Origin of the sequence: Gordonia sp. w5E2, assembly GCF_036540975.1 — a bacterium.
GTDB lineage: Bacteria > Actinomycetota > Actinomycetes > Mycobacteriales > Mycobacteriaceae > Gordonia > Gordonia jacobaea.
Window position 1 is genome coordinate 3,109,522 of record NZ_CP144213.1, and the last position, 57,671, is coordinate 3,167,192.

The window sequence follows — 57,671 nt, forward strand, 5'->3', positions numbered from 1 at the left end:
CGGAGGATCTCCTTGCGCACCGCGGAGATGTGCCAGCCGACGACGGCGTCGATCGCACCTGCTCGCCACAGAGTCGCCACCTCCTGCGCGACGACTGCCGGACGTCGGCCCCCATCGACGATCACGAGTTCGATTTCACGGCCCAGAACTCCTCCGCCACAGCTCAATTCGGCGACGGCGAGATCACCGCAGGCCTCACACGACGGCCCGAAGATGCCCGCGGATCCCTGGACGGGAACCACATAGGCGATGCGTATCGGCAACTCGCGATGGGTCATTGGACTCCCCTGACATCCGCGATCGCGGCCTGCATATGAGCGGCAAGACTACACGCGCATCGACGCAGCGGCGCGCGAACGAAGCCGAGCTCCCGCTACTTCTACGCCTGCTCAGCGCGGCGCGCAGCGTCGAATCCGGCATCTCGGAGGCGCTGGCGGCGGCGGGTGTGACGCCCGAGCAGTGGCGCGTCCTCAGCGTCCTCGAGGCGGGTGGGGGCCGCACCATGAGCGATCTCGCGCAGACCGCGGTGGTGCCGGCGGCCACCGCGACGCGCATCGTCGATCAGTTGGTCTCGAACGGCCTTGTCTATCGCCGCGCCGATCCCGCCGATCGACGTCGGGTCGTCGTGCATCTCAGTGCTCGGGGACGTCGCACGGTGGCGCCGATCCTCGACGCCGAGGCAACGCTCGAGCGTGCGGTTGTCGAGGAATTGGGACCTCGCGGGTACCTCGGCGTTGCGACGTCACTCGACCTGATCGCTCACATTCGACCCGACGACCACTCGGGCACCCCTGATGCGGTCGTCGCACCCCCGGGTTCGCTCAACCGTCCATGAGCAGGATGTCGCGAATCACGCCGTCGGCGAGGAGCCTGCCGCGGTCGGTCAGCACGAGTCGCTCTGCGTCGTCGTCGCGCAACAGCCCCGCCGCGCGTGCGCGCTCCGCCGCCACCAACTCGCCCTCGCTGAGGACCTCGGTGGGCAGTCCCTCACGGCAGCGCAGCGCGAGCATGACCTGCTCTTCGTGCCTATCGGTCGCCGTGAGCGTCTCGGAGTCGTCGACGGCAAGACCACCCATCTCCAGGGCCCGCGCATAGCGCGCGGGATGCTTGACGTTCCACCAGCGCACACCGTTGACGTGCGAGTGGGCGCCGGGACCGATTCCCCACCAGTCGTCGCTGCGCCAGTAGCCGAGGTTGTGCCGGCACTCGCCCGCCGGTGTGCGCGACCAGTTGGAGACCTCGTACCAGTCGAACCCGGCGTCGTGCAGTCGTTGATCGAGCAGCACGTAACGGTCGGCGAGCACGTCGTCGTCGGGCGCGGGCAGTTCGCCGCGGCGTATTCGACGTGCGAGCGCTGTGCCGTCCTCCACGATCAGCGCGTACGCCGAGACATGGTCGACAGGGGTGTCGAGGACGGCGTCGACGCTGCGGTGCAGATCGGCGTCCGTCTCGCCGGGCGTGCCGTAGATGAGGTCGAGGTTGAGGTGCTCGAATCCCGCTGCCGACGCCTCGCGCGCGGCTGCGACCGCCCGTCCCGGCGTGTGGGTGCGATCGAGTGTCGCGAGCACGTGCGGAGCGGCCGACTGCATGCCCAGCGAGATCCGGGTGAATCCCGCCTCGAGCAGACCGTCGAAGAACGCAGGCGACGTCGACTCCGGGTTGGACTCCGTCGTGATCTCGGCGTCGGCGGCGAGATCGAAGCGTCCGCGCACCGCGTCGAGCAGTCGCCGCAGGCCGTCGGCTCCGAGAAGCGACGGCGTCCCGCCGCCGACGAAGATCGTCGAGACGGGGCGTCGCGGACTCAGCAGAGCTGCCGCCGTGTCGAGTTCGCGGCCCACCGCCGCGAGCCACGACTCGGGCGACGACGACGAGCCGAGCTCCCCCGCCGTGTAGGTGTTGAAATCGCAATACCCGCAGCGCGTGGCACAGAACGGCACATGCAGGTACAGGCCGAACCCGGTATCTGGATCGACCCGAGAACACGCATCGACGATCGGTTCGGTCACGCGAGCGGGCACATCGCCCCGCAGCTCGACAATCGTCTCGACATCCACCCGTCCATGATGCGCGTCTCCTCACGTCGACTTCTGTGCGGGGCAGGCCGTCGGCCGACTTTGCCTCAGCATGACGCAAAATAAGTGCAAGTAGACGACGGGTGCCCTCCCGTGGCACTATGGATGGCGTGAATTTCCCCGGGGTGTGGCTCGCAGCACGACGCCACGTCGATTTCAAGCGCGTCTGTAGCGCTAGCTGTCGTCCTTAGACGACGACCGGCCCCGAGAGTTCCCCGCACGCTGCGGGAATGCCGGCAGATCCCGGTGGAACACCGACGGTGTCGCCCGACGGAACACCACCGTTGCGCCCACACGGAACCGCCCAGTCACAGCCCAGACCGCGCGAAAGCCGGTGCCCGTGCGCCCGGCATCAGGAGACTTCATGACGTCCACGACAGACATCACGCCCGACAGCGGTGCAGGCTCGAACGAGCAGCCCGGTGACGGCGCGTCGGGTCAGAACGGCGACCGCCGCACGACCCGCGAACGTCCTGCCCGCACCCCCCGTGCGCAGAACGGCGACCGCCCCGCTCGCAAGCCCCGCCCGACCAAGCGTCGCGCGGAGGGCCAGTGGAAGCTCGGGTATCGCGAGCCGCTGAACCCCAACGAGCAGGTCAAGAAGGACGACAACCCGCTCAACGTGCGTGCCCGCATCGAGAACATCTACTCCAAGCAGGGCTTCGACTCGATCGACAAACAGGATCTGCGCGGCCGGATGCGCTGGTGGGGCCTCTACACGCAGCGCGCGCAGGGCTACGACGGCACCTGGACCGGCGACGAGAACATCGACATCCTCGAAGACAGCCACTTCATGATGCGCATCCGGTGCGACGCCGGAGCGCTCAACGTCGAACAGCTCCGCACGCTGGGCCAGATCTCCACCGAGTTCGCCCGCGACACCGCCGATCTGTCCGACCGTGAGAACGTCCAGTACCACTGGATTCGCATCGAGGACGTCCCGACGATCTGGGAGCGCATCGAGGGCGTCGGCCTCAAGACCACCGAGGCGTGCGGCGACTGCCCGCGCATCATCCTCGGCTCCCCGCTGGCGGGCGAGGCCATCGACGAGGTCCTCGACCCGACCCCCGCGATCGACGAGATCGTGCGCCGCTACATCGGCGATCCGCAGTATTCCAACCTGCCCCGCAAGTTCAAGACGGCCATCTCGGGTCTGCAGGACGTCAGCCACGAGACCAACGACATCGCCTTCATCGGTGTCGAGCATCCCGAGCACGGCCCCGGCCTCGACCTCTGGGTCGGCGGCGGACTGTCGACGAACCCGATGCTCGCTCAGCGCGTCGGTGCGTGGATTCCACTCGACGAGGTCCCCGACGTCTGGGAAGGCGTCGTGTCGATCTTCCGCGATTACGGCTACCGCCGTCTGCGCGCCAAGGCCAGGCTGAAGTTCCTCATCAAGGACTGGGGCATCGAGAAGTTCCGCCAGGTGCTCGAGGACGAGTACCTGCACCGCAAGCTGATCGACGGCCCCGCCCCCACCCCGCTCACGCAGCCGCGTGACCACGTCGGCGTGCAGAAGCTCAAGAACGGCCTCAACGCAGTCGGGTTCGCCGCCATCGCGGGGCGCGTGACCGGCACCAAGCTCACCGCCGTCGCCGACGCCGCCGAGCGCGTCGGCTCCGACCGCATACGGTTCACGCCGTACCAGAAGCTCGTCGTGCTCGACGTCGCCGACGACAAGGTCGAGGAGCTCATCGCCGATCTGGCCAAGCTGGGCCTCGTCGCCCGTGCGTCGAACTGGCGTCGAAACCTGATGGCGTGCAGTGGAATCGAGTTCTGCAAGCTCTCGTTCACCGAGACGCGCAAGCGCTCGCAGGTCCTCGTGCCCGAACTCGAGGAACGCCTGGCAGACATCAACTCCGAGCTCGATGTCCCCATCACCGTGAACATCAACGGCTGCCCCAACTCGTGCGCGCGTTCACAGATCGCCGACATCGGGTTCAAGGGCCAGCTCGTCGAGGACGCCGACGGCGGACAGACCGAGGGCTTCCAGGTACACCTGGGCGGCAGCCTCGGTCAGGATGCGGGCTTCGGCCGAAAACTGCGCCAGCACAAGGTGACATCAACCGAGCTGGGCGACTACATCGAACGCGTGGTCCGCAACTTCGTCGACCAACGCGAAGAAGGAGAGCGGTTCGCACAGTGGGCAGTGCGGGCCGACGAGGAGGCATTGCGATGACGGCGAGCACCCAGAGCAGGACCGGACGGCGGTTCAGCGAGGACGAGTTGCGTGAGATCGCTGCGCGGGGCGCAGCCGAACTCGGCGACAGCGCGACTCCCGAGGAGTTGCTGCGCTGGACGGCAGAGACGTTCGGCGACAACTTCGTCGTCGCGTCGAACATGCAGGATGCCGCGCTGGTCGATCTCGCCGTCAAGCACGTCGACCGCGCCCTGCTCGACGGCGACCCGGTGAAGGTGCTGTTCCTCGACACCGGCTACCACTTCGCCGAGACCATCGGCACGCGCGACGCCGTCGAGCAGGTCTACGGCGTCGACATGATCAACCTGACACCACAGCACAGCGTCGCCGAACAGGATGAACTGCTGGGCCGCAACCTTTTCGCCCGCAATCCCGGCGAGTGCTGCAGGCTGCGCAAGGTGGTTCCGCTGAAGGCAGGCCTGGGCAACTACGACGCGTGGGTCACGGGCATCCGACGCGTCGAGGCTCCGACACGCGCCAACGCGCCGCTCATCTCGTTCGACGAGGGATTCGGTCTCGTCAAGATCAACCCGATCGCCGCGTGGTCGGACGAGCAGATGCAGGACTACATCGACGCCAACGGCGTCCTCGTCAATCCCCTTGTCGACGAGGGCTATCCGTCGATCGGCTGCGCTCCGTGCACCGCGAAACCCGAACCCGGATCCGATCCGCGCAGCGGCCGCTGGGCCGGTCGCGCCAAGACAGAATGTGGGCTCCACGCATGACCATCACCGAACCCTCAGCGAGCGTAGGACGTGCTGTGACCGAACCGGACGATTTCACCACTCTCGACGCACTCGAGTCCGAGGCCATCCACATCTTCCGCGAGGTGGCAGGCGAGTTCGAGCGCCCGGTGATCCTGTTCTCCGGCGGCAAGGACTCGACGGTGCTGCTGCATGTGGCACTCAAGGCCTTCTGGCCTGCGCCGCTTCCATTTTCGCTGCTCCACGTCGACACCGGCCACAACCTCCCCGAGGTTCTCGAGTTCCGCGACCAGGTCGTCGAACGGCACAATCTGCGACTGCACGTCGCCAAGGTCGAGGACTACCTCGCCGACGGCAGGCTCACCGAGCGCCCCGACGGCGTGCGTAACCCGCTGCAGACCATTCCCCTGCTCGACGCCATCACCGAGAACCGATTCGACGCGGTGTTCGGCGGAGGCCGACGCGACGAGGAGCGTTCGCGCGCCAAGGAGCGGATCTTCTCCCTGCGCAACGCATTCGGCCAGTGGGACCCCAAGCGTCAGCGCCCCGAACTGTGGAACCTCTACAACGGTCGCCACGCTCCGGGTGAGCACGTGCGCGTCTTCCCGCTCTCCAACTGGACCGAGCTCGACGTGTGGCGCTACATCACGCGTGAGCAGGTCCTGCTCCCACCGATCTACTACGCACACGAGCGCGAAGTCTTCAACCGTGACGGCATGTGGATGACATCTGGCTCCTGGGGCGGTCCGCGCGAAGGCGAAGAGGTGCAACGACTCTCGGTGCGTTACCGCACCGTCGGCGACGGCTCGACGACCGGCGCGGTGCTCTCGGATGCCGCAACCAACGACGCGGTCCTCGCAGAGGTCGCCGCCTCCCGACTGACCGAACGCGGCGCAACCCGTGGCGACGATCGCGTCTCCGAAGCCGCCATGGAAGACCGCAAGCGCGAAGGATATTTCTGATGGCATCGACCACCCAGCACGTCCCCGACCTGCTCCGCATCGCGACCGCGGGCAGCGTCGACGACGGCAAGTCCACGCTCGTCGGCCGACTCCTCTACGACACCAAATCGGTGCTGGCAGACCAGATCGACGCCGTGACCAAGGCATCGGTCGACCGCGGTCTCGAAGGACCCGACCTCTCGCTGCTCGTCGACGGTCTGCGAGCAGAGCGCGAGCAGGGCATCACCATCGACGTCGCGTATCGCTACTTCGCCACGCCCGCACGGTCTTTCGTGTTGGCCGACACCCCGGGCCACGTCCAGTACACCCGCAACACGGTGTCCGGCGCGTCCACAGCCCAGCTGGTCATGCTGCTCGTCGACGCCCGCAACGGGGTCGTCTCCCAGACCCGCCGCCACGCCGCCGTCATGGCGTTGCTCGGTGTGCCGCAGCTGGTGTTGGCGGTCAACAAGATCGACCTCGTCGACGACGCCGCGTCGGTGTTCGCCGAGATCTCCGCCGAGTTCGGTGAGCTGACCCGCACGCTCGGCTGGTCGCCCGAGCAGGTGACCTCGATTCCCGTGTCGGCACTGCACGGCGACAATGTAGCCATCCGTTCGGAGAACACGCCGTTCTACGACGGCCCCACGCTGATCGAGCATCTCGAGACCGTGCCGAACGCCGTCGAACGCCACGACGAGGTCGGACTCCGCTTCCCGGTGCAGTACGTCATCCGACCGCGCACCCCCGAGTACCCCGACTACCGCGGATACGCCGGACAGATCGCTGCCGGGCGTGTGTCCGTCGGCGACGAGGTCACCGTTCTGCCGTCCGGCGTGCGCACCACCGTCACCCAGATCGACACCGCCGACGGCCAATTGGCGACGGCACACACCGGCCGCAGCGTCACCCTGCTGCTCGCAGACGACGTCGACATCTCGCGCGGCGACCTCATCGCCGCCGTTGCCGACGCGCCGGAGCCGATCGCCCAGTTCACCGCGACGGTGTGCTGGCTGGCCGAGAAGCCACTGCGTCCCGGCGCACGGCTGCTCCTCAAGCACGGCACCAAGACCACGCAGGCCATTGTCGGTGGGCTCGACGCCCTGTTCGACGAGCAGAACCTCACACTCGTCGACGCCCCGGACACCGTGGAGCTCAACCAGATCGGCCGTATAACGGTGCAGACCGCGGAGCCGATCCCCGCGGACGACTACCAGGTGAGTCGCGAGTCGGGCAGCTTCCTGCTGATCGATCCGCAGGGCGGCAACACCCTCGCGGCAGGCCTGGTGGGCGACGCGCTGTCGACGCTGCACCTCAAAGAGTTGGTGTGACACCGACACTGCTCCTCGTCGCGCACGGTAGCCGCGATCCGCGTTTCGGCGACACCGCACGACGCGTGCGGTCAGTCGTGGCACGCAGACTACCGTGCGTTGACGTCCGGCTCGGCTTCCTCGATCTCGATACCCCTTCTGTCGCAGCACAACTCGCGGCACTGCGGGGCGAGTGCGTCGTCGTGCCGCTCCTTCTCGCGCCCGGCTACCACAGCGAAGTCGACCTGCCTGCCCTGGTGGCCGAGCACCGTCGAGCGAGTGTGACGACCACACAGGTCGTCGGATCGTACCGACTGACCGACGCACTCGCGGATCGACTCGACGAGGCGGGCGCACAACCCGGCGACGGCATCGTCGTGACGGCGGTCGGTTCGACGAATCCCACTGCCGCGCATGTGGTTCGACGTCGCGCCATCGAGTTGTCGACGCGCCTGCACCGTCCGGTCGACGTAGTGTTCGCGACGAAGCTGGGCACCGAGGACATCATGCTGCGCAACGCGATTCGACGACTCCGCACCGCCGGAGCGGAACGCATCGCGCTGAGTCCGTACTTCTTGTCGGCGGGACTGCTCACCGAACGCGTGGAGACCGCGCTCGATCGGCTGGTCTCCGACGCCGTCGTCGCAGGTCCGATCGGAACACATCCGGTGCTTGTCGACGCGGTCGTCGACAGCTATCGCCGCGCATGCGCCGACGCGGCGGTCGACATGGACTCTGCCGCAAGCTGAGTCGCCGACCGCCGCGTCCTCACACTCTTACACCTCGCTGAGTGCAGGCACTTTCGTCGCACGGGCGTAGATGGTCTCGCCCTGCTGCAGGTGCAGCGCGTTGGCGTCGCCGCGGGTGATCTGCGCCTGGAACTCGTCGCCGGTCGCAGCGGCGACCAGCTCCACCCGGGTCTCGAATCCGAGGTTCACCACGCGCTGGACCGTCGCCTTGATGACGCCGGTGTCGAGTGAGGCATCGGCCGCGGGAAGCGCGAGTTCAGGGTTCCGCCCGATACGAATGTCGTGCGGGCGCACCAATTCTCCGTTGAGTCGCACGGTAGAGCCGAGGAACGACGCAACGAACGGGTTGATCGGGCGGTCATAGAGATCATCGGGTGCGCCGATCTGCTCGATCTTGCCCTTGTTGAGCACCGCGATCCTGTCGCTCACGTCGAGCGCCTCCTGCTGGTCGTGCGTGACGAGGACCGTCGTCACCTGCATGTCCTCATGCAAGCGGCGCAACCACTTTCGCAGATCCTCGCGCACCTTGGCGTCGAGCGCGCCGAACGGCTCGTCGAGCAGCAGCACCTTGGGGTCGACGGCCAGCGCACGCGCGAGCGCCATGCGCTGACGCTGTCCGCCGGACAACTGCGCGGGAAAACGCTTCTGGAAGACCGTGAGTCCGACGATGTCGAGCAGTTCGTCGACCTTGGCGTCGATGTCCTTCTTGGCACGCTTACGGATCTTGAGTCCGAACGCGATGTTGTCGCGCACCGTCAGGTGCTTGAACGCCGCGTAGTGCTGGAACACGAAGCCGATGTCGCGCTTCTGCGGCGACGCACCGGAGACGTCGTCACCGTTGATGACGATGGTCCCCGAATCGAGGTCGTCGAGACCTGCGATCGCGCGCAGGAGCGTCGACTTACCGCTGCCGGACGGACCCAGCAGTGAGGTGAGAGAACCGGCCGGGATCTCGATCGAGACATCGTCGAGTGCGGCGAAATCGCCGTATCGCTTATTGGCACCAACCACCGAGATGGACATGTCAGACTCTTTCTTTCTCGTGAAGCACCTGTTGCGAATCGATGGACTCGGGAGCATACGGCGGGGTCAGGTGGATGTCGTCGGGTTCGACCTCGTCGTCGCCGGTGGTCGTACTCGCCTCCGCGTAGCGGTTCCGTGCGCGTCGATCGACGAACGACATCGCGACCAGCACGAGCACCGCGACCAGCATCAGGAGTGTCGCGGCGGCGTAGGCGCCGTACTCGTTGTAGTCGTCGGTGTAGCGGGAGTGCACGAGCAGCGTCAGCGTCTGCGAGATGCCGGGGTAGTTCGACGACACCATCGTCACGGCGCCGTACTCGCCGAGCGAGCGTGCGACCGTCAACACGATGCCGTAGGTCAGTCCCCAGCGGATCGCGGGAAGCGTGATCCGCCAGAAGGTCTGCCACCCACTCGCGCCCAAGGTCGCGGCCGCCTGTTCCTGTTCGGTACCGATCTCGCGGAGGACCGGCTCCACCTCACGCGCAACGAACGGCAGTGTGACGAACAGCGTCGCCAGAACAAGGCCGGGGAAGCCGAAGATGACGCGGAAGCCCAAGCTCTCGACACCGCCGAACCACCCCCCATATCCCCACAGCAGGATCAGCGCGACACCGGCGACCACGGGTGACACCGCGAACGGGAGGTCGACGACGGCCTGCAGAACGCCCTTGCCGGGGAATCGTCCTCGGGCGAGCGCCAACGCGATGATGATGCCGAAGATGACGTTCAACGGCACGACGATCACCACGATGAGCAGGCTCAGCTGCAACGCCGAGATCGCGGCCGGCGTGGTGATCCATTCCCAGAACTGGCCGAGGCCGTGTTCGAAGGACCGCCAGAAGATCAGCGCCACGGGAACGATCAGGAGAACGAACAGGTACACGAGCGCGATGGTGCGGAGCCCGTAGCGGGTCGTCGCCGATAGTTTCATCGGTCCAGTTCCTCACGCTTGGTCTGGCGCCGACCGACGATACGCAGCACCAGAAGTGCGACGAAGGCGATCAGCAGGAGTACGACCGAGATGGCTGCGGCGTTGACCGGCTCGTCGATCTCGATCTGCTGCTGGATGTACTGCGAGGCGACCTGGGTGTCGCCGGGGATGTTTCCGCCGATGAGGACGACAGAACCGAACTCACCGATCGCACGGGTGAATGCGAGGCCTGCACCCGTGAGGATCGCGGGAAGCAGCGAGGGCAGCACGATCTTGCGGAAGATGGTGCCGTTCCGTGCCCCGAGAACCGCCGCGGCCTCTTCGACGTCGGTGTCGAGTTCGATCAACACCGGCTGCACCTGGCGGACGACGAACGGCAACGTGACGAACGTCAGCGCGATGATCAACGCGGGCTTCGTCGCCGCGAGATGGATGTCGATAGGACTGTTCGGCCCGTACAGCGAGAGCAGCACGAGGCTGGCGACGATGGTCGGCAGTGCGAACGGTAGATCGATGATCGCGTTGACAAAGCCCTTGCCGCGGAAGTCATCTCGCACCAGAACCCAGGCGATGATGGTGCCGAACACGACGTTGATGAGGGCGGCAACGATCGAGACGAGGACGGTGATCCAGATCGCGTCGATCGCGTTCTCCGCAGTGACCGCATCCCAGAAGCCGCTCCAGCCGTCGTCGAAGGACTGAACGGTGATCGCGGCCAGTGGCAGCAGGACGATGATGCTCAGCCAGAGCCACGCCGTACCGATTGCCGCGGGACTCACACCCGCGAAGGTCCGTGATCGACCGAGAAATCCCTTCGGCGGCTGCGAATTCGACGACGCTGCGTTCTGCACCGACGCGTTGTCGGGAGCGCTCGCGACCTCTCCCGCGGCGGTCATTGCTTGCCGCCTTCGTTGTAGATCTTGGTGATCGAGCCCTTGGTACCGAAGAGTGCGTTGTCCACGGCTTTCCACCCCTTCAGGTCTTTGCCCTTGTTCTTGGCCGCGGTGCCTTTACCCAGGGTCTTACCGAGTTCGTCGATTGTCCATAGTTTCGTGATGTCGCCGGGAAAAAGGGATTTCGTCTCGGCGATCACCGAGGGCACGACTGGACGGAACCCCTGCTTGGCCCAGATCTGTTGTGCCTCATCGGTGAACAAGAAGTCAACGAAAGCCTTGGCCGCCGGCAGGTCCTTCGACGTGTTGACCACGGCGACAGGATTTTCGATCTTGAACGTCTGTGGCGGAATCAGGTACTCGACCTGTGAACTCTCCACCGCTCCGGCGTTCTTGCGCTGCAGCATGATCGCTTCGTTCTCGTAGCTGATCAGCACGTCGCCCTGACCCTGCTGGAACGTGGTGGTCGCCTCACGTCCCGACTTCGGGCGCACCTTGACGTGGTCGCGCACGAGGTCGCCGACGTAGTCGAGTCCGGCCTGCGGATTCTTGCCGCCCTCGCTCTTCGCCGCGTACGGCGCGAGCAGGTTCCATTTCGCCGAGCCGGAACTGCCCGGGTCGGGGGTGATCACCTGAACACCCGGCTTGAGCAGGTCGTCCCAGTCGTGGATGTTCTTGGGATTGCCCTTGCGAACCACGAGTGCGACGACCGAGCCGAACGGGATGCTGTTGTGCGGTTCAGCCTTCTTCCAGTCCTCGTCGACGAGTCCCGCCTTGACCAGGCGCGTCACGTCGGGTTCGACGGAGAAGTTGACGACGTCCGCCGGCACGTGGCGAGCAACCTTGCGCGACTGGTCACCCGATGCCCCGTACGACGCCGAGAAGCCGATGTCCTTGCCCTCGGGAGTTCCGCGGAAGGCTGGGATGATCTTGTCGAATCCAGGCTTCGGAGTCGCGTAGGCGACGAGATCGAGGTGACGGCTTCCGCTGGAGATGTCGACACCGTCAGGCGTGTCCGTCGAGCCGCCACCACATCCGGCGACCAGTGCAACAGTTAGCGTTAGTAAGCACGCCACAACTGGTAGGCGCCATCTGCGGGCCAGACTTGGACTCACGGATCCTCCACGATGATTCCCGGCTTCGCGGGACGTCGCGGCCGGAGCAGGATCACGCTAGCAACGCCGAGCGCCTCCCCCAAGACGAGATCCGACGCCTCGCAGTCGGTCCGGGCCGATCAGCGAGTCAGGAGCCAGGCGAGCACGACGAGAACGATGAGCGCCAGCAGCGCCCAGGTCACCCGTGACTTCATCATTGCGGTCACAGCCCCTTTCCGTCGTCGTCGGCGAACCGTCGACGATCGAACACGTTCATCACCGCTTCGACCAGCACATTCAGGATGAGTGCGATGCCGATTGCGACTGGGACCACCACTGCGAGAGTGACCAGGAGCTGCGGGACGAACGACAATCCGGTGAGCCACTCCTCCACCGAATCCCACCACGCGAGGAAGCTGTCCATGCCTGTCTCCTCGCGTCTGCCCGGCCTCCGCCGAGTTTGGATCAGTGTGATTCGAATTCCGCGCTCGAGGCTTCACCATCGCATCGCGAAACCAGCTCGAGTCGAGAGCCGCGTTCACGCGGCCACTCGATCGTATCGAAATGCGCCGGACCGGCTCGCTCCCCCTCTGCCCGAGTGGGTCAGCTCGCGGCCGCCGCGCCTGCGTCACCAGACGCAGGCGCGGTCTCCAGGCGCAAGCTCCGGTGCGTCACCTTCCGATACACGATCTCCACGACGAAGCTCGCAATCAGTACGACGATGAGGGTGATCCACGTACTCGCGGGTCCGGTGTGGATCGCGTATCCGAGCAGGAGGCAGAACAACGCGAGATTGAGGCTGACCGCCGCGATCAACAGCCATGCCTTTGCGCCCGTCTGGTGCCGGACCCGCATGTGACCGACGCTGACTGCCCCGTACACGATCAAGAAGGCGAGACTCGCCATCTGCCCGACCGACGACAGCGGAAAGAAGACGACGAATGCGCAGGTGAGCGCACCAGCCATCAGCAGTCCCCACGTACCGCTCCGCCACACCCCACGCGCGAAGTCGGCAGGCATCTCACCGGACTTGGCGACGGTGAAGGCAAGGTTGGCGTCTCCGAACAACGTGGCGTTGACGCCGGACGCGGTGGCGAGCAGCGCTGCGGCACCGATCACGATGAACCCGACCTGTCCGAGCACCGCGCGCCCGGCGTCGGAAAGCACATGGCCCTGGTTCGCCTCGATCTCGGGGAGCGTCATCACCATGACGATCAGCGAGCTGATCACGACATAGATGACGATCACAATGAACAGCGCCTGATACATGGCGCGCGGGAGCTCTTTGGCGGGGTTCTTCATGTCGCCTGCGGAATTCGTCACGACGCCGAATCCCTCGTAGGTGACATAGAGCAGACCGGCAGCGAAGAAGATGCCGATCACACCTTCTCCACCGCTCTGCTCGAAGTTCGACCCGTCTGCCTTGAACGACGCCGCGACCACAAATGCGACGAGGATGGCCACCTCGATCGCCACGACGAACATCTCAGATCTGCCAACGAGTTTTGACCCGATTGCGTTCACACCGATCAACACGATGACCAGCCCGACGCCGATGGCCTTGCCCGACCAGTCCGGCGTATCGAAGGGCAATAGGTGCCGTGCATAGCCCGCGAACCCGGAGGCGTACAGGGCCATCGCGATGATCCAGCCGAGGAACTGAAAGATGTTGAGCCCGCCCGCGATGACACCATCGCCGAAACAGCGGATCAGGAATTGCGCCGCGCCGCCGCGACTCGGAAACCGAGCGCCCAGTTTGGCATACGAGTACACGCTGAACAGTGAGACCAGACCACCGACGAGGAACGCCACCGGAATCCACACGCCCGCTGTGGTCGCGGCGAGTCCGACGAGTGTGTAGAGACCGGCACCCATCATCCCGCCAACGCCGATGGCCGTCGCCGACGCGACCGTGATGGACGCCTTCTGCGAGGAGTCGTTCTGTGACGAACCCTTTTGGGAGGAATCCTTGTGGGTCATCGACGTAGGTCCCGCCGCCGATCAGCAGTGACGCGGTCAACACTGCGAGTCATGCGATGCAGTATTGCACAGCTTATTCTCACTGGCAGGGCCTTGCGGGAACGGTTGCGTTAGTGCGGGTTTGAGTCCAATCTCCACGACTCGTATGCGCGCGGATCCTCGATCGGCTCGATATGAATGCTCACCCGCAGATGATCGAGAGCCGCGTGCAGTTCGTCTTCGACGCGCTCGGATACGTCGTGGGCACGGTCGACGCTCCACACCCCCGGCACCAGCATGTGCATCTGGACGTACCGCTCGTGTCCCGATTCGCGTGTGCGCACATCGTGAAATGCCACCTCGTCGGTACGGAACCGGTCGAGCACGTCGTTGACCGTCGTGAGGTCGACGGCGGGCAGCGCGGCGTCGAGAAGCCCGTCACCCGAGCGCCAGATGAGTCGCGCACCGACGACGATGATGTTCACCGCGACGAGGATGGCAACGATGGCGTCGAGCGGCAGCCAGCCGGTGACAGCAACAAGGAACACACCAACAATGACGCCGACGGTGGTCCAGACATCGGTGAGTAGATGCTTGCCGTCGGCTTCGAGCGTCATCGAGCGGTAGCGTCTACCCGCCCGGAGCAGGATCACCGCCACGGCACCGTTCAGCACGGTTGCGGCGACGGAGATGGCGAGTCCGAGTCCCACCGCCTCCAGTTCGGCGGGATGCAGTAGCCGATCCACCGCAGCCACGATGATCGCGATGGCCGCCACGACGATCAGGATGCCTTCGAACACCGCGGAGAAGTACTCGGCCTTCGCGTGCCCGAAATTATGTTCTGCGTCAGCAGGTTTCGCGACCACACGCAGTGCAAAGAACGCGGCAATCGCGGCAGCGAGATTGACCACCGATTCGAGTGCGTCGGAGAGCAGACCAACCGACCCGCTGACGCGCCAGGCGATCAGCTTCATCACGATCACGACCAAAGCCGTGACAATACTCAGGAGCGCGTACCGCGTCAGATCGGGACGCGAAGTTGCGGATGCATTCGCCACTGACCAATTGCACCACAGGACGGGCGACTCGCGCCGCCATTGAACCGGGCAGCGACGTCAGATATCTGCAGCAACCATCCCGTCGAGGGCGCCGTAGTACGCCGACGTCAGCAGACGCATCGTCTGGTCCAGAGACAGGCCGCTGGCCAAGAGATCGAGTACCTCGCGTGGATCGAACATCTGGTTGTAGAGAAACAACGCGTGATCGAAGTGGGAGTCGTCGATTCCCTTGCTGCGCAATACCGCCCGAATCGGACGCTCCCAGGCGTCACGTACCGTCTGGATCGTCGGGTCGCCCTCGCGAAGTCGGGTGAGGAAGCCCACCGGCCGACGCAACCGGACCATTGCGGGACCGTTGATCACAAGAAGCCGACCGAGTTGAGCGACGACGTCCTCGAACAGCGCCGTGCCGGTTTTCGTCGAATCCTGGCTGTAGTCACGCAGTTCGACGATCACACCCTGCAGATACTCACGGACGAGCGTCTCCAACGAGGGAAAGTAGCGGTAGACCGTCGCGGTGCCGACCCCGGCGCGCTCCGCGATCACCGGAATGCTGACGTTCTCATAGTCGTCGCGCAGCACTTCGCCCGTTGCGACAAGAATCCTCTTACGATTCCGTACGGCGTCTTTGCGCGTCGGCATGGGAGCAGCGGTCGCCATCGCGATACACCTCCCGCCGCATCAACACCCGTCGAACCCCAACCTACCCCAGCTCACGCACCGATCCTCCGGGTCAGATCAGTCGGCGCCGCCGCCCGGGGCAAGCGCCGTCACAGCCCGCGCCGCGCCAACAACGGCTCGATATAGGGCTTGCGTCCGATCAATTCCTCGTGCGCGACAAGCGGGTCGACGCTGTCTCCCCGAGACAGCGTCGACTGTGCGAATCGTCGGCCGTTCTCGCGCTGCAGGCCACCCTCGGACAGGAACCACTGCTCGGTGTCGGCGTCGAGGACCTCCGACCAGATGTACGAGTAGTAGCCGGCCGAGTAGCCGCCGCCGAAGATGTGGTTGAAGTAGGTGCTCCGGTAGCGCGGCGGGATCAAGTCGGTCCCGATGCCCGCCGCACGAAGCGCCTGCGCCTCGAAGCCTGCGACGTCGGTGATCGCCTCGGCCTGCGCGGTGTCGAGTTGGTGCCACGCGAGGTCGAGGACTGATGCCGCCAGGTATTCGATTGTGCCGTGGGCAGATTCGGTTCCCGCCGACTCGCGTGCCGCCGTGGCGAGCTCCGCGGGAATGGGTTCGCCGGTCTCATGGTGGCGCGCGTAGTTGGCCAGGACAGACGGGTGCAGCGCCCACATCTCGTTGACCTGCGACGGGAATTCGACGAAGTCGCGCGGTACCGACGTACCCGACTGCGACGGATAGTCGACGGCCGAGAGCAACCCGTGCAGGGCATGACCGAACTCATGGAACAGGGTGGTGAGCTGATCGACGGTCAGCAGGCACTTCTCACCGTCATCGGGCTTCGTCAGGTTCAATACGTTGACCACGACGGGCTGTGTCTGCAGCATCGTCGACTGGTCGACAATGCTGTTCATCCATGCCCCACCGCGTTTGGACGGGCGTGCGAAGTAGTCGCCGAGGAACAGGCCAATGCTGCGCCCGCTCTCGTCGAGTACGTCCCACACGCGAACGTCGGGGTGGTAGGCGGGCAGTTCAGGACGCTCGACGAAGCGCAGCCCGTAGAGCACGTTGGCCGCGTAGAACACCCCGCGGGTCAGGACCGTCTCGAGTTCGCAGTAGTCGGCGAAATCATCAAGCGGGACATCGGATTTCGACCGCGCCGCACGCGCGAGCCAGTACGTGTAGTCCGCGGCACCGATCTCGGCGTCGCCCGCGAGGACCCGCAAGTCGTCGAGTTCGCGCTCCCCCGCTCGCATCGCCGACTCGCTGAGTTCCCGCAATAGGTCGTCGACGGCCTCGGCCGACGGTGCGGTCTGTTCCGCGATCACGTAGTCGGCGTGATCGCTGTATCCGAGCAACTCCGCACGCCTGGCGCGCAGCCGCACGATCTCCAACACCAATTCGGTTGTGTCGTTGTCGTTTCCGCGAGCGCAGCGGTTGATCGATGCCTCGAAGACGCGGCGTCGAACAGCGCTGTCGGTCAGTTCGGTGAGGACGCTCTGGCTCGTCGGCAGTTCGAGGGCGATCAGATATCCACTGTCGTGTCCCGCTTCGGTGGCGGCACGACGCGCGGCGGCGATCTCACCGGCCGACATACCGTCGAGCGCGGATGCGTCGTCGACGAACACGGCCGAATCGTTGGAGTCGTCGAGGATCTTCTGCGAGAACGTCGTGGTGAGCAGGGCCAGTCGCGACGAGATCTCGCGCATCTCCTGTTGTTGATCGGGCGACAGACCCGCACCGGCGCGCACCGCGCCGCGATAGTGCTTGTCGAGTAGCCGACGCCGCGGCTCATCGAGGTCGAGGTCATCGGCGTCGCCGTGGACCTTCGAAATGCGCTCGAAGAGAACGGGGTTCATCGCGATGGTGTTCTGGTGATCGGTCAGCAGCGTCGACAGCTCGCGGCTGATCTCGTTGCGTTTCGGGTTGGTATCCGGACCGACAAGGTTGAAGAAGATGCCGGCCGCGCGAGCGAGATCGCGTCCGGAGAACTCGACCGCTTCGACGGTGTTGCCGAACGTCGGCGGCTCCGCGTTGTTCGCGATCTCGTCGATCTCCGCCAACTGCGATGCCATCGCGTCGGTGAACGCGGGCAGGAAGTCGTCGTCGGAAATCGAGGCGAAGTCGGGCAGGCCGTGCGGTAGATCGCTCTGTGCGAGAACGGGATTCACGTTGTCTGTACCCATGACCTCACTTGCCCTTCGGTTTGTCGCCCATCGAGTCGGTGGAGAGTGCGGCGACGAACGCCTCCTGCGGGACGTCGACCCGACCGATGGTCTTCATCCGCTTCTTGCCCTCCTTCTGCTTTTCGAGCAGCTTGCGCTTTCGGCTGATATCGCCGCCATAGCACTTGGCGAGCACGTCCTTGCGGATCGCCCGGATGTTCTCGCGCGCAATGATTTTCGATCCGATGGCCGCCTGCACGGGCACCTCGAACTGCTGCCGCGGAATGAGTTCCTTGAGCTTGGTGGCCATCTTGTTGCCGTAGCCGAACGCGGCGTCGCGGTGCACGATCGCGCTGAAGGCGTCGACCGCCTCGCCCTGGAGGAGGATGTCGACTTTCACGAGGTCGGCTTCCTGCTCGCCCGCCTCCTCGTAATCGAGGCTGGCGTAGCCGCGGGTGCGCGACTTCAAGGAGTCGAAGAAGTCGAAGATGATCTCGGCCATCGGCATGGTGTAGCGCATCTCGACGCGTGTCTCCGACAGGTAGTCCATGCCGCCGAGCTCACCGCGCCGTGACTGACACAGCTCCATGATCGCACCGATGAATTCGCTCGGCGCGATGATCGTCGTCTTGACGATCGGCTCGTAGATGTAGCGTGCCTTGCCCTCCGGCCAGTCGGACGGGTTGGTGACGATCGACTCGGAGCCGTCTTCCATGACCACCCGGTAGACGACGTTGGGTGCGGTGGAGATCAGGTTCAGGTCGAACTCGCGCTCGAGCCGCTCACGGGTGATCTCCATGTGCAGCAGTCCGAGGAAGCCGCAGCGGAAACCGAAGCCAAGCGCGACAGACGTCTCCGGCTCGTAGGTGAGCGCGGCGTCGTTGAGTTGCAGTTTGTCGAGAGCGTCGCGCAGCACCGGATAGTCGGAGCCGTCGAGCGGGTAGAGGCCGGAGTAGACCATCGGGCGCGGTTCGCGATAGCCGGTCAGCGGCTCGGTGGCGCCGTGGCGCGCGGTCGTGACGGTGTCGCCGACCTTCGACTGCCGCACGTCTTTCACGCCGGTGATGAGGTAGCCGACCTCGCCGACGCCGAGCCCCTTTGTCGGCTTTGGTTCCGGCGAGACGATGCCGACCTCGAGCAGCTCGTGCGTCGCCCCGGTCGACATCATGGCGATCTTCTCGCGCGGGACGATCTTGCCGTCCACCACGCGGACGTAGGTGACCACGCCGCGGTAGGTGTCGTAGACGGAGTCGAAGATCATGGCGCGCGCAGGAGCATCGGGGTCGCCCTGCGGCGCGGGCACGAGCTTGATCACCTCGTCGAGCAGTTCCGTGACGCCCGCACCGGTCTTGCCCGACACACGCAGCACGTCGTCGGGCTCGCAGCCGATGATGTGCGCGATCTCCTCGGCATAGCGGTCGGGGTCGGCGGCAGGGAGGTCGATCTTGTTGAGCACCGGGATGATGGTCAGGTCCTTGTCCATCGCCAGGTACAGGTTTGCCAGGGTCTGCGCTTCGATGCCCTGCGCGGCGTCGACGAGTAGAACGGCACCCTCACACGCTTCGAGCGCACGAGACACCTCGTAGGTGAAGTCGACGTGGCCCGGAGTGTCGATGAGGTGCAGCACGTAGTCGGTCTGCGGGCCGTCGGGACCGTCGGACTTCCAGGGCAGGCGCACGTTCTGCGCCTTGATCGTGATGCCACGCTCGCGCTCGATGTCCATGCGGTCGAGGTACTGGGCGCGCATGTCCCGCTCGGCGACCACGCCCGTGAGCTGCAGCATCCGGTCGGCCAGCGTCGATTTGCCGTGGTCGATGTGCGCGATGATGCAGAAGTTCCGGATCCGGCTGGGATCGGTGAACGTGGTGTCGGCGAAGGTGGGAATCGAACTGCTCCTACAGGTGCGCACCAGTACTCGAGTGCGATGCGGGTGTGGGTCGTCGTATCCAGTTTCTCACGGCGGGCCGTCGGCGGGTCGGGGCCGGGTTGCGAGAGAAGTGTCGGAGCGAGCCAGTCCACTCGATCCGGTCAGCTCGCGCTGGTCGGATTCGGTCACATACCCGCTGCGGCGCCCCGAGCGCGGTGCGAATCCCTGCGTGCGCGCACGGCGAGATGAGCCGTCGCAACGACGATCGATGCGACGAGCAGCACAAGCGCGCCGAACGAGAGCAGAAGCCAGAAGTCAGCCCAGTTCGCGACGCCGACGAACACCAGCACGGCCATCGCGGGCACGACGAGCCATGAGACCCATACGCGCAGCGCGACCGCGGCGATCAGTGGAGGTGACGCCAGCAGCACCCCCATCTCGATCAGCCTGCGCGGACCGAGCGCAGCGAAGATCGAGTCCTCACATGTGGCGCCGGCGTGCGCACCGGCGACCGACAGTTCGCCGCTCTTGCCGCAACTCACCGTCACCTCGCCCACCGGCATGAACCCGCACGCCACCGCGTAGCCAACTGCCGCCACTGCCATCGCAAGCCACGCCACTCGTATGGCTCTCATGCCTGCAACTTATAACGTGGACGCCGTGAGTCCCGAGACCTTCACCGGCGACGGCGTCGTCGCAGACATCTACCGTCCGGACGGCCGACCTCGCGCGGTCCTCGTGTTGGCGCACGGCGCGGGAGGCAACCGGCAGACCGCGATCATGCGGGCCTACGGCGTCGAGTTCAGCGCCCGCGGGCTGTTCGTCGCCTGCATCGATCTGCCGTACCGGCAGCGCAGGCCCAAGGGCCCGCCCAGCCCGTCGGGTGCGGCAGGCGATCGGGACGGAATCCGTGAGGCGGCCGCGCTGTTCGCATCCGAATCCGGCGGTCCACTCGTCCTCGGTGGCCACTCCTACGGCGGCAGGCAGGCGTCGATGGTCGTCGCGGAGGATGGTGCCGCCACAGACGCGGCAGGGCTGCTGCTGTCGTCGTATCCGTTGCATCCGCCCGGCAAACCCGAACGCGCGCGTAGCGAGCACCTGGGCGAGATCACGATTCCGACGGTGATCGTGCACGGGGCGTCGGACCCCTTCGCGACGACGGAGGAGATCACCGACGCCATTGCGCTCATCCCCGCGCCGACCCGGCTCGTCGAGATCGAGAAAACCGGGCACGACCTCAAACCCGACAAGAAGCCGACTGCTCAGCTCGCGGCCGACGCCGTCGACGACCTGATCCTGAACGGACCGACGCGATGACCGCTCGCACGCGGGTGCGCCCCACCCATGAGGCGGCCCGCGAGATCGTCTACTCCCCCGACCTCGACGGCGCAGCCGATCCCGGCGAGATCGTCTGGACCTGGGTGCGTTACGAGGACGATCCGAGCAAGGGCAAGGACCGTCCGGTGCTGGTCGTCGGACGGGACAGCGGCGAAGAGCACACGCATCTCCTCGGCCTCATGCTCTCGAGCCAGGACTACCACCGCGACGACCCGAACTGGATGGAACTCGGGACCGGCGTCTGGGACGACGAACACCGCGAGAGCTACATCCGCCTCGATCGCGTGCTGTACGTCCTCGAACACGGAATTCGACGCGAGGGCGCGATCCTCGACGAGGAGCGTTTCGACGCCGTCGCCGACCGACTACGCCGCGACTACGGCTGGCGGTAGATCGCTCGCGGTAGATCGGCGACCCGTCGAGCTATAGATGTGTGTCGAATCGAAGGATGTGGTTGCTGCAGCACCCAATTCCTTCGATTCGACACACATTCACCGGCGGCGGCACGGGCCGGTCACGCCAGGCGCGTGATCTCCACGACGACGTCGAGGTCCGTCGCCTTGCCGCCGGTGTAGATGCCCTTGAGCGGCGAGACGTCGGAGTAGTCGCGGCCGACGCCCACCGACACATGCTGCTCGGTGATGGGGGTGTCGTTGGTCGGGTCATAGCCCCACCAGCCGCCTGTCCACACCTCGATCCACGCGTGGCTCTGTCCCTCGACGGTCTTGTCGATCTTCGCGTCGGGCTTCGGGTGCAGATATCCGGAGACGTACCGTGCGGGCACGCCGAGACCGCGCAGCATCGAGAGGCTGACGTGCGCGTAGTCCTGACACACACCCTTGCGCTCGTTCCAGGCGTCGACGGCGGTGCTGTGCACGCCTGTCGTTCCCGGTACGTACTCCATCTCCTCGTGCACGAATTTGCAGATCGCCTCGACGGCGTCCTCGGGCTCGAGCCCCTTGGCGATGCGACGCGCTGTCGCGCCCAGACGCCCGTTCTTCGGCACATACGTTGTGAAGGAGAGCATTTCGTCGTAGCGGTCGGCGACATACTCGCTCTCCAATTCCTCCCACGTCACAGCTTTGTCGGGGGCGGGTCGCTCTCCGGCCTCGGTCTCGACGACTGACATCCCCGACACCTCCAGCTCCTCGTGCGGAGCGTGGAGGTCGAAGGCGGTGACGGCGGTGCCCCAGTAGTCGGTGTAGCGGTACGCACGGGTCGCGGGCACCGTCTCCACACGGTTGACGATCACGTTCTGCCGAGTATCGCTTCGCGGGGTCAGCCGTGCCTCGTTGAAGGAGGAGGTGACCGGACTCTGGTAGGCGAAGCCTGTCGAATGCACGACCCTCAGACGCCAGCTCACAGTTCACTCTCCTCGATGAAGTGTTCTTCACCATCGCTGACCCGGGCGTCTGCCCACGACACATACGGTGACACATGGAAGTACTGACCCGTGACCGCCTCGTTGACGGCACGGCAGGTGTCCTGCAGGTCAAGAAGTCGTTCCTGCAGTCCGTCGAGCAGTCGGCCCGGTTCCAGGAACTCGAGCGAGCTGCGCGCTCGTCCGAGCAGCAGCAGCGCTTCGGCCTGCTCGCCGACGCGGCTCGGACGCTTCTCGATCTCCGCGAGATTCTGCTCTGCGACACGAAGTGCGTGGAACACCGATCGCGGAAAGAGCCTGTCCAGCAACATGAACTGCACGATGTTCTCGGCGTCGAGCAGACCGCGATAGGTCCGCAGGTAGGTGTCGTGGGCACCGGCGGACACCAGAACATTCACCCACGCGGGCGAATTGATCGGATCGTTGGCGCGGGACAGAAGCATGCGGATGGTCATATCGACCCGCTCCACGGAGCGGCCGAGCAGCAGGTAGCGGTAGCCGTCGTCGTGACTCATCGTCGCGTCGGCGAGTCCGGCGAACATGGCGGCCCGGTTCTTCACATACGAGAGGAACTCGTGAGGTCCGAGTCGACGCCCCCGACGCTCCGCTTCGGCCAGTCCGTTGTAGGTGGTGTTCAGACACTCCCACATCTCACTGGACGTGACTTCCCGTGCGCCACGGGCATTCTCGCGCGCCGCACGGATGAGGTCGACGACCGATCCGGCCGACCCCTTCGCATACGCCACATGCTCGGTGAGCGACCACACGTCGAGCGGCCCGTCGGTGTCGGGCACCTCGAGCCCGAGAACCTGGATGACCATCCGAACCGCACCGTCGACGTCGGCGGAGGTGTCCTCGAGGAGCTGGTGGATAGCGACGTCGAGCAGACGCGCCATGTCGTCGGCACGTTCGACGTAGCGGCCGATCCAGTAGAGGGATTCGGCGTTGCGGGCCAACATCATCGGGGATCACCGCTTTGCTGTTGCTGCTGTGTCTGTTCGAAGACCGGGTCGGGTGCACTCTCGGCGGGCCTCGCCGCCTTGGCGGCCTTGGAGGTGACCACCTTGCCGCCGCCGAGTTCGCGCTCACTCTGTGTGGCCCTGCTTGCGAGCACCCACGTGTCCTTCGAGCCGCCACCCTGACTGGAGTTGACGACGAGTGACCCTTCGGGCAGTGCGACGCGGGTCAGTCCGCCCGGGAGCACCCAGACCTTCTCACCGTCGTTGACGGCGAAGGGACGCAGGTCGACGTGCCGCGGTCGTAGCGAGTCGCCGACCTTTGTCGGCACCGTCGACAGCTGCACCACGGGTTGGGCGATCCATCCGCGGGGGTCGTTGCGCACCTTGCGGGCGAGGGTGTCGAGCTCGGCCTTGGTGGCGTCGGGACCGAAGACGATCCCGTAACCACCCGATCCCTCAACAGGTTTCACGACGAGCTCGTCGATCCGATCGAGCACTTCGTCGCACTCCTCGGGGAGCCAGCAGCGCAGGGTGTCGACGTTGCCGATGATGGGCTTCTCGCCGAGGTAGTAGTTGATGATGTCCGGCACGTAGGTGTAGATGAGCTTGTCGTCGCCGACACCGTTGCCCACCGCGCTCGAGATCACGACGTTGCCCGCCCGCGCCGCGTTGAGCAGACCTGCCACGCCGAGCATCGAATCCGGACGGAACTGCATGGGATCGAGGAAGTCGTCGTCGATGCGTCGGTAGATCACGTCGACGCGTTGCTCGCCCTCGGTGGTGCGCATGTAGACGACGTTGTCGCGGCAGAACAGATCTCGACCCTCGACGAGCTCGACGCCCATCAGCCGCGCGAGCAGCGAGTGCTCGAAGTACGCCGAGTTCGCGACACCGGGAGTGAGCACGACGATGTTGGGGTCGGCCTCGTTGAAGGCGGCCGAGGCCCGCAGGGCCCGCAGCAGGTGACTCGGGTAGTCGGCGACAGGGCGCACCTTGTGCGTGGAGAACAGGTCGGGAAAGACCCGCGCCATCGTGCGGCGGTTCTCCATCACGTACGACACACCCGACGGTGATCGCAGGTTGTCCTCGAGCACCCGGAAATCACCGTTCGCGTCGCGGATCAGGTCGATGCCCGCGACGTGAATGCGAACTCCGTTGGGAGGACGGATGTTTGCCGCCTGACGATGAAAGTGCTCACACGAATGGACCAGCCGCTTGGGCAACACACCGTCGCGCAGGATCTCCTGCTCGCCGTAGACGTCGTCGAGGAACAATTCCAGCGCCTGCACGCGCTGGGTGATACCCGCTTCGAGCTTGTTCCACTCGCCTGCCGAAATGACCCGTGGCACAACGTCCAACGGGAACGGGCGCTCCATACCCGAGAGCGAGAACGTGATGCCCTGGTCGATGAACGCGCGCCCGAGTGCGTCGACGCGGGCTTCGAGGTCGGCGCGGTCGGACTCGGCCATGACCTTGAAGATGCCCCGATACGCGGGGCGTACCTCGCCGTCGGCGTCGAACATCTCGTCAAAGGCCTTGCCGTACGGCCCTTTCGAATATCCCTTGAAAATTCCGGTCTCGGTGGGGAGTGTCTCCCTGACGACCTTGGCCTTGGCGCTCTTGGCAACCTGTCCCGGCTCGGCGCCCTTGCCGTTTGCCGACTTGGCGGCGGTGACTGACTTCGACGACGACGGGGGCGCGGTTTTGCGCGATGCCTTCTTGGCTTGCGCACCGGTTGACGCGGGACTCATAGACACACATGGTGCCTCAGATCGCCCCACTCGGCACGACGTCTGCGTGGGCGCGTCGCGGCGGCCTTCTCCTGGCCCCATTCCTCGCTGCAGGCCGAGCCCAGCGCTAGCTGTACTGACCCGGAACGTTAGGTACAGAGTTCGGCGAGTCGACGTGACATAGGGAAGACCTCCGAGTGAGGTGTGGAGCTGTCTAAGAACCGCTCCTCAACCCGGAGGTCTTCATGTCCCACCGTAATTCACCGCTGTCCCCGACTGGCCGGTTGCGTCTGGCTCGGTGTGTTGTGGACGACCGGTGGCCACTGCGCCGCGCAGCTGACCGGTTCAACGTGTCAGTCACCACGGCCAAGCGATGGGCGGATCGCTACCGCGACCACGGGCCGGCCGGAATGGGTGATCGGTCCAGCCGGCCCCGATCGTGTCCGCATCGCACCAGCCGGCGCCGGGAACGCCGGGTCGTCGGGTTACGCGTCTCCCGCCGCTGGGGGCCAGCCCGGATCGGATACCACCTGGGGTTGAACGTCTCCACGGTGCACCGCATCCTCACCCGCTACGGCTGCCTACGACTGTCGTGGATCGACCCGGCAACCGGGGCGCCGGTACGTGCCCGCAGACGCGAGATTCGCCGGTACGAACACCAAGCGCCCGGAGACTTGATCCACGTCGACATCAAAAAGCTCGGCAGAATCCCCGACGGCGGTGGACATCGCGTACACGGCCGCGCCCAGGGCACCCGCAACTCCAGTGCCCACCGCGAGCCTGGACGAACCCGCAAAGTTGCTGGCCGCCCCAACCTGGGGTACGCGTATCTGCATCACGCCGTCGACGACCACTCCCGCTACGCCTACTCCGAGATCCTCGCTGATGAGAAGAAGGAAACCGCGACCGCGTTCATGACTCGGGCGTTGGCGCACTTCGCCTCGATCGGTGTCACCACCGCGCGAGTGATGACCGACAACGGGTCGTGTTACCGGTCCCGCATATTTCGGGACTTGTTGCACGACAACAAGATCAAGCACAAGTGGACCAGACCGTACCGGCCGCAAACCAACGGCAAGGTCGAACGATTCAACCGGACCCTGCAGGAGGAATGGGCCTACGCCCGTCCCTACCTCAGTGAAACCGAACGCGTCGCGGCCTTCCCCGAGTTCCTTCGCATCTACAATCACGAACGCGGCCACACCGCACTCCGAGGCAACTCACCCGCCGACCGCGTACCCAACCTGTCGGGTCAGTACAGCTAGCCCAGGGTTCGACGCAGCGAAACGACGCGTCGCCCGACCCGGCGAGCCACGTTCGCGGCGCGCGTCTGCAATCGGGCTCCGGTCTCGGGGTAAGGCATCGTCTGCGCGATTCCTGCGATCGCGTCGAGTGAGGCGTCGAGAATTTCGTCAACCGTCGGCGGCTGGGCGTCGTCGCCTGCCGTCGTGCTCACCGCGAGATCGCCGAGATCACCGGTCACGGGATATCCGGCCACGCGCACGGCGTCGATCATCGCCTCGGCTTCGTCTGCTGCCCACGCACGCTGTTCGGTGGACAACCCACGTGGGGTGCCGCCGGTCTGTGCGAAGAGCACCTTGGCGATGATGTGACCCTTGACGACACGCTCGTACCGATCCCACTCGATGTCGTCGGGCTGCAGGCGCGAGTTCAGCCGTCGCAGGAGTTCTGCCTGCGCTGCCGAGAGCGAGGTGTTGTTGTTGGGAACGTCGATCGTCATCGGAGCCGGATCCACGTCGAGCACGGAGAGAAATCTCTCCCACAACGACGATGCGCCGGTTCCCGACTTCGCCACGGTGACCAGGTGAGCCCGCTCCGGTCCGACGAACTTGGCCCACCGTCCGAGGATGCCCACGTAGTCCTGGAATTCCCAGAAGGGCTCCTCCTCCATGTCGCCACCCCAGGACCCGGTTCGACGTGGCGCGTGCCGACGCACGGAGGTCACGAAATCGTCGAACGACGCAAGACGCTGGTTCTTGACGTTCTCCTGCCACACCGACGGCAGTTGGCGGGCCAGATCGCGAACGGTCACGATCACATGGACCTCGTCGGCGAAGGAGAGGTCGTTCACCAACGACTCGATCTGTTCCTCACGCGCCGTCGCGAACAACTCATGCGACACCAGCGAAGCCCCCGGCCACGCACGCATCTGCGAGACCATCGTCGACCAACTCCCGGCGAAGGCCGGGTCGACCCAGTCGAGATACCTGCCCGGCTGCAGATGCGTTGCGGCGTGAAAGTGATCGGCCATCTCGTTTCCCGGGTAGAGCAGCCCGGAGTGACGAAAAGCGAGGTCGCGGTTCCACCACAGGCGATCCTGGAGGTGGGTGGTGCCTGTCTTGGGTAATCCGACGTGAATGAAAACAACTGACATGATGGATCGAGCTTAGTTGCGCTCGGGCACATATCTGCGACCTCGTCACATGCCGCGTGGATTCACAGGAGATCGGTGACCGAGGCCTGCCTGCGCACGCCGACGCCTGCGGATTTGGGACCCCTGTTTCCGGCTGGTAAAGTAGACCGCTGTCGCAGAGTCGACGGCGGACACGTGCTGTCCACCCGTCTGACCTGCTCAGGAACACCCAGCAACAATCACCAACAACTGATAGGTACACACGCGTGGCAAACATCAAGTCCCAGGTCAAGCGCAACCGCACCAACGAGATCCGTCGGCAGCGCAACCAGTCCGTGCGCTCCTCGCTGCGCACCGCGATCCGTAGCTTCCGCGAAGCTGTCGACGCCGGCGACAAGGACAAGGCCGCCGAGCTCGGACAGACCGCAAGCCGCAAGCTCGACAAGGCAGCCAGCAAGGGCGTCATCCACGCCAACCAGGCAGCCAACAAGAAGTCGGCCATCGCTGTGGCCGTCAACAAGCTCTGAGGTAGCAACCTCCGGCATCAGCCGGAACTGAACGAGTCAGAGCGCGCACCCGCGACGCGCCCCGTGCCCACGGGAGCACGCCGGGTCGCAGCGCCGACCGTTCCCCTTTCGAGACAACTCACCCCGGCGACTTCCACGCGGTCGCCGGGGTGAGTTGCGTGGTCGTGCACGCTTCAGTCCTGCGAGCTTCGGTCCTACAAGGCTTCGGTCGCTCGAGCTCAGCCCAGCACGCTTCAGCGTCGACGCGATGACGGACGCAGCGAAGCCACGGCGTCGACCGCGTGCAGGAGCGCGTAGTCTGCGTCGGCGGCCTGTCCCTTCACATCGCCGTTGAGCCCGGCGACCACCACGACCGCCTGTGCGATCGACGACGAATCCCACGCCCGAGCCTGCGACTGCACCTTCTTGACACGCGACGGCGGCATACCCAACTCCGACGCGGCCGCGTACTGGTCCATCGACCCGATTCCCCGTACGCGAGCGATCGCGTGCACCGCCTCTGCGAGCGCGTCGGCAAGCAGCACTCGCGGCACCCCGTGATGCACCGCCCACGCCAACGATTCGAGCGCCCCGGCCCGATCACCGGTGACGGCTTTGTCTGCGACCTCGAACCCGGTCACCTCTGGGCGCCCCTGGTAGTACAGCCGCACCGCATCGCGATCGATCTTGCCGCCGGTGTCGGCAACGAGCTGACTGCACGCCGCGGCGAGCTCGCGGAGCTCCGCACCGACCCCCTCGACGACCTGCTCGACGACCTCGGCGCTGACCTTGACGCCGAGCTCACGAAACTCCTTGCGGACGAAGTCCATTCGTTCCGACGGCCAACGGGGCGCCGCGCAGTCGTGCTCGACCGCACCTGCCTTGCGGAGTTCGCCGACCATCGACTTCGTACGACCGCCTCCGGTATGGATCACCATCAGCGTGATGCCGTCGGGAAGCTCACGAGCCGCCCGCGTGATCAGCGCTGCGGGCTCTTTGCCCGCCTCCGCCGCCGACTCGACGACGACGACGCGGTCTTCGGCAAACAACGACGGACTCAACAGTTCGGCCAGTTCGTATTCGCTGACATCGCCAGCTCGCACACGCGTCACCGGAATGTCGGCGCCCGCGTGGTGGGACAGCTCGCTCGTCACACCCGAGATCACACGTCCGGTGAGGAAGTCGTCGTCTCCGAGGAGCAGATGCAGGCGATCGGTCACGTCACTCATGGTGCCAGAACGCCCCGACAACCCGACGACGCACCGGACACCTCCCCTACTGCCGACTGTGCGCCTCGTTCTGCCGACTGTGCGTCTCGTTGCGCCGACTGTGCGTCTCGTTGCGCCGACCGTGCGCACGACGCCGCGCCCACCCGATCACGCGCCGGTTCAGCAGCGCCGCACCCAGGACGGTGAACGTCATGACAAGCGCCATCCCGGCAAGCCCGTCCGGTATATCGATTGCCGCCCAACTCAATCCGCCGAGCACGCGCGCCACGGTGATCATCCACCACAGTTCTGGCGACATCGCGCGTAGCAACACTTGCGCAACCACAGAACCCACGTCTCCGGCGAGGCCGATCAACGCTGCGAGTGTCCCCACCACACTGATCACTCCGACGACAGGCGCCACGACGACGTTGGCCAGAATCGAGACCACATTGAATGTCCCGCTGATCATCGCGATCAGCGGCGCCGTCACGACCTGGGCGGCGATGGCGATAGCGAGTACCTCGGCCACGACAGGTGGGATTCTCCACTCGCGCAGCGTGTCTCGGATCGACGGCGCGATCAGCACGAGTCCGGCCGTGGCCACGACCGACAACGCGAACCCCGGCGCACTCGCAAGCTCGGGCCACCACAGAAGTCCCCCGATCACGGCGACACCGAGGGCAGGCACCGCGCGGGCACGCCGCGTCGACAACAGCGCGAGCAGACCGACTCCGCCCATCATCGCTGCCCGCAGCACACTCGGCGACGGCCGTACCAGGACGACGAATCCGACGATGACGACCACCCCGCTGACCGCCGCAACCTTCGGCGATCCGCCGATCAACCGGATCAACGCGATCGCTGCACCCCAGGTCAGCGCGAAATTGGCGCCGGAGACAGCGGTGAGGTGGCTTAGCCCGGCCGCGCGGAACTGATCCCGGACATCTTCCGACAATGCGCTCTCGTCGCCGATGACCAACCCCGGCAGCAATCCCGCCGATTCGCCGCTCAACGCCTGAGCCGAGTTCTGCTGTAGCGTTGCCCGCACGACGCCGGCTCCGCGCTGCAGCGGAGGGGGTCGCCCCAACATCGCCGGCGGGCCCGACGCCGTCAATCTCGCAACACTCAGGTCACCCCCTCGAGGTGCGCGGATACTCGCCAGGACGCGCACATGCTGACCCGGCAGCAACCCCACCCATCCGGGCGCACGCGCGACGACGTCGGCGATGGCGGAGGGAACTCGACGCTCCCCGACGGCCAGCACCGTCACACGCGTGGTCACCTGACCCCGTTGTGCCGGTCCGAAGTTGCGCGGGTCGTCGCGGATCGACATCGTCACCGTCGCCTTGCCCGACATCCCCGACAGAGGATGGGCGTCGCGGGTCTCGAGCCGGAGCCACAGCGCCAGTGCACATGTCGCCGCCATCCCCGCGCCGATCACCACGATGCCCAACACCTGCCAGGTAAGGTTCCAGCGCCGGTGTGCGAACAGAGCTGCAGCGCAGATCAATCCGCCGATGACCAGCACGACAGGCATCGACCACGACGGCCCGTGCAGCCCGAGCAGCGTGACAAGCCACACCACGAGAGCGGGCGCGACGAGTCGTAGATCCACCTCGGTGTCAGCCGGCGGTCACGAGGTCTCGCAGCTTCGCCAGCCGCGCGGGTCCGATACCGTCGACCTCGCCGAGTTGGTCGACAGACGTGAACTTTCCGTGCTGCGACCGCCAGTCGATGATGGCCTTCGCAGTGACCGGGCCGACCCCGGGGAGAGCGTCGAGCTGCTCGGCACTCGCGGTGTTCAGGTCGACCTTTCCGCCCGCACTGTTCGACGCTCCCGAATCCCCTGCGCCAGAGCCCGTCTCGGAGGTGTCACCGGCCGACGGCGGCGACGAAGAGTCCGACCTCCCCGCGCCGGACGCGACCACCGCACTGCGAAGTGAGGCGTTCCCGTCCTTGCTCGCGTAGCCGACCAGCACCTGGTCGCCGTCGCCCAGCACCTGAGCGAGGTTCAGCGACGTCGTGTCGGCTCCCTCGCGGGCACCTCCGGCACCCGACAGCGCATCGGCCACTCGGGACCGCGGCGCCAACCGCACCAGCCCGGGCTTCCGCACCAATCCGACGACGCTGACCACGATCTGGGCTGATGCGGCCGACGGCGCGGCGGCAGAAGGCATCGCGGGGGCGCCGGCCGACGGCACTGCAGCGACGGAAGGAATCGACACCGACGGTCCCGCCGACGCGGGGAACGCGACGGTCGGCACGACGTCGTCGCTGCGGAGGAGCCCGAATCCCGCTATCACACAGGCGATTACGCCAACAGCGATCAACGCTATGGCACCGGCAGGCGCCACCGCGAATCGACGACGTGGGCGGTACTCATCCTCATCCGAATCGACATCTCTATCGAGGTCGAGGTCGAAGTCTTCTCGATGATCGTCGTCGAATCCGTTGGCACGGAGTCGTTCCCGACCATCGAGAGGGCGCCTGCGTTCCACTTCGGGAGCCAGCCAACCCGGCGTCGTGTCGATCCCCCACGAACTCGACGACATGTCGTCATCTGCAGCCGACGAGGTGGCGTCGAGTTCGGGCGTCCGAGTGGCGCCGGGTGCGGGGGCTGACAACCGGTCGAGCGGCGAGCGTCCGACCGCGGTCGGCGCGGTTCGTGAACCGCGCTCGACAACACCTCGCGCGGCGAATCCGCGGGCCGTCCGGGTTGGTTTGTCGCTCATAGCCTCTGACGCTACGGCGGACGCACCATCACACCGGCTCGTCGACCGTGCATCGACGCCGCCCTGTGGACGACGGTCAGGGTGTGGACAACCCCTCGGCCTCCGACTGTCCCCTGGTGATGGGATCGAGTTGGGTACCGATCACCACGCCGACCGCGCCGGGGCCGACGTGACAGCCGAGCACAGGACCGAGATCGACAGTGATGCTCGACGTCACGCTCCGCAGGTTCTCCCGCAACCGGACGACGAGATCGGCTGCGGCAGCGGGAGCTTGGCAATGCTGCACTCCGAGAGTCACCGCGCGGCCGTCGGCGTAGTCGACGGCCGCTTCGGCCATCTTGTCCAGCGCTTTGGAGAACGTGCGCGTGCGTTCACGCAGAGTCAGCGTGCCGTCGACGACGTGCAGGATCGGTTTGATCGACAACGCGGACCCGAGCATCTTGCTCGCCGCGCTGATTCGCCCGCTGTTGCGGAGATTGTCGAGATTCTGCACGCAGAGCAGCGATTCGACAGTCGCGGCCTGGCGGATGGCGGCTTCGTACGCGCGATCCCGATCGGCCCCGTCGCGAGCGGCTTGCGCTGCTGCGATGGCGACGAATCCAACTGCCAATCCCACAGACCGCGAGTCGACCACCCGCACCTGCCCCGAGTAGTCCTCTGCGGCCAGGCGCCCAGCGCTCCACGTGCCGGACAGCTTTCGCGACATGTGGACCGCGACGACCCCGTCGCCCTCACTGCGTTCGATGGCTTCGCCGTACGCCTGCACCAGATCATGCGGAGTGGCGCCCGCAGTCGTTACGCCCGGCGTCGACACGATGTCGGCGGGAACGTTGTCGTCGTCTTCGAGGTAGTCGACTCCGTCGAGCGTCAGATGCAACGGAACCTGGATGATGTCGTAGCTGTCGGCAACGGCAGCGGGCAACCGCGCAGAGGAATCTGTGACGACGACAACAGGCACCCGTCTACGTTAGCCGGTGCGCCGTCCGGTTCGGACATCCGGATCGTCGAGCACCCGCAGAACCGGCGCCGCGACGACGTCGGCGACCGCCCGGTGGCACGCAAAGCCCCAGTGGATACCGTCGGGGTTCATCGCAGCGTCGGGGTTCGCAGCATCGGGATCGTCGTACGCATCGCGGGTCGGAGGATAGAAGTCGGCGTAGGAGACCCCGCGTCGCTCACACCACGCACGCATCGCCGCGGTCGTCGGTATCCGCCCGCTGTGGACGTACCCGTAATAGGGACTCCGATGCGTCGACGGCAGGCACACGACGATCGGCAGATCGGGGCGCAACTGGGTCAGCGCCTCGTAGATCTTGTCGAGGTATTCGATGGTCACCGTCGGCGGCAGGGCCACCGGCCAGCCGATTTTCGACGCACGCGGCTGGACCCACTGATATGCCGACCGGACAATCTGGCGGAGTCGGCCCGGCCGCACGTACCTGATCTGCTCGCGTAGCGCGGTCGGAAGCGGCGACGGCAACGAATCCATTCCGCCGAACGCGAGGATCACTGCGCGTGCGTGCGGTACCGCGGCCCAGATGTTCGGGTCCTGGGTCATCGCCCACCAGACGTCCCGACTGGTCCAGCCGATCCGCCCGAACAGCCGCACCGGCAGACCACACCGCGCCCCGACGATGTTCGGCCAGATGCGAGCGTCGTCGGCGGGCAGCCCACCCTTGGGCCCGAAGTAGGCGAGCGAGTCGGAGAGGATGAGCAGGCAGTCGTCAGGCGTGCTCGCGACAACCGCGTCGGTCACTGCACCCCTGCGTCGGCGACCTCGGCCGATGCGTTCCACACGTCCAGCCGCCACCGCGGCTTCTCGCCGGGGAGTCCATGGCCCGACAGTTGCACCCAACTCGTGTTGGCGAGACCGCCGAACACCGGCCAGTTGGCGACGGGAAGGTCGAGGAGCGCGGCGGTCATCGCAGCAATCACACCTCCGTGCGCGACGAGCACGACGGGCGACTCCGGCGTCGCGCCGCTCCCCCAGTCGTCCACGCGCGCGAGCAGTTCGTCGACGACCGGTAGGGCGCGGGCAGCGACGTCGACGCGGCTCTCCCCGCCCGGCGGGCGCCACGTGGCGTCGTCACGCCACAGTGCGCGCGCACCGGGCATGACGTCGTCGACCTCGTAGTGCGTCATACCCTGCCACTCACCGAGGTGGGTTTCGCGGAGCCGTTCATCGGTCTCGACGGGCAGCCCGGTCAGCACAGCGAGCGCTTCGGCGGTGTCGCGAGCGCGCCGCAGATCCGACGAGCGGATGAGCATCGGATTGCGTTCGGCGAGTGCGGCGGCGGCCGACTTCGCTTGCCGCACACCGAGATCGGAGAGGTCGGTGTCGAGTTGGCCCTGCATCCGGCTCGTCGCGTTGTACTCGGTCTGCCCGTGCCGCAGCAGGATCAGCCTGCGGACCACCGGGGTGAGTCGTTCGACGGAGGTGTCGTGGTCGTCGGGCGCTCCACTCACGCCTGCGGCTCCAGGTCGATGACCGGGCAGTCCTGCCACAGCCGATCGAGCGCGTAGTAGGCACGCTCGTCGGCATGCTGGACGTGCACGACGATGTCGACGTAGTCGAGCAGCGCCCAGCGCCCCTCACGTGTGCCTTCGCGTCGGACTGGCTTGTAGCCCGCCTCGCGCATCTTGTCTTCGATCTCGTCGGTGACCGCGTTGACCTGACGCTCGTTGTCAGCCGACGCGATCACGAACAGGTCGGTGATGACGAGTTGTTCGGACACGTCGATCACCGTGACATCGGTGGCGACCTTGTCCTGCGCGGCAGCGACTGCCACCTTCGCCATGTCCAGTGACTCGGCTGCTGCTGTCACGTTCGTCCTTTCGAGCGTTGCGTTTCCGCACGGTGTGTTGAGGTGTCGGAGCTTGTCGGTTTGTCGTCGGCGTCGCTCTTGAGTGGCGCCGACACACCCGGCGAGTTCACCCGCGGCCTGCGGTAGAGCCTGCGCTTGGCGATGTACTGGACGACGCCGTCTGGCACCAGGTACCAGACCGGTCGTCCCGTCGCCGCGCGTGCCCGACAGTCCGTCGAGGAGATCGCCAGGGCGGGAATCTCCATCAGATGAAGCGTATCGGCTGGCAGATTCCGCAGATGCGTGGCCAGATGACTGGCGTTCAACTCGTATCCCGGTCGGCTCACCCCGACGAAGTTCGCGAGCTCGAACAGTTCCTCCCAGTCCTGCCACGACAGGATCGATTCCAACGCGTCGGCGCCGGTGATGAAGTAGAGCTGAGCGTCGGGAAGGGTCTTGCGCAGATCCCGCAGCGTGTCGACTGTGTAGGTGAATCCCTCGCGATCGATGTCGACGCGACTCACGCTGAACTGCGGATTCGACGCCGTCGCGATGACCGTCATCAGGTAGCGGTCTTCGGGGGGACTGACCTGCTTCGTCCGGTCGGGAACCTCCCCGTCGTCTTCTGTCAGCTTCTGCCATGGCCGTCCGGTCGGGACGAAGATCACCTCGTCGAGCGAGAACCGGTTCGCGACCTCACTGGCTGCCACGAGGTGCCCGTTGTGGATGGGATCGAACGTTCCGCCCATCACACCGATCCGGCGTACACGCGGACGGTCATGTGCCATGAGGGGTCAGTTTACGCGAGCGATCACACCGGCAGGAGGTCGGCGATGACCGCGGACAGCTGCGTGGCGTTGCGACACTCGAACATGTCGATGATCTCCGCGTAGTCGTCGGCCGCGGAATCGCCGGTACCCCAGTCGCCATGCGCCTCCGGGTTGAGCCAATACGCGTGACGCGCACGCTCCACCAACTCGCGCAGCGAGTCCTCGGAGGCGTCGTGGTAGTTGTTGCGGGCGTCGCCAAGGATCAGCAGCGCTCCGCGATGTGTCAGCGTGTCGCCGTAGGCGTCGACGAACCCGCGCAGCATGTGCCCGTAGTCGGAATGACCGTCACGCGTGATGAGCCGGGCCTGCGTCAACATGCGATGCATCGCCTCACCGATGTCGGTGCCGCCGAACCCCTCGTCGTCGGTGAAGTACTCGGTGACGTCGTCGACGGTGTCGACGAATGCGAAGATCCGAACCTTCGCGAACTGCTGGCGCAGCGCGTAGACGAGTTGCAGCGTGAACTGCGAGAACCCGGATACCGAACCCGATACGTCGCAGATGATCACCAGTTCGGGGCGCCCGGGGCGCGGCTTGCGGTTCTTGAGTTCGATCGGAACCCCGCCCGTCGACATCGACGCGCGCAGCGTCGCACGGACGTCGACTGCACCCCGGTGGGCGCGGCGTCGTCGAATCTCCAAGCGGGAGGCCAACAGACGCGCGAGCGGGGCGACGGTCCGTCGGATCTCGGTGAGGTCCTTCTTGCCTGCCGAGAGGAAGTTGATGTTCTCGGGCAGCGTCGGCACCGCGTAGTCGCTGACCTTCTCGCGTCCGTTGCGGTCGGCCATCCGACGCTGCGTCTCCACCTCGATCGCGGTGCGCAGGCGGTTGGCGCGTTCGCGGGCGGCCCGCCGGAACGTCGGATCGTCGCCGACGCTCAGGTCGTCACCCGATCCGCCCGCCATCGCTGCGGCGATCCGTGCGATCAGTGTCTGGGGATCGATGCTCGAGAGCGCCTGATACGCCGAGTACGCCTCCCCGCGGCTCGACTGGTAGCGGCCCATCTCGTCGACCACCTGCGCGACCGCGGCGGACAGACGTCCGTCTGCGTCGGCCGACTCGTCTGCGAGTAACTCTGCGAGCATCTCGCGCACGGCATCGACGTCGACCTCGCCGGACTCGTCGCGCGGCAGCTCCTCCTCCGCGCTGCACGCACCGATCGCGACGGGAAACCAGAGGTCGAAGATGCGGTCGAAGGCCGGCCGGTGCATGTGATCGTCGACGAGGGTCGCCGCGAGTCCCTCGCGCAGACTACTGCGGTCGAGCAGGTCGAGGACCTCCATCGCCCGCGCGGCGTCGATCAGCGCCGACGGACCGACCGCAATCCCCCGTCGCCGCAGCGCATCGACGAAGTCGGTGAGGTGATCGACGAGCGGCACTGCCGTCGCGATGTCGCCCGTGGCGGGTCCGGCCCCGGACATCAGCCCAGCTTGAGTTCTTTGACGGCGGTCTTCAGGTCGGGACGATGCTTGAGCACGACGCCCAGGGTGCGTGCGATCAGGCCTTCGTCAAGTCGGCCGCCCTTCGAGCGTTCCTCACCCGCGCCCAGCGCGAGCAGTGTGTTCGCCCAGTCGATGGTCTCGGCGACCGACGGCTTCTTCCGAATGTCGAGGGTGCGCAGCACGCCGACGATGCGGACCAGTTCGGAGGCGAGCGCGTCGGGCAGGTTCGGAACTCGCGACTCGAGAATCTCCTTCTCGCGCGCAGCGTCGGGGAAATCGATGAAGAGGTAGAGGCAGCGACGTTTCAGCGCCTCCGACAACTCCCTCGTCGCGTTCGACGTCAGGATCACGATCGGTCGACGCGACGCGACGACGGTCCCCATCTCCGGGATGGTCACTGCGAAGTCGCTGAGCACCTCGAGCAGCAGCCCCTCGACGTCGACGTCGGCCTTGTCGACCTCGTCGATCAGGAGCACGGTGGGATCGGTACGCGAGATCGCTGTCAGCAGTGGTCGCGGGAGCAGGAACTCCTCGGAGAAGATGTCGGTCTTCGCCTCGGCCCAGTCGCGCGTGCCGGTCGCCTGGATGTGCAGGATCTGCTTGGCGTGGTTCCACTCGTAGAGTGCACGCGCCTCGTCGATTCCCTCGTAGCACTGCAGACGCACGAGCTCTGCGTCGGTGGCCGCGGCGATGGCACGCGCCAACTCCGTCTTGCCCACTCCCGCAGGACCTTCGACGAGCAGCGGCTTACCGAGCCGGTCCGCGAGGAAGGTCGAGGTCGCCGTCGCGTCGTCGGCCAGATAGCCGGTGGCGCGCAGCCTGTCGACGACGTCGTGCACCGCTGCGAACGAGGGAACGATAGGAGCCGCGTCCTGTGTCGCCGGGCTGTGAGTCGTTGTGGAGTCGGTCATCACGCGGGCCGGATCTGGCCGTCGCCCCACACGATCCACTTGGTGGAGGTGAGTTCCGGCAGTCCCATCGGTCCGCGAGCGTGCAGCTTCTGCGTCGAGATGCCGATCTCTGCTCCGAAGCCGAACTGCTCGCCGTCGGTGAAGGCAGTCGACGCATTGACCATCACGGCTGCGGCGTCGACCCGGTTCGTGAACTCCTCGGCCGCGGCGAGGTCGGTGGTCACGATGGCCTCGGTATGCCCGGTTCCATAGGTGTCGATGTGAGCGACAGCGGCGTCGAGTCCGTCGACCACCTTTATCGCGATGTCCATCGAGAGGTACTCGTCGGACCAGTCGGACTCGTCGGCCGGCTCCATGCCCGGCTCGTCGCCGTGGATCACGACACCCTGTGACTGCAGGGCCTGACTGATCCTGGGCAGCGCGTCGGCGGCGATCGCTTTGTCGACGAGCACTGTCTCCGCCGCGTTGCACACGCTCGGTCGTCGGGTCTTGGCGTTGAGGATGATGCGGGTCGCGACACCGACATCGGCGAGCGCATGCACGTAGACGTGGCAGTTTCCGGTTCCGGTCTCGATCGTGGGGACCGTGGCGTTCGCGACGACCGCGTTGATCAAACCGGCGCCCCCGCGAGGAATCACGACGTCGACGAGCCCACGCGCGCGGATCAGCGCGGTGACACTCGAACGGTCGTCACTGGGCAGCAGCGACACGACATCGGACGGAATGCCCGCGCCTGCGACGACGTCGCGGAGAATGCGGACGAGCTCGGCGTTCGACGACGCCGCCGACGACGAACCGCGAAGCAGCACAGCGTTTCCGGATTTGAACGCGATTCCGAAGGCGTCGACCGTCACGTTCGGCCGCGCCTCGTAGACGATGCCGACCACACCGAGCGGCACGCGTACCTGCCGCAGGCGCAGACCGTTGGGAAGCGTCTTGCCGGCGACGATCTCGCCGATCGGATCGGGAAGGATCGCGACCTGACGCAGCCCGTCGGCGATGCCCGCGACGCGCTCGGGGGTCAGGCGGAGTCGGTCGATCAGGTTTGCCTCGGTTCCGGCCTCCTCCGCGCGCGCGACATCGTCGGCGTTCGCGGCCAGGATGGTCTCGGTGTTCGCGTCGACGGCGTCGGCAGCGGCGAGCAGCGCGGCGTTCTTGGCTGTCGTGGTGAGCGCTGCCAGCGCTCGGGAGGCGGTACGGGCGGCGCGGGCCTGCGCGTGCACGACTTCTTCGACGTCGGGCGCGGTCGCGGCCTGCCTTCCGGTCACGGTGGGTGCGCTCATCAATACCTCGGTTTCGAGTTCACGGCAGACGATTGGGTCCTGCGCGGCACTGCCGGTGGACAACATGTCCAGGGTACGTCCCCGCACCATTCGGCCCCAAGATCGCCCACCCGAGAACGCCACCGCGGGCCGGACGTCGAGACGCCGCATGTCAGCAACGGTTGAGTATCCCGGCGAGCACGCGCCGCGACGCGGCATCGACCGCCAATCCGTACGCGCGGCTCACCACGACGAACTCGATTGCGTACTGACAGTGGAAACCGCGATTGGGCGGCAGCCACCGGGCGGGTTCGCTGTCGCTCTTCTCCTGATTCGACGCCGCGTCGACGGCGACCAGGTTGGCCGGGTCGTTTGCCAGCTCGACGCGACGCCGAGCCGACCACCCGAACGCACCCATGTCCCACGCGAAAGCCAGCGGCACGATGTGGTCGATCTGAACGGCCGTCGCATTGCGGTCACGCCGGAACACGACCGTCTTACCGGTGTAGGGACTGCGCAGTTCGCCTGCGAGGACAGCGCGCGGACACGACGTCACCGACCCGACGCGCACATCTCCGAGGTCGCGGGTCAGCACGTCGTTTCGGGTATCGCAGCCGTTTCCGCCTCCCGTCACGCTCGCGTCGTCGGTCCACGACGCCCCGAACGCCGACCGCTCGTAGTCGTCGCGGCCGGTACGCGCAGCGACGACGGGCACCCCTGCGAGTTCGCGGAGTGCCTGCTGCGCACCGGCGTGCCACTGCCCCGATCGCGCGCGCGGGACGTCGCGGTACACACCCACGGCCACGACGACCGCGGTGAGCACGAACGCGACAGTGACCGCCCACCTGCGCGCGGGCCACTGCGCGTCGCGTCGAGCGTGCCGGTAGCGCATCCGCAGCCGGTACAGCGGCACCGCGATGACAGGATTCACGCCATCTTCGACGCCGCGCGGCGGCCCGCGGTTCCCCTATCCGGCAGCTGCGTCGCAAACGCGGCTCGATCTGGTGAACGCGGTCGGTACACCAGCCGCGTCTGCGGGTTCGGGCGGCGTTTGGCACCCGGGTTCGGGACGCAGGCGAGCCGGGTCAGGATTTGTCGAGGTAGCGCACCTTGTTGGGCACGAGAATGGCGTCGACGAGGTCGGCGAGTGGCCGGTGGTCGGCCAGCGGCAGGTCGGTTGCCACCACGGACTCGGCCAGTTCGCGGGCGTCGGCGATCACGTCGACGTCGTCGAGCAGCGAGAGGTGACGCAGCGACGACACCCCACCCGACTGCAGCGAGCCGAGCAGATCACCTTCGCGGCGCTGCAGCAGGTCGACGCGAGCGAGTTCGAATCCGTCGGTCGATGCCTCGACGGCCCGCAGCCGTTCCATCGCCTGCGACACCGGTTTTGTCGACGTCATCAGCAGGCACAAGCCGGGATGGCCGCCACGACCGACACGTCCGCGGAGTTGGTGGAGCTGGCTGACCCCGAATCTCTCTGCGTCGACGATGATCATCATCGACGCATTGGGAACGTCGACACCGACCTCGATCACGGTCGTCGCCACGATCGCATCGATCTCGCCGCGCCCGAACGCGTCCATGACCTCGTTCTTCTCATCGGCGGGAAGCCGCCCGTGCAGGACCGCGAGCCGATGGCTGCCGAGCGGTCCGACGAGCAGCTCGTCGTAGAGGTCGAGAACGGAGGTGGTCTGCTGCTGCGCGTCGGCTTCCTCGCCCGCAGTGCGTTTGCTCGCGCCACGCTTGGGTGCGGCAGGCTCGATGTCGCCGATGCGCGAACACACGATGTACACCTGCCGCCCGGCTTCGATCTCCTCCGCGGCGCGACCCCACATGCGTTCGATCCATTGGGGTTTCGCCGTCGGCACCACCGTCGTGGTGATCGGTTGACGCCCCTTGGGGAGTTCGGTGAGCACCGACGTGTCGAGGTCGCCGAACGCCGTCATCGCCACCGTCCGCGGGATCGGTGTCGCCGTCATCACCAGGAAGTGGGGCATGAGATGGTCGCGGCCACGACCCCGCAACACATCTCGTTGTTCGACGCCGAAGCGGTGCTGTTCGTCGACTACGACCATGCCGAGATCGAAGAACTCGACCCTCTCCTCGAGCAGCGCGTGGGTTCCGACGACGATGCCCGCCTTGCCGGTCACCACGTCGAGCAGTGTCTGACGTTTGCCCTTGGTCTTCATCGAGCCGGTCAGCAACACCACACTCGTCGCGCCGTCGGCGGCGCCGAGTTCACCGGCAGTGCCCAGATCGCCGAGCATCGACGTGATGGTCCGAAGATGCTGCGCGGCAAGAACTTCCGTCGGCGCGAGAATCGCGCACTGGTGACCGTTGTCGACTACACGCAGCATGGCGAGCAACGACACGAGGGTCTTGCCGGAACCCACTTCTCCCTGCAGCAGCCTGCTCATCGGCGTCGGGTGGCCGAGGTCGTCGGCGATCTCGGCGAGCACCAACTGCTGCCCGTCGGTGAGAGTGAACGGAAGTCGTTGCAGCAGGCGGTCTTCCAGGCCGCCGGGAACGTGCGGGCACGCGGGCGCCGACTCTGCACGACCCGCGAGGCGGCGCTGCGCGAGGACGGTCTGGATCGCGAGCGCCTCGTCGAATTTCAGGCGTTCGTTCGCGGCGGTGACGTTCGCATCGGAGTCGGGGACATGGATGGTGCGGATCGCCTCGTCGAGCGACATCAACCCGCGGCGTTCGCGTTCGTCGTCGGACAGCGGGTCGACGAACGGCTCGACGTCGTCGAGGACCTGGCGAATCGACGCCCAGATGTCCCACGTCTGGATTTCACGGTTCGCGGGATACAGCGGCACGATTGCTCGATCGAACGCGGCGGCGATGTCGGCCGAGTGCGCTCCCGGGCGCCGCTGCTCGCCGGTGATCTCGGCCTCTGCCGCATACATCTCGGCGAGCATCGCCGACCCGACGACACGATCGACCTCGACGTCGCCGTCCGGCAGAACCATCCACTCGGGATGGGAGAGTTGCGGCTGCTCGCGGAAGAACTTCACAGTGCCCGCCACCATGAGCCGAGTGCCGGGTTTCAGTGCGTTCTTGATGAAACGCGGATTGAAGAAGCTGACCTCGTAGGAGCGGTTGCCGTCGTCGACGGTCACCTTCAGGAACTGCCCGTGACGCTTCTTCATGCGGATCAGGTCGGCACGGGTGATGCGTCCGACAACCGTGACCCACTCCCCCTCGGTCAGGTCCTGCTCCTCCGAGGGTTGACCATGCGTGAGATACCGACGCGGTGCGTAACGCAGCAGTTCCCCGACGGTCGCGAGCCCCAACGACGCGAGACTCGCCGCACGTTCGGTGTTGAAGACATCGGACAGAGAGTCGGATGCACGGACCACTATTCGATACCCACTTGCATCAGATCGTCGGTCTGACCAGTCTCGTACACGACCATTTCCACGCCCGGATATGCCCGCCGGATCTGCGCCTCGAGCGCCGCCAACGCCTCGCGGTCGACGCCCGAGCCCGCAAGGACGGTGACCATCTCGCCACCTGTCGCCAACATGAGATCGACCAGCGACACGACAGCGGCTGTCTGCTCGGGCGCGATGACAAGGACATCAGAGCCGATGAGGCCCAACACATCTCCGACGTCGCAGGTTCCGGCGAGGGTGATCATCCGCTCGTCGGCGAGCAGCAGCGAACCCCAGCGTGCACCCGCGGCGGCTTCGGCCATCGCGTAGGCGTCGGCATCCGGCGACTCGGAGGGGTCGTGGACCGCGAGGGCCGCGAGACACTGCGCCATCGATGAGGTCGGCAACGAGATCACCGACCGTTGCGCAGACCGGACCTCCGCTGCGACGCTCACCAGATCCTGCGACGTCAACGACCCGTTCGCCATGACCACCACGTGTGCCGAATCGGTGGCGCGAATGGCGGCGGCAAGCGCTTCCGGCGTGACACCGTCGTCGGCGCGGACAACGGCTGCCCCGGCCTCGGCGAAAAGCTCCGCAGCGCCATCGCCGCGTACGACCGCGACGACGGCGCGCCGGTGACGAGGCGGCGGCTCCATCGAATTGGCTTGTGCACGAATCGAATCGAGAGCAAAGCAGGAGATCCGGATGTCGGAGACGTTGCCGTGTGCTATCGCTGCCTCGACCGCGGCGCCCGGGTCGTCGGTGTGGACGTGCACAGAGAACCGTTCACCCGACGGCGAACTGTCGCCGACGATCACCACGGCGTCGCCGAGTTCGCCGAGTTCGGATCGCAGCGTCGCGATGCTCTCGCCCGCAGCCCCGGTGAGCAGATACATCACCTCGAAGTCCATGTCGCCCGGGCCGTCGCACGTCTCGTCGACGGGATGTCCGGGCTGCCCTCCCCCGGTGAGGATTCCGCGGTACCGACGACGTCGCTGTGTGACACCGGTGAGCACCCCGACCATCGCGTCGAGCATGGCGAGGAAACCCCGACCGCCGGCGTCGACGACGCCCGCCGACGCCAGTTCGGGGAGCTGTTCGGGAGTGCGCTCCAGACCATCGGCCACATCGTCGGCGATCGCGCGGGCCTGGTCGGCGGCGGTCTCGCCGGAGTGACGCGCCGCAGACTCCGCGGCGATGGTCAGCAGCGTCAGGACGGTGCCCTCCCTGGGGTCGCTCACCGCGCGCTGCGCTGCCAACGATCCAAGCCTCAGACCCGATACCGCGAGCTGCGAAAACGTCAACTGCCCGTCCGGTGCGCCGATCTCCACGGCGTCGGCGAGGCCGACCAGGATCTGCGACATGATGACGCCGGAATTGCCGCGCGCGTTGGCCACAGCACCTTCTGCCATGGCCCGCGTCACGGCGACCACGTCGGCGTCGACCGGAAGGGCGGTGACGACGTCGGCAGCAGACCGCATGGTGAACAGCATGTTGCTGCCGGTGTCCGAATCCGGAATCGGGAAGACGTTGAGGTCGTTGATCTCGCCGCGCAGTTCCTCGAGCCGGGCCACACACTCCTGCGCCCAGTCACGCAGAACCTGCGGATTCATCACGCGAACGAGTCCACCGTCAGTCGACATGGGTCCTCCTTCACCGCGGGGGCTCACGCGTGTCTCCACGCCGTCGAAAATCCACGTCGTCGAAAAGTGCCACGACACGTGCTGCCCAGGATGTGTGAGAGATTACTCGGAGTCGCCGACACGGTCGCCGTCGGCGGGTCCGGCGCATTCGCCGCAAGCCCCGCGGCAGATCACGCCCGGCCCGGATTTGGTGGTGACGCACCCGGACGGTTACCCTTGCAGGGTTGCCTTGCCGCTGCCGTGGATGACGTTGCGTTTCCGCGAGTAGCGAGCTGGCGTAACCGCAAGATCATTCCATCTATCAAGGGAGTTCGACAATGGCTGCCGTCTGTGACGTCTGCGGCAAGGGTCCGGGCTTCGGCAAGTCCGTTTCGCACTCGCACCGCCGTACCAACCGCCGCTGGAATCCCAATATCCAGTCTGTGCGTGTCGAGGTGGCCCCGGGCAACCGCAAGCGTAAGAACGTCTGCACCTCCTGCCTGAAGGCCGGCAAGACCACTCTCGCCTGATCGCGAGAACTAACAACCCGATCCCGACCGAGCGAACGCTCGGCCCCGGGGTCGGGTTGTCTGCATCTCCGGGTTAGGGTGTCGTCCATGACCTCGACCACAACGTCCCCGGCAGACTCGGCTGTGACACAGGACGGCGACGTCCTCGTCCTACGCATCTCCGATGCGGGCAAGGGCGGCGCACTCGACGACGCCTCACTGAAATCGGCAACAACCGCCCTGCGTGAGATCGCACGCGGCGAACGCGAAGTCGGCGCGATCCTGTTGCTCGGCGCGGGCCGAAACTTCTGCGCGGGCGGCAACGTGCGCGATTTCGCCTCTGCCGAGCACCGCCCCACCTTCATCCGCGCTCTCGCCGACACCTTCCACGACTTCGTCACCGCCCTGCTCGACGCTGATCGTCCGGTCGTCGCGGGTGTGCGTGGCTGGGCTGCGGGGGCCGGGCTGAGCATCGTGTTGCACGCAGACATCGCGATCGGTGGGCCGTCGACCAACCTGCGTCCGGCCTACACCGGAATCGGCCTGTCGCCGGACGGCGGCATGACGTGGACCCTCCCGCGCACCGTCGGAGCGGCCCGCGCCCGCGACATCATCCTCACCGACAGAGTCATCACCGCCGACGAGGGGCTCGCGTGGGGCATCCTCTCGCGCCTCGTCGACGACACCGAGATCGACGACACCGCCGCCGAGATCGCCCGCACACTCGCCGCGGGTCCGCGCGCCGGACTGGCCGCGACGCGCGCACTCCTGAGCGGGTCGGCCACCGCAACCCTCCGCGATCAGCTCGCTGCCGAGGCGCACGCGATCTCCACCAACAGCGGCTCCGCGGAGGGTGTCGAGGGCGTCGACGCGTTCGTGGGCAAGCGGACCCCCGACTTCGCAGCGGCACGCGATCGGTGACGACGTTCGACGCCTCGTTCATCGAAGACCTCGACACGTTGTTCGCGTGGCGTCGTGACGTCCGACATTTCCGCTCCGACCCGCTGGAGCCGGGGCTGCTCGACGAACTGCTGGCACGAGCCGAGCTCGCCCCGTCGGTCGGCAACAGCCAACCGTGGCGATGGGTGCGCGTCGACTCGGCCGAGGCTCGCGCTCACATCCGCCGTAACTTCGTCGAGTGCAACGCCGAAGCACTCGACGGGTACGCGGGCGAGCGCAAGCGTGCGTACGCGGAGCTGAAGCTCTCCGGACTCGACGACGCTCCGATCCAGCTCGCCGTCTTCACCGACCACGCGGGCACACAGGGACACGGCCTCGGTAAGCGGACGATGCCCGAGACCCTCGACTACTCGACGGTCACCGCCGTCACGACGCTATGGCTGGCGGCGCGGGCGCGCGGCGTCGGCGTCGGCTGGGTGTCCATCCTCGACGCCCCCACCGTGGCAACCGATCTCGGCGTACCCGACACGTGGCGACTCACGGCATACCTGTGCCTTGGTTATCCCACCGAGGCCGACGACATTCCCGAACTCGAGAGGGTCGGCTGGCAGGAGCGCACCGACGCCGATGCCCGACGCTTCGTCCGCTGACAGGAAGGCAGCGGCTTCAGGAGAGCGCGGGGCTTCAGGAAGGCAGGCGCCAGTCGATCGGTTCGCCGCCGAGGTCTTCGAGTTCGGTATTGGCCCGGCTGAACGGACGCGAGCCGAAGAAGCCTTTGCTCGCCGACAACGGCGACGGGTGCGGTGACACGATCACCGGGACGTCGGGCATCCACTGCTGCAGGCCGGCGGCGTCGCGTCCCCACAGGATGGCCACGAGTGGCTCGTCGCGCGACACAAGCGCTTTGATCGCGCACTCGGTCACCGCCTCCCACCCCTTATTGCGATGCGACGCGGGCTCGCCGGGAGCAACGGTCAACACTCTGTTGAGCAGTAGCACACCCGATTTCGCCCAGGGTGTCAGATCGCCGTTGGCGGGCTTGGGATACCCGAGGTCGGAGCAGTACTCGGTGTAGATGTTGGCCAACGAGCGCGGGACGGGCGAAACATCCTCTGCAACAGAGAAGCTCAGTCCCACCGCATGCCCTGGTGTCGGATATGGGTCCTGCCCGACGATGAGCACGCGGACGTCGTCGAACGGTTGTGTGAACGCGCGCAACACATTTCGTCCGGCCGGGAGGTAGCCGCGGCCCGCAGCGTTCTCGTCGCGCAGGAACTGCCCCATCTGGGCGATGTCGTCTTCGACCGGCGCAAGCGCGTGCGCCCAACCGGGATCGATGAGTTCGCTCAACGGTTGTGGGGTCATGATCAGTCGAGTCTCCTGAGCTTCGATCGGTAGTACAGCGAATTCTGGTAGTACATCTCGACGTTCAGGTCGACATGGTCGGCGGGCACCTCGAATCCCTCGCGGATGCGCGCGGGCACGCCGAGTGCCATCGCACGCGCGGGGACCGAGAACTTGAATGGCACAACGGCTCCCGCTCCGACAATCGCGCCGTCGCCGACCGTCGACCCGTTGAGGACAACAGATCCCGACGCGATCAGACAGTTGTCGCCGATCGTCGAACCCTCGATGTGGGCGTTGTGTCCGACGACGCAACCGGCGCCGATGACCGTCGGATCGATCGGCGTGCAGTGGATGACCGTGCCGTCCTGGATGTTGGTTCGCCGGCCGATGGAGATGGTCCCGTAGTCGCCGCGCAGCACGGCTCCGGGCCACACCGACACCCCGTCTGCCAGTGTCACGGCGCCGATCACCGTCGCGTCGGGGTGGATGTACACGTCGTCACCGAGGACCGGTTCACGATCGTCTAGTGCGTAAATCGCCATGTGACGATCTAATCACCGCCGTGACGGCCGCCACCTACTGGTGTCAGAAGGACTGCCATCCGCGCAGGTCACCCGCCGCAATGCCGTCGAGAGACACCAGTGCGCGATCGCCGGTGCGTTCGCGGACGTCTCCGATGACGACCCACCCCGACGGAACGTCGGATGCCGCGAACGCAGCAAGCAACTGGTGGTCTTCACCCCCCGTGAGTGCCCAGACGTCGTCGGACTCCCCGAGTTCGGTCGCGGCGCGCGTGGTCGCCGCTGTTCGCGGAACTCGCGAGACGTCTACTGCGAGAGCGACATTCGACGCCGCCGCGAGGGTCTCCAGCTCCTCGACGAGCCCGTCGGACACATCGGTCATGGCGTGAGCACCTGCGCGCGCCGCCACGACACCCGCCGAGAGGTCGGGGTTGGGCAGACGGTGCGCATCCACTACTTCGGCATGCTGTGCGAGTAGCCGGTTGGAGCGCTCCGAATCGTCACCATCGCACTCGTCCGCGTCGCGGTTATCAGCGGCAAGCAGGACGGCGAGCCCGGCGGCGGCACTGCCGAGCGGTCCGCTCACGGCCAAGACGTCGCCCGGTTGCGCACCGGTCAACGCCACCGGGGTGAGCCCGTCGAGCGCGCCGACCGACGTGACGGTGAGCACCACTTGATCTGCGGCGACGAGGTCGCCGCCGAGCACACGACCGCCGAGACGATGTGTCGCGGCCAGGATGCCGTCGTTGATCTCGGTCACAGTTGTAGCGGGGGTGCTCACCGGACAGGCGATCGACACGACGACGCCGACCGTACGTGCCCCCATCGCCGCGATGTCTGCTGCACTCTGGATCACCGCACGCTCGCCTATCTGGCGCGGCGTCGACCAGTCGAAACGAAAGTGGCGGTCCTGCACGGCGGTGTCCGTGCTGATGACGGTGGGGCCGCCCGCGTCGAACACGGCGGCGTCGTCACCCGATCCGACGACGATGTCGCCCGACGTTGCGGTCGTCGCCGCCGAGGTGAACAGCGAGATGAGTGCCCGCTCGCCCAGGTCACCGACGGTGACGTCGGCGGGATGGGTGTGGTCGGGGGTCGTGGCGTTCTCGTCGCCACCTGCCACTGTCAACTCCTCGTCGGCTCCACGGTTATTCGTTTCGGTTCGCGCTCTCGCGGCGTTGTGGTGACAATATCCCCACAGTGTAGTGACTTCGTGTGGCGCTTCGACGCGCGAAGTGGTTTCCGGGAGACCGGAGCCGGATGCCTTCGGCGGCTTGCCGCGGGCGTCGACTCGCCGCTCCCCAGCCCGGGGCCGACGGCACAGTGGATACGAGAGGATGGCCGTGGTTCAGGCATACATACTGATCCAGACGGAGGTCGGACGAGCCGCATTGGCGGCGGCGACGATCGCAGAGATCTCCGGAGTTGCCTCCTCCGAGGAGGTCAGTGGACCCTACGACGTGATCGTGCGGGTCGAGGCCACCGATGCGGGCCACCTGACCAACGACGTCGTACCTCAGATCCAGAAGGTCGACGGCATCACACGCACCCTGACCTGCCCGGTGGTGAACGCGGCGCACTGACCGGCACGCCACAGGAGCGGCGAGGCGATGTCCTAGGGTTGTCGTCGTGACCCCACCCGGACCGGACGAACCCGACAACAACGCCGACCGTGCGGAGAAGCCCGACACCGTCAGCGCGGCCGACTCCGCCGAAAGCGTCGTGAAGCCCGACGACGCCGAGGACGCCGACGCCACCGAAAGCGCCGAGGACACATCGCACGCACGCTACGGCGACTCCGGCCCGCGGCTGAATCCTGCGCTGATCGCCACTCTGGTGACGATCCCGGTGATGGTGATCGTGGGCTTCATCGTCTTCGCGGCGCTCCGCCCGGACACCTCGGACTCGACGCCCGTCGAGTCGTACACCGCGGAGTCGTCGACTCCCGCGGAATGCGCGAAGTTCCTCGCCGCGCTGCCACAGACCTTCGAGGGCTACGGTGACAAAAAGGTTTCGGACACGCAGGCGAGTTGGCCTGCGAACAAAGAGGGCGATCCGGTGATCGTGCGGTGCGGCGTCTCCCGCCCGGCGGAGCTCTCCCCCACCAGCAACCTGCAGGTGGTCAACCCCGTGCAGTGGTTCATCACCGATTCCATCGAGGGTTCCGGGCAGGCGTTCGTGTGCGTCGATCACCGCCCCTACGTCGCGCTGTGGGTTCCGGTGAACGCGGGCAACGGACCGATCACCGACGTGTCGGCCGCCATCGAACGGACACTACCCCGGGGACCACTCGACTTCGGCTGAGTGGCAACCCCTTTCGCGCGGCTCGAGCGCGAGTGGCTTATGCGTGGCCGGAACGGAACTCCGGTTTGGTCTTGCGACCCAGCAATGAGCTGACCGCGTCCGCCACGGGCAGTCCGTCGTGACAGACGCTGTTCACCGCTTCGGTGAGCGGCATGGAGACCTGGTACTTCTCGGCGAGTGCCGTGACGGACGTACACGATTTCACGCCCTCTGCGACCTGACCCGACGCTGCAGCCTGCGCCTCTTCCATCGTCGCCCCCTGCCCGAGATGAGCACCGAAGGTGCGATTGCGCGACAGCGGCGACGAGCAGGTTGCGACGAGGTCGCCGATACCCGCGAGACCGGCGAGGGTCTCTATCTGCCCACCGACCGCGCTCGAGAGTCTGATGGTCTCCGCGAGGCCACGCGTGATGATCGTCGCGAGGGTGTTCTGCCCGAATCCGACGCCGCTGGCCATACCGCACGCGAGCGCGATGACGTTCTTGACCGCCCCGCCGATCTCGCACCCGATGACGTCGGTGTTGGTGTAGGGCCGGAAGTAGCCGGTATTGAACATCTGCTGCAGTTGCTCGGCACGCGAGAGGTCTGTGCACGCGATCACCGTGGCCGCGGGCTGACCCTCGGCGACCTCACGGGCGAGGTTCGGCCCGGTGAGCACCGCGATCTGTTCGGAGGGAACCTCCGCGACCTCCGCGATCACCTCGCTCATCCGCATTAGCGTCGACGTCTCGATGCCTTTGGCCAGCGAGACCAGTGTGGCGTCATCGCTCAGGTGCGGACGCCAGTCGGAGAGGTTGTCGCGCAGGGACTGCGCCGGGACAGCGCACACCACGAGATCCGCGCCGGTCAGTGCGTGCGCGATGTCGCTCGACGCCGTGAGATTCGAGGGAAGGGTGATTCCCGCCAAATAGTCGGCATTCGTGTGCGACTCGTTGATCCGATCGGCGAGTTCTTCTCGCCGACACCACAGAGTGGTATCGGTCCCCGCGTCGCTGAGTACCTTCGCCGTCGCCGTGCCCCAAGACCCGGCACCCATCACAACCGCCCGCACAACTCTCCTCATTCGCCCGACATCGCTTCGGTCAAGGGTAGACCGCCGATGATGCCCGTCCGGTCGATTCAAGAACCTGCGGCGCCGAGCACCCCGGGCATCCACACGCGCTCTCCCGCATGGGTCATCATGTCTACATGACCCTCTCGTGTGTACGCGGTCATCCGAACGAGCGACGACGCATGCCCGCCGACGCTCCGCGACCCGCCGATCGCGGTCAGCACTGCGACGACTCCGGCGACGAGTGCACGCTCGGCAGCATGGTCGCGGTCCTCGCGGTCAAGCGACTCGGCGACGCCAAATCACGTCTCGTCTCGACCATGGGCGACGACGCAGCGCATGGCGCGGAAACGAGCGGTGGGGACACGAGCGGCGGGAAGATTGCTGCCGACAGTGCTCCGGCAACGCTCTCGCCCGCCCAGCGCGAGCGCCTGCGCGCCGACCCCGGTGCGTTCGTACTCGCCATGTTCGCCGACACCATCGCCACCCTGCACGAAGCGGGGATTCGCGACGTCGTCGTCGTGACCCCTGATCACCGTGTCCGCGAGCGGGCGCAACAGCTCGCGGCACACGTCGTCGACGAGCCCGGCGACGTCGCAGGCGACTTGAATGCGGCGTACGCGCTCGGTGCCGCCACGGCTCGGACCAGGTGGCCTGCGCATCGGCAGGTCTTGATCGTCCAGGCCGACCTTCCCGCCGCGCAGCCGACGAGTCTGCGCGAGATCGTCGACGCCGCGGTCGAACGAGGCGAGTCGATGGTGACCGACCGTGCGGGCACCGGCACGTCGCTTCTGCTGCGGCCGATGACGGCACACGAGTTACCGCGTTTCGGGCCGGATTCGGCTGCGGCACACCGTGCCGCGGGAGTTGTCGAACTCGACCCCGAGCATCTCCTCTGGCCCGACGTGCGCACCGACGTCGACACCGTCGGCGATCTCATCGCAGCACTGCGACTCGGCGTCGGCGAGCACACGAGGTCGGTACTTAAAGATGTCCGGATTCCCGGCGCGACGGCCAGCGGTGTCGGCGAACAGTCCGATGCGTCATGATTGAACGGTGAGCACAGCCGACGACACCACGACGACTCAGGTCTCAACACAACCGATCAGTGCGATTCCTGGTGCGCCGCCCGCGGCAACTCTCGAACCGGGCGAGTCAGCCGATCTTCCTGAGGACAGATATCTCAATCGCGAGCTGAGTTGGCTCGACTTCAATTCGCGTGTCCTCGCCCTCGCCGAGGACACGTCGATCCCGCTGCTCGAACGCGCGAAGTTCCTCGCCATCTTCGCGTCGAACCTCGATGAGTTCTTCATGGTCCGCGTCGCGGGTCTCAAGCGCCGTGACGAAACCGGCCTGTCGGTCCGTTCAGCCGACGGACTCTCCCCACGCGAACAATTGCTGCGCATCGCCGGCCGCACTCAGACTCTTGCCGACCGGCACGCCAGAGTGTTTCTCGACTCGGTGCGTCCTGCCTTGGCGGACAACGACATCTACGTCGTCGGGTGGTCGGAACTCACCGAGGCCCAGCAGGCCCGGATGGTCGAGTACTTCCACGATGACGTGTTCCCGGTGCTGACGCCCCTCGCCGTCGATCCTGCCCACCCCTTCCCCTACATCAGCGGACTGAGTCTCAATCTCGCTGTCACCGTGCGCGACGCGGGCGAAGGCGGCGAGCACTTCGCGCGAGTCAAGGTGCCCGACAACGTCAATCGGTTCGTTCGTGTCGATCGACTGATGCCGCCGAGCACAGAGAAAGACGGAAAAGGACATCGCACCGCGATCTTCCTGCCGATGGAAAATCTGATCGCCGCCAATCTCGGACATCTGTTCCCCGGCATGGAGATCGTCGAGCACCACGCCTTCCGCATCACGCGCAACGCAGACTTCGAGGTCGAAGAGGATCGCGACGAAGACCTGCTTCAGGCGCTCGAACGTGAACTCGCACGGCGCCGGTTCGGTTCGCCGGTCCGACTCGAGGTCGCCGACGACATGACCGAGCACATGCTCGAACTGCTCCTACGTGAACTCGACGTCAACCCCGCCGACGTCATTCAGGTTCCCGGACTGCTCGACCTGGCGTCGCTGTTCGAGATCGGCTCACTCGACCGGCCGCAGCTCAAGGACCCGCCGTTCGTTCCGTCGACGCATCCCGCCTTCGGCGAGCGGGAGACACCCAAGAGTGTGTTCTCGACGCTGCGCGAAGGCGACGTCCTCGTCCACCACCCCTACGATTCGTTCTCGACGAGCGTGCAGCGCTTCATCGAGCAGGCCGCTGCCGACCCGCAGGTTCTCGCTATCAAGCAGACGCTGTATCGCACCTCGGGCGACTCGCCGATCGTCAACGCGCTCATCGACGCTGCCGAGGCAGGCAAGCAGGTCGTGGCGCTCGTCGAGATCAAAGCGCGCTTCGACGAACAGGCAAACATCAAGTGGGCGCGACAGCTCGAGCAGGCAGGCGTGCACGTCGTCTACGGCCTCGTCGGACTCAAAACCCACTGCAAGACATGCCTTGTGGTGCGTCGTGAGGGATCGTCGATCCGACGCTATTGCCACATCGGCACCGGCAATTACAACCCGAAGACCGCGCGGCTCTACGAGGACGTCGGGTTGTTCACTGCCGCACCGGACATCGGCGCCGACCTGACCGACCTGTTCAACACGCTGACCGGTTACTCCCGCAAACGCGAGTACCGCAACATCCTGGTCGCTCCCACCGGGATTCGTTCCGGCATCGTCGAGCGCATCAACCGTGAGATCGAACTCAAGCACGAGGGCGATCCGCGCGCCCGAGTTCGGTTGAAGGCCAACGCTCTCGTCGACGAGCAGGTGATCGATGCCCTGTACCGCGCATCGCAGAACGGTGTTCCGGTAGAGATCGTCGTGCGTGGAATCTGCGCCTTGCGTCCCGGGATGCCAGGCGTCAGCGACAACATTCATGTGCGCTCGATCCTCGGCCAATTCCTCGAACACTCACGCATCTTCCACTTCGGGGCGCAGGATGAGTATTGGATCGGCAGCGCCGACATGATGCACCGGAACCTCGATCGACGCATCGAGGTGATGGTGCAGGTGCGCGACGACCGACTCACCGCTGAACTCGGCGACATCTTCGATTCGGCACTCGACCCCCGCACGCGATGCTGGGTCCTGCAGTCGGACGGTAGCTGGCGGGCCTCGCCCGCTGCGGGCGAGGAGGTACGCGACCATCAGCGACAGATGATGCGGCGTACCCGCCGTCGCGACGCAGGTATGTGACGAGGCCACCCTTTTCGTAACCTTCGGCCACTAACATCACAGGCAATGTCTAAGACACACAAGACGATCTGGGCTGCTGGCGGCGTGCTGTGGCGGCCACGGGAGAACAACAGTGTCGAGATCGGTGTGATCCATCGACCTCGCTACGACGACTGGACGCTTCCCAAGGGGAAGATCGAAGCCGACGAAACACTGGTCATGACCGCGGTCCGCGAGATCGGCGAGGAGACCGGCTACCGCGTACGCGTGGGCAGGTATCTCCGCGATGTCAGCTACAACATCTCGAGCGGCCGAAAGCGCGTGCGGTACTGGTCGGCTCGAGCCGTCGGCGGAGATTTCGTCGAGAACCATGAAGTCGACGAGATGGAGTGGCTCGGCGTCGACGCCGCCGAGCGTCTCCTAAGCTACTCGCAGGATCGCCGCGTACTACGTGAATTCCTAAGGCTCCCAGCCGATCTCGATACACTGGTGCTGGTTCGCCACGCCAAGGCGGGCAGTCGCTCCAGGTATCACGGCGACGACAGGCTGCGTCCGCTCGACGCCGAAGGACGCGCACAGGCCGACGCGCTGTCGGTGATGCTTCCCGCGTTCGGTACCAACGAGATCCACAGCGCCGACCGGACCAGGTGCGAACAGACCCTAGCACCGACCGCGCGTGCGTTGGGGGTGCCGATCATCATGGAATCGACGCTGTCAGAAGAGGCTTTCCGCGACGACCCCGTTGCCGCGCAACGACGCATCGTCGACCTCGCGACCGACTCGGGACCCGTCGTGCGCGCAGTGTGCAGTCAGGGCAAGGTGATTCCGCCCCTCATGGAGTGGTGGGGCAAACAGGACGGCGCCTCGTTGCCCGCCGCGCGCAATCGCAAGGCCAGCGCCTGGGTGGTGTCGACACATCAGGGCAAGCTCGTCGCCGCCGACCATATCGACAGTCCACTCCCTCACCGCGACGTGGAATGACCTGTCACACGGGTTAATCGGTCCGGATACACCTCACCCCCGACGGGGGAAGGCCATCGGGGGTGAGTTGAGGGTGTGTACTCGACGCTGCTGACTCTCAGCGACGGGTGGTCTTCTTGGCGGCTGTCTTCTTGGCCGTCGTCTTCTTTGCCGGCGTGGCCGTGGTCTTCTTGGCCGCGGTGGTGGTCTTCTTGGCCGGCGTGGTCTTCTTGGCCGCGGTGGTCTTCTTCGCCGCGGTGGTGGTCTTCTTGGCCGGCGTGGTCTTCTTGGCCGCGGTGGTCTTCTTCGCCGCGGTGGTGGTCTTCTTGGCCGGCGTGGTCTTCTTGGCCGCGGTCGTCGTCTTCTTCGCAGCGGTGGTCTTCTTCGCCGCGGTGCCTGTCGACTTCTTTGCCGCAGTGGTCTTCTTGGCCGCAGTGCCCGTGGTGGCCGCGCTGCCACGCTTCACGGCAGGACCCGACGAGGCGAGCTTCTGCTTGCCGGAGACGACTGCCTTGAACTGAGCGCCGGGGCGGAACGCGGGCACCGATGTCGCGCGGACCTTCACGGTCTCACCCGTGCGCGGGTTGCGCGCGACGCGCGGTGCGCGACGACGCTTCTCGAAGACACCGAATCCGGTGATGGTGACGCTCTCACCCTTGTTGACTGCGCGCACGATCGAATCGACCAACTGCTCGACCGCCTGGGTCGCGGTCTTTCGATCCGTGTCGAGTTTTACTGTCAGCTCATCGATGAGCTCTGCCTTGTTCATTGGATACCTCCGCAAGCCGATCTGGCCCTCTTATCAGGCCAGCTACCACCACACGGTAAACGTCGACGCCGAAAACTTCCATCTTCCACGCCAATTAGCGCGACGTGTCACCAATTCGTCACGCTTTCGGGCACTTCCGTCGTGGTATCGCGGAAAGGCTTATGCAGAGCCTTAAATCAGAGCGGCAATGTTGTCGGCTTCCATGACGGGCGACGCTGCTCATACTCAGAAATCGCGTCTACCTGCCGTAATGTCAGCCCGATGTCGTCGAGGCCCTCCATCAGACGCCACCGCGTGTAGTCATCAATTGTCAACGGCACCACGAGGTCTCCCGCGGTTACGGTCCGATCTTCGAGGCTCACAGTCAGTTCGAGACCCGGCTGCTCTTCGAGACGCTTCCAGATCAGTTCGACGTCGGATTGCTCGACCTGCGCGGCGACGAGGCCGGCCTTTCCGGCGTTGCCGCGGAAGATGTCTGCGAACCGCGACGAGATGACGACGCGAAATCCGAAGTCCGACAGCGCCCAGACGGCGTGCTCACGTGACGACCCGGTGCCGAAGTCGGGACCCGCGACCAGAACCGAGCCGCGATTCCAGGGCTCGACGTTGAGGATGAAGTCGGGGTCGGTCCGCCAGCCGGCGAACAGTCCGTCCTCAAAACCCGTGCGGGTCACGCGCTTCAGGTAGACGGCGGGGATGATCTGGTCGGTGTCGACATTGCTTCGACGCAGCGGAACGCCGATGCCTGTGTGGGTGATGAACGGTTCCATGGTGTGTGCCTCTTGCGATCTGGGAGTTGGCTTCGGTGATGGCGGAGTCAGACGGCGCGTCGCGCGCCTGTCACAGATCCGCGGGCGACGACAGCGTGCCTCGCACAGCCGTTGCCGCGGCAACGGCGGGTGACACGAGATGTGTACGGCCGCCCTTGCCTTGTCGCCCTTCGAAGTTGCGGTTCGACGTCGACGCGCAGCGCTCGCCGGGCGCGAGCTGATCTGGGTTCATTCCAAGACACATCGAGCATCCGGCCTGACGCCACTCCGCGCCTGCCGTGGTGAAGATCTCGCCGAGACCCTCCTCGTCGGCCTGCGCACGCACCCGCATCGAGCCCGGGACCACAAGCATCCGAACACCTTCGGCGACCGTCCGACCGTCGAGGATCTCGGCGACGGCACGCAGATCCTCGATCCGACCGTTCGTGCACGAGCCGACGAAGACGGTGTCGACGCTGATCTCGCGCAACGGGGTTCCCGGGGTGAGGTCCATGTACTCAAGAGCTTTCGACGCCGCGCCGGCCGCGTTCTCGTCGCCGAAGTCGGCCGGGTCCGGGACCGAAGCCGAGAGTGGCGCTCCCTGGCCGGGATTCGTACCCCACGTGACGAAGGGACTCAACGAAGCGCCATCGATGTGCACTTCCTCGTCGAATTCGGCGCCGTCATCGGTGCGCAATGACTTCCAATACTCGACGGCCGCATCCCAATCCGCCCCCTTCGGAGCATTCGGACGGCCCTTGAGGAATTCGAAGGTGGTCTCGTCGGGAGCAATCATGCCCGCACGCGCGCCCGCCTCGATCGACATGTTGCAGATTGTCATCCGCGCTTCCATCGAGAGATTCTCGATGGCGCTACCGCGATACTCGAGTACGTAGCCCTGTCCGCCGCCCGTACCGATTTTGGCGATAACGGCCAGGATCAGATCCTTACTCGTGACACCGGGCGGCAACTCGCCGTCGACCGTGATGGCCATCGTCCGAAATGGTCGCAACGACAGCGTCTGCGTCGCGAGTACGTGCTCGACCTCCGATGTCCCGATTCCCATTGCGAGCGCACCGAAGGCACCGTGGGTCGACGTGTGACTGTCACCGCAGACAACCGTCATTCCGGGCTGGGTCAGTCCCAGCTGAGGACCGACGACGTGAACGATGCCCTGTTCCTTGTCGCCCATGGGGTGCAGGCGGATACCGAACTCTTCACAGTTGCTTCGCAGGGTGTCGACCTGCGT

The 57,671-nt window shown here is 66.0% G+C and carries 56 protein-coding genes (2 of these 56 only partly in view); 18 read left to right on the forward strand and 38 right to left on the reverse strand.

The features are described 5' to 3' along the window. A protein-coding gene (locus RND64_RS13980; RefSeq protein WP_049698343.1) for a substrate-binding domain-containing protein crosses the window boundary here: on the reverse strand, positions 1-278 show its 5' end (the start). 790 nt of this gene lie to the left of the window's left edge; the window shows 278 of its 1,068 coding nt (coding positions 1-278); its start codon is at positions 276-278; the stop codon falls past the left edge of the window. Between the two features lie 35 nt (positions 279-313). Between RND64_RS13980 and RND64_RS13985 the strand changes: the two genes are divergently transcribed. Next, the gene (locus RND64_RS13985; protein WP_049698344.1) at positions 314-835 is read left to right on the forward strand and encodes a MarR family winged helix-turn-helix transcriptional regulator; all 522 of its coding nucleotides are present in this window, start codon (positions 314-316) and stop codon (positions 833-835) included. On the opposite strand, the gene hemW is transcribed toward RND64_RS13985, so the two are convergent. After that, the gene (hemW, locus tag RND64_RS13990; protein WP_049698606.1) at positions 822-2,030 is read right to left on the reverse strand and encodes a radical SAM family heme chaperone HemW; all 1,209 of its coding nucleotides are present in this window, start codon (positions 2,028-2,030) and stop codon (positions 822-824) included. The two genes, RND64_RS13985 and hemW, sit on opposite strands and share 14 nt — an antisense overlap. A gap of 406 nt (positions 2,031-2,436) precedes the next feature. Between hemW and RND64_RS13995 the strand changes: the two genes are divergently transcribed. The 5 genes from RND64_RS13995 to RND64_RS14015 are packed head-to-tail and all read left to right on the forward strand — an operon-like array spanning position 2,437 to position 7,976. Beyond that, positions 2,437-4,251: a nitrite/sulfite reductase gene (locus RND64_RS13995; protein ID WP_049698345.1), complete on the forward strand. Its 1,815-nt coding sequence runs from the start codon at positions 2,437-2,439 to the stop codon at positions 4,249-4,251. Next, positions 4,248-4,997, forward strand: coding sequence for a phosphoadenylyl-sulfate reductase (locus RND64_RS14000; protein WP_049698346.1), 750 nt, complete (start codon positions 4,248-4,250; stop codon positions 4,995-4,997). The genes RND64_RS13995 and RND64_RS14000 overlap by 4 nt, the downstream gene beginning before the upstream one ends. Next, positions 4,994-5,938 (forward strand): sulfate adenylyltransferase subunit CysD, encoded by a 945-nt coding sequence (gene cysD / locus RND64_RS14005; protein WP_049698347.1) that lies wholly within the window; start codon positions 4,994-4,996, stop codon positions 5,936-5,938. Before RND64_RS14000 ends, cysD begins: the two co-directional genes overlap by 4 nt. After that, the gene (locus RND64_RS14010) at positions 5,938-7,248 is read left to right on the forward strand and encodes a sulfate adenylyltransferase subunit 1 (protein ID WP_049698348.1); all 1,311 of its coding nucleotides are present in this window, start codon (positions 5,938-5,940) and stop codon (positions 7,246-7,248) included. The genes cysD and RND64_RS14010 overlap by 1 nt, the downstream gene beginning before the upstream one ends. After that, a complete protein-coding gene (locus RND64_RS14015) occupies positions 7,245-7,976 on the forward strand; it encodes a sirohydrochlorin chelatase (RefSeq protein ID WP_049698349.1) in 732 nt (243 codons plus the stop codon). Before RND64_RS14010 ends, RND64_RS14015 begins: the two co-directional genes overlap by 4 nt. A 27-nt stretch (positions 7,977-8,003) precedes the next feature. On the opposite strand, the gene RND64_RS14020 is transcribed toward RND64_RS14015, so the two are convergent. From RND64_RS14020 to RND64_RS14070, 11 genes are all read right to left on the reverse strand, one after another. After that, entirely contained in the window at positions 8,004-8,999 is a 996-nt protein-coding gene (locus tag RND64_RS14020; protein ID WP_005205094.1) for a sulfate/molybdate ABC transporter ATP-binding protein, read from the reverse strand. 1 nt (position 9,000) lies between these two features. After that, positions 9,001-9,930 (reverse strand): sulfate ABC transporter permease subunit CysW, encoded by a 930-nt coding sequence (cysW, locus tag RND64_RS14025; protein WP_049698350.1) that lies wholly within the window; start codon positions 9,928-9,930, stop codon positions 9,001-9,003. Further along, the gene (cysT, locus tag RND64_RS14030) at positions 9,927-10,826 is read right to left on the reverse strand and encodes a sulfate ABC transporter permease subunit CysT (protein ID WP_083444332.1); all 900 of its coding nucleotides are present in this window, start codon (positions 10,824-10,826) and stop codon (positions 9,927-9,929) included. The genes cysW and cysT overlap by 4 nt, the downstream gene beginning before the upstream one ends. Then, a complete protein-coding gene (locus tag RND64_RS14035) occupies positions 10,823-11,899 on the reverse strand; it encodes a sulfate ABC transporter substrate-binding protein (protein WP_200903239.1) in 1,077 nt (358 codons plus the stop codon). Before RND64_RS14035 ends, cysT begins: the two co-directional genes overlap by 4 nt. Positions 11,900-12,140: 241 nt before the next feature. Then, complete coding sequence (locus tag RND64_RS14040; RefSeq protein WP_049698351.1) at positions 12,141-12,341, reverse strand: hypothetical protein; 201 nt, start codon at positions 12,339-12,341, stop codon at positions 12,141-12,143. A 179-nt stretch (positions 12,342-12,520) separates the two neighbouring features. Further along, the gene (locus RND64_RS14045; protein ID WP_049698352.1) at positions 12,521-13,897 is read right to left on the reverse strand and encodes an APC family permease; all 1,377 of its coding nucleotides are present in this window, start codon (positions 13,895-13,897) and stop codon (positions 12,521-12,523) included. A gap of 110 nt (positions 13,898-14,007) precedes the next feature. Then, a complete protein-coding gene (locus RND64_RS14050; RefSeq protein ID WP_049698353.1) occupies positions 14,008-14,934 on the reverse strand; it encodes a cation diffusion facilitator family transporter in 927 nt (308 codons plus the stop codon). 57 nt (positions 14,935-14,991) lie between these two features. Continuing rightward, positions 14,992-15,594, reverse strand: a complete 603-nt coding sequence (locus RND64_RS14055; RefSeq protein ID WP_049698354.1) for a TetR/AcrR family transcriptional regulator — start codon at positions 15,592-15,594, stop codon at positions 14,992-14,994. A gap of 110 nt (positions 15,595-15,704) precedes the next feature. Then, complete coding sequence (locus RND64_RS14060) at positions 15,705-17,744, reverse strand: M3 family metallopeptidase (RefSeq protein WP_049698355.1); 2,040 nt, start codon at positions 17,742-17,744, stop codon at positions 15,705-15,707. 4 nt (positions 17,745-17,748) lie between these two features. Next, positions 17,749-19,632, reverse strand: a complete 1,884-nt coding sequence (gene lepA, locus RND64_RS14065) for a translation elongation factor 4 (RefSeq protein WP_049698356.1) — start codon at positions 19,630-19,632, stop codon at positions 17,749-17,751. A gap of 143 nt (positions 19,633-19,775) precedes the next feature. Beyond that, positions 19,776-20,225, reverse strand: a complete 450-nt coding sequence (locus RND64_RS14070) for a hypothetical protein (RefSeq protein ID WP_152930031.1) — start codon at positions 20,223-20,225, stop codon at positions 19,776-19,778. Between RND64_RS14070 and RND64_RS14075 the strand changes: the two genes are divergently transcribed. Continuing rightward, positions 20,224-20,907 carry an alpha/beta hydrolase family protein gene (locus tag RND64_RS14075; protein WP_049698358.1) on the forward strand — a complete coding sequence of 228 codons (684 nt, stop codon included), beginning with the start codon at positions 20,224-20,226 and terminating at the stop codon, positions 20,905-20,907. The two genes, RND64_RS14070 and RND64_RS14075, sit on opposite strands and share 2 nt — an antisense overlap. Next, positions 20,904-21,320, forward strand: a complete 417-nt coding sequence (locus tag RND64_RS14080; RefSeq protein ID WP_049698359.1) for a type II toxin-antitoxin system PemK/MazF family toxin — start codon at positions 20,904-20,906, stop codon at positions 21,318-21,320. The genes RND64_RS14075 and RND64_RS14080 overlap by 4 nt, the downstream gene beginning before the upstream one ends. A gap of 122 nt (positions 21,321-21,442) precedes the next feature. Here the strand turns inward: RND64_RS14080 and RND64_RS14085 are convergent, their stop codons facing one another. The 3 genes from RND64_RS14085 to RND64_RS14095 are packed head-to-tail and all read right to left on the reverse strand — an operon-like array spanning position 21,443 to position 25,019. After that, a complete protein-coding gene (locus tag RND64_RS14085) occupies positions 21,443-22,291 on the reverse strand; it encodes a transglutaminase family protein (protein WP_049698360.1) in 849 nt (282 codons plus the stop codon). Then, a complete protein-coding gene (locus tag RND64_RS14090) occupies positions 22,288-23,268 on the reverse strand; it encodes an alpha-E domain-containing protein (RefSeq protein ID WP_197494616.1) in 981 nt (326 codons plus the stop codon). The genes RND64_RS14085 and RND64_RS14090 overlap by 4 nt, the downstream gene beginning before the upstream one ends. Beyond that, positions 23,268-25,019, reverse strand: a complete 1,752-nt coding sequence (locus RND64_RS14095; RefSeq protein ID WP_049698362.1) for a circularly permuted type 2 ATP-grasp protein — start codon at positions 25,017-25,019, stop codon at positions 23,268-23,270. Before RND64_RS14095 ends, RND64_RS14090 begins: the two co-directional genes overlap by 1 nt. A gap of 224 nt (positions 25,020-25,243) precedes the next feature. Between RND64_RS14095 and RND64_RS14100 the strand changes: the two genes are divergently transcribed. After that, positions 25,244-26,263: an IS481 family transposase gene (locus RND64_RS14100; RefSeq protein ID WP_168699674.1), complete on the forward strand. Its 1,020-nt coding sequence runs from the start codon at positions 25,244-25,246 to the stop codon at positions 26,261-26,263. Here the strand turns inward: RND64_RS14100 and RND64_RS14105 are convergent. After that, a complete protein-coding gene (locus RND64_RS14105; RefSeq protein WP_049698363.1) occupies positions 26,260-27,393 on the reverse strand; it encodes a hypothetical protein in 1,134 nt (377 codons plus the stop codon). The two genes, RND64_RS14100 and RND64_RS14105, sit on opposite strands and share 4 nt — an antisense overlap. 245 nt (positions 27,394-27,638) lie before the next feature. On the opposite strand from RND64_RS14105, the gene rpsT reads away from it, so the two are divergent. Continuing rightward, positions 27,639-27,899 carry a 30S ribosomal protein S20 gene (gene rpsT, locus RND64_RS14110; RefSeq protein WP_049698364.1) on the forward strand — a complete coding sequence of 87 codons (261 nt, stop codon included), beginning with the start codon at positions 27,639-27,641 and terminating at the stop codon, positions 27,897-27,899. 233 nt (positions 27,900-28,132) lie between these two features. On the opposite strand, the gene holA is transcribed toward rpsT, so the two are convergent. The 14 genes from holA to RND64_RS14180 form a co-directional block, all read right to left on the reverse strand. Beyond that, a complete protein-coding gene (holA, locus tag RND64_RS14115; protein ID WP_049698365.1) occupies positions 28,133-29,107 on the reverse strand; it encodes a DNA polymerase III subunit delta in 975 nt (324 codons plus the stop codon). A 46-nt stretch (positions 29,108-29,153) separates the two neighbouring features. Beyond that, a complete protein-coding gene (locus tag RND64_RS14120) occupies positions 29,154-30,704 on the reverse strand; it encodes a ComEC/Rec2 family competence protein (RefSeq protein ID WP_331436081.1) in 1,551 nt (516 codons plus the stop codon). 7 nt (positions 30,705-30,711) lie between these two features. Continuing rightward, complete coding sequence (locus RND64_RS14125; RefSeq protein WP_235434310.1) at positions 30,712-31,821, reverse strand: ComEA family DNA-binding protein; 1,110 nt, start codon at positions 31,819-31,821, stop codon at positions 30,712-30,714. Between the two features lie 76 nt (positions 31,822-31,897). Continuing rightward, a complete protein-coding gene (locus RND64_RS14130) occupies positions 31,898-32,779 on the reverse strand; it encodes a DegV family protein (RefSeq protein ID WP_049698367.1) in 882 nt (293 codons plus the stop codon). A gap of 9 nt (positions 32,780-32,788) precedes the next feature. Then, positions 32,789-33,577 carry a diglucosylglycerate octanoyltransferase gene (octT, locus tag RND64_RS14135; RefSeq protein WP_049698368.1) on the reverse strand — a complete coding sequence of 263 codons (789 nt, stop codon included), beginning with the start codon at positions 33,575-33,577 and terminating at the stop codon, positions 32,789-32,791. Further along, positions 33,574-34,287: a histidine phosphatase family protein gene (locus RND64_RS14140; protein ID WP_049698369.1), complete on the reverse strand. Its 714-nt coding sequence runs from the start codon at positions 34,285-34,287 to the stop codon at positions 33,574-33,576. Before RND64_RS14140 ends, octT begins: the two co-directional genes overlap by 4 nt. Next, positions 34,284-34,646 (reverse strand): ribosome silencing factor, encoded by a 363-nt coding sequence (gene rsfS / locus RND64_RS14145; protein ID WP_005205149.1) that lies wholly within the window; start codon positions 34,644-34,646, stop codon positions 34,284-34,286. Before rsfS ends, RND64_RS14140 begins: the two co-directional genes overlap by 4 nt. Continuing rightward, positions 34,643-35,413 carry a nicotinate-nucleotide adenylyltransferase gene (gene nadD, locus RND64_RS14150; protein ID WP_049698370.1) on the reverse strand — a complete coding sequence of 257 codons (771 nt, stop codon included), beginning with the start codon at positions 35,411-35,413 and terminating at the stop codon, positions 34,643-34,645. Before nadD ends, rsfS begins: the two co-directional genes overlap by 4 nt. A gap of 23 nt (positions 35,414-35,436) precedes the next feature. Continuing rightward, positions 35,437-36,876: a vWA domain-containing protein gene (locus RND64_RS14155; protein ID WP_049698371.1), complete on the reverse strand. Its 1,440-nt coding sequence runs from the start codon at positions 36,874-36,876 to the stop codon at positions 35,437-35,439. After that, positions 36,876-37,808 (reverse strand): AAA family ATPase, encoded by a 933-nt coding sequence (locus RND64_RS14160; protein ID WP_049698372.1) that lies wholly within the window; start codon positions 37,806-37,808, stop codon positions 36,876-36,878. Before RND64_RS14160 ends, RND64_RS14155 begins: the two co-directional genes overlap by 1 nt. Continuing rightward, a complete protein-coding gene (locus RND64_RS14165; protein ID WP_049698610.1) occupies positions 37,808-39,091 on the reverse strand; it encodes a glutamate-5-semialdehyde dehydrogenase in 1,284 nt (427 codons plus the stop codon). The genes RND64_RS14160 and RND64_RS14165 overlap by 1 nt, the downstream gene beginning before the upstream one ends. Before the next feature lie 151 nt (positions 39,092-39,242). Next, positions 39,243-40,001 carry an HNH endonuclease family protein gene (locus RND64_RS14170; RefSeq protein ID WP_200903227.1) on the reverse strand — a complete coding sequence of 253 codons (759 nt, stop codon included), beginning with the start codon at positions 39,999-40,001 and terminating at the stop codon, positions 39,243-39,245. Positions 40,002-40,155: 154 nt separating this feature from the next. Continuing rightward, positions 40,156-42,438 (reverse strand): ATP-dependent DNA helicase RecG, encoded by a 2,283-nt coding sequence (gene recG / locus RND64_RS14175; RefSeq protein WP_049698373.1) that lies wholly within the window; start codon positions 42,436-42,438, stop codon positions 40,156-40,158. After that, positions 42,438-44,099 carry a DAK2 domain-containing protein gene (locus RND64_RS14180; protein WP_049698612.1) on the reverse strand — a complete coding sequence of 554 codons (1,662 nt, stop codon included), beginning with the start codon at positions 44,097-44,099 and terminating at the stop codon, positions 42,438-42,440. The genes recG and RND64_RS14180 overlap by 1 nt, the downstream gene beginning before the upstream one ends. Before the next feature lie 317 nt (positions 44,100-44,416). On the opposite strand from RND64_RS14180, the gene rpmB reads away from it, so the two are divergent. From rpmB to bluB, 3 genes are all read left to right on the forward strand, one after another. Next, on the forward strand, positions 44,417-44,608 hold the full coding sequence (rpmB, locus tag RND64_RS14185; RefSeq protein ID WP_005180428.1) for a 50S ribosomal protein L28: 192 nt from the start codon (positions 44,417-44,419) through the stop codon (positions 44,606-44,608). Between the two features lie 87 nt (positions 44,609-44,695). After that, on the forward strand, positions 44,696-45,508 hold the full coding sequence (locus RND64_RS14190) for an enoyl-CoA hydratase/isomerase family protein (RefSeq protein WP_083444333.1): 813 nt from the start codon (positions 44,696-44,698) through the stop codon (positions 45,506-45,508). After that, entirely contained in the window at positions 45,505-46,137 is a 633-nt protein-coding gene (gene bluB / locus RND64_RS14195; protein ID WP_049698375.1) for a 5,6-dimethylbenzimidazole synthase, read from the forward strand. Before RND64_RS14190 ends, bluB begins: the two co-directional genes overlap by 4 nt. Before the next feature lie 34 nt (positions 46,138-46,171). Here the strand turns inward: bluB and RND64_RS14200 are convergent, their stop codons facing one another. Genes RND64_RS14200 through thiL form a run of 3 tightly spaced genes read right to left on the reverse strand, consistent with a single transcriptional unit; the run spans position 46,172 to position 48,478 of the window. After that, on the reverse strand, positions 46,172-46,852 hold the full coding sequence (locus tag RND64_RS14200; RefSeq protein WP_049698376.1) for a uracil-DNA glycosylase: 681 nt from the start codon (positions 46,850-46,852) through the stop codon (positions 46,172-46,174). Between the two features lie 2 nt (positions 46,853-46,854). Beyond that, positions 46,855-47,376 carry a gamma carbonic anhydrase family protein gene (locus RND64_RS14205; RefSeq protein WP_049698377.1) on the reverse strand — a complete coding sequence of 174 codons (522 nt, stop codon included), beginning with the start codon at positions 47,374-47,376 and terminating at the stop codon, positions 46,855-46,857. Positions 47,377-47,419: 43 nt separating this feature from the next. Next, complete coding sequence (thiL, locus tag RND64_RS14210) at positions 47,420-48,478, reverse strand: thiamine-phosphate kinase (RefSeq protein ID WP_049698378.1); 1,059 nt, start codon at positions 48,476-48,478, stop codon at positions 47,420-47,422. Between the two features lie 214 nt (positions 48,479-48,692). On the opposite strand from thiL, the gene RND64_RS14215 reads away from it, so the two are divergent. Both RND64_RS14215 and RND64_RS14220 read left to right on the forward strand, forming a co-directional pair. After that, the gene (locus RND64_RS14215) at positions 48,693-48,938 is read left to right on the forward strand and encodes an Lrp/AsnC ligand binding domain-containing protein (protein WP_049698379.1); all 246 of its coding nucleotides are present in this window, start codon (positions 48,693-48,695) and stop codon (positions 48,936-48,938) included. Positions 48,939-49,077: 139 nt separating this feature from the next. Then, the gene (locus tag RND64_RS14220) at positions 49,078-49,659 is read left to right on the forward strand and encodes a DUF3515 domain-containing protein (protein ID WP_049698613.1); all 582 of its coding nucleotides are present in this window, start codon (positions 49,078-49,080) and stop codon (positions 49,657-49,659) included. A 37-nt stretch (positions 49,660-49,696) separates the two neighbouring features. Here RND64_RS14220 and RND64_RS14225 read toward each other — a convergent pair whose 3' ends face one another. Continuing rightward, positions 49,697-50,710 (reverse strand): NAD(P)H-dependent glycerol-3-phosphate dehydrogenase, encoded by a 1,014-nt coding sequence (locus RND64_RS14225; protein WP_049698380.1) that lies wholly within the window; start codon positions 50,708-50,710, stop codon positions 49,697-49,699. 137 nt (positions 50,711-50,847) lie between these two features. Here RND64_RS14225 and cofC point away from each other — a divergent pair, with 137 nt between their 5' ends. The 3 genes from cofC to RND64_RS14240 are packed head-to-tail and all read left to right on the forward strand — an operon-like array spanning position 50,848 to position 54,925. Then, positions 50,848-51,759, forward strand: a complete 912-nt coding sequence (cofC, locus tag RND64_RS14230; protein WP_235434311.1) for a 2-phospho-L-lactate guanylyltransferase — start codon at positions 50,848-50,850, stop codon at positions 51,757-51,759. 7 nt (positions 51,760-51,766) lie between these two features. Continuing rightward, positions 51,767-53,965, forward strand: coding sequence for an RNA degradosome polyphosphate kinase (locus RND64_RS14235; RefSeq protein WP_049698382.1), 2,199 nt, complete (start codon positions 51,767-51,769; stop codon positions 53,963-53,965). A 45-nt stretch (positions 53,966-54,010) separates the two neighbouring features. After that, positions 54,011-54,925 carry an NUDIX hydrolase gene (locus RND64_RS14240; protein ID WP_049698383.1) on the forward strand — a complete coding sequence of 305 codons (915 nt, stop codon included), beginning with the start codon at positions 54,011-54,013 and terminating at the stop codon, positions 54,923-54,925. A gap of 97 nt (positions 54,926-55,022) precedes the next feature. Here the strand turns inward: RND64_RS14240 and RND64_RS14245 are convergent, their stop codons facing one another. From RND64_RS14245 to leuC, 3 genes are all read right to left on the reverse strand, one after another. Beyond that, complete coding sequence (locus RND64_RS14245; protein WP_049698384.1) at positions 55,023-55,673, reverse strand: HU family DNA-binding protein; 651 nt, start codon at positions 55,671-55,673, stop codon at positions 55,023-55,025. A gap of 176 nt (positions 55,674-55,849) precedes the next feature. Continuing rightward, complete coding sequence (gene leuD / locus RND64_RS14250; protein WP_049698385.1) at positions 55,850-56,443, reverse strand: 3-isopropylmalate dehydratase small subunit; 594 nt, start codon at positions 56,441-56,443, stop codon at positions 55,850-55,852. Positions 56,444-56,513: 70 nt separating this feature from the next. Further along, positions 56,514-57,671, reverse strand: the 3' portion of a protein-coding gene (gene leuC, locus RND64_RS14255; RefSeq protein ID WP_049698614.1) for a 3-isopropylmalate dehydratase large subunit. The gene runs 270 nt beyond the window's last position; only the last 1,158 of its 1,428 coding nucleotides appear in the window; its start codon lies off the right edge, out of view — the gene reads right to left on this strand; its stop codon occupies positions 56,514-56,516.

What these genes read in the sequence shown, in the direction of transcription:
- RND64_RS14190 (WP_083444333.1), top strand. Translation starts at nt 44,696, where the DNA reads ATGACCTCGACCACAACGTCCCCGGCAGACTCGGCTGTGACACAGGAC.
- RND64_RS14160 (WP_049698372.1), bottom strand. Translation starts at nt 37,808, where the DNA reads ATGACCGACTCCACAACGACTCACAGCCCGGCGACACAGGACGCGGCT.
- RND64_RS14045 (WP_049698352.1), bottom strand. Translation starts at nt 13,897, where the DNA reads ATGACCCACAAGGATTCCTCCCAAAAGGGTTCGTCACAGAACGACTCC.
- RND64_RS13985 (WP_049698344.1), top strand. Translation starts at nt 314, where the DNA reads ATGAGCGGCAAGACTACACGCGCATCGACGCAGCGGCGCGCGAACGAA.
- RND64_RS14105 (WP_049698363.1), bottom strand. Translation starts at nt 27,393, where the DNA reads ATGTCAGTTGTTTTCATTCACGTCGGATTACCCAAGACAGGCACCACC.
- holA (WP_049698365.1), bottom strand. Translation starts at nt 29,107, where the DNA reads ATGAGTGACGTGACCGATCGCCTGCATCTGCTCCTCGGAGACGACGAC.
- RND64_RS14205 (WP_049698377.1), bottom strand. Translation starts at nt 47,376, where the DNA reads ATGGCGATTTACGCACTAGACGATCGTGAACCGGTCCTCGGTGACGAC.
- RND64_RS14000 (WP_049698346.1), top strand. Translation starts at nt 4,248, where the DNA reads ATGACGGCGAGCACCCAGAGCAGGACCGGACGGCGGTTCAGCGAGGAC.
- RND64_RS14095 (WP_049698362.1), bottom strand. Translation starts at nt 25,019, where the DNA reads ATGAGTCCCGCGTCAACCGGTGCGCAAGCCAAGAAGGCATCGCGCAAA.
- RND64_RS14245 (WP_049698384.1), bottom strand. Translation starts at nt 55,673, where the DNA reads ATGAACAAGGCAGAGCTCATCGATGAGCTGACAGTAAAACTCGACACG.
- RND64_RS14020 (WP_005205094.1), bottom strand. Translation starts at nt 8,999, where the DNA reads ATGTCCATCTCGGTGGTTGGTGCCAATAAGCGATACGGCGATTTCGCC.
- RND64_RS14070 (WP_152930031.1), bottom strand. Translation starts at nt 20,225, where the DNA reads ATGAGAGCCATACGAGTGGCGTGGCTTGCGATGGCAGTGGCGGCAGTT.
- RND64_RS14075 (WP_049698358.1), top strand. Translation starts at nt 20,224, where the DNA reads ATGCCTGCAACTTATAACGTGGACGCCGTGAGTCCCGAGACCTTCACC.
- RND64_RS14055 (WP_049698354.1), bottom strand. Translation starts at nt 15,594, where the DNA reads ATGGCGACCGCTGCTCCCATGCCGACGCGCAAAGACGCCGTACGGAAT.
- RND64_RS14215 (WP_049698379.1), top strand. Translation starts at nt 48,693, where the DNA reads ATGGCCGTGGTTCAGGCATACATACTGATCCAGACGGAGGTCGGACGA.
- cysT (WP_083444332.1), bottom strand. Translation starts at nt 10,826, where the DNA reads ATGACCGCCGCGGGAGAGGTCGCGAGCGCTCCCGACAACGCGTCGGTG.
- RND64_RS14125 (WP_235434310.1), bottom strand. Translation starts at nt 31,821, where the DNA reads ATGAGCGACAAACCAACCCGGACGGCCCGCGGATTCGCCGCGCGAGGT.
- RND64_RS14080 (WP_049698359.1), top strand. Translation starts at nt 20,904, where the DNA reads ATGACCGCTCGCACGCGGGTGCGCCCCACCCATGAGGCGGCCCGCGAG.
- RND64_RS14240 (WP_049698383.1), top strand. Translation starts at nt 54,011, where the DNA reads ATGTCTAAGACACACAAGACGATCTGGGCTGCTGGCGGCGTGCTGTGG.
- RND64_RS14180 (WP_049698612.1), bottom strand. Translation starts at nt 44,099, where the DNA reads ATGTCGACTGACGGTGGACTCGTTCGCGTGATGAATCCGCAGGTTCTG.
- RND64_RS14200 (WP_049698376.1), bottom strand. Translation starts at nt 46,852, where the DNA reads ATGACCCCACAACCGTTGAGCGAACTCATCGATCCCGGTTGGGCGCAC.
- leuD (WP_049698385.1), bottom strand. Translation starts at nt 56,443, where the DNA reads ATGGAACCGTTCATCACCCACACAGGCATCGGCGTTCCGCTGCGTCGA.
- RND64_RS13995 (WP_049698345.1), top strand. Translation starts at nt 2,437, where the DNA reads ATGACGTCCACGACAGACATCACGCCCGACAGCGGTGCAGGCTCGAAC.
- cofC (WP_235434311.1), top strand. Translation starts at nt 50,848, where the DNA reads ATGACCCTCTCGTGTGTACGCGGTCATCCGAACGAGCGACGACGCATG.
- RND64_RS14165 (WP_049698610.1), bottom strand. Translation starts at nt 39,091, where the DNA reads ATGAGCGCACCCACCGTGACCGGAAGGCAGGCCGCGACCGCGCCCGAC.
- rpmB (WP_005180428.1), top strand. Translation starts at nt 44,417, where the DNA reads ATGGCTGCCGTCTGTGACGTCTGCGGCAAGGGTCCGGGCTTCGGCAAG.
- RND64_RS14100 (WP_168699674.1), top strand. Translation starts at nt 25,244, where the DNA reads ATGTCCCACCGTAATTCACCGCTGTCCCCGACTGGCCGGTTGCGTCTG.
- RND64_RS14040 (WP_049698351.1), bottom strand. Translation starts at nt 12,341, where the DNA reads ATGGACAGCTTCCTCGCGTGGTGGGATTCGGTGGAGGAGTGGCTCACC.
- RND64_RS14155 (WP_049698371.1), bottom strand. Translation starts at nt 36,876, where the DNA reads ATGTCCGGGGCCGGACCCGCCACGGGCGACATCGCGACGGCAGTGCCG.
- cysW (WP_049698350.1), bottom strand. Translation starts at nt 9,930, where the DNA reads ATGAAACTATCGGCGACGACCCGCTACGGGCTCCGCACCATCGCGCTC.
- RND64_RS14060 (WP_049698355.1), bottom strand. Translation starts at nt 17,744, where the DNA reads ATGGGTACAGACAACGTGAATCCCGTTCTCGCACAGAGCGATCTACCG.
- RND64_RS14090 (WP_197494616.1), bottom strand. Translation starts at nt 23,268, where the DNA reads ATGTTGGCCCGCAACGCCGAATCCCTCTACTGGATCGGCCGCTACGTC.
- RND64_RS14010 (WP_049698348.1), top strand. Translation starts at nt 5,938, where the DNA reads ATGGCATCGACCACCCAGCACGTCCCCGACCTGCTCCGCATCGCGACC.
- cysD (WP_049698347.1), top strand. Translation starts at nt 4,994, where the DNA reads ATGACCATCACCGAACCCTCAGCGAGCGTAGGACGTGCTGTGACCGAA.
- nadD (WP_049698370.1), bottom strand. Translation starts at nt 35,413, where the DNA reads ATGGCACATGACCGTCCGCGTGTACGCCGGATCGGTGTGATGGGCGGA.